A 47,476-nucleotide genomic window follows, 5' to 3' on the forward strand; every position below is an offset into this window, starting at 1 on the left:
TCCTCGCTAGTGTTACTTCAAAAGGAATCTCCAACCCCGACGAGATCGCCGAGGCCGGGGATGTCAACATATCTGGCGTTGACTTTTGGCACGCTGTTGAGTTCTCAAGGAACGGACGCTTCCTTCGGACCGCATTCCTGCGGACCCTCCGGGCGCTTCGTTCTTCCGTGTTTCGAGCTTACCAGACTGTTTACTCGGCGTTGACCGAAGCTTTACTCGTCCGACTTGCTCTGTTTACCGCCATTGCGCGGCGACTCGAGCAACCATAGCGGGTCGGCGGCCGAGCGCCTAATCGGGCTAGAGCGAGGGTCACCCGTTCGGCCCCGCGTGGAGTGGGCGGGCGGGGCGAGTGGGGGCTCACTCGGATGCCGTAGAGTGCGGCGGGGCGGCCAAGAGGACTAGACCACTTGAGGGTGGCGGGGGCGGCGGAGATGGTGCGGGGCGGACGGTTCGTGTGCGGCGCGATGAGGGCGGGTGGTGATCTTCACTCGGGCGGCCCTCGGGGGTTATCGCATGAAATGTCCGAAGTTGACGTAATTTGGGGACAGTCGATCAACGGGCCGCTGCCCCGCGGCCGCACGCGATGTACTCCGTACCTGGGAGGCTCCACCATGACCACTGTCACGTCGCCGCTCGCCGGTCGCGCTGTCGGCCTCGCCAATGTCCCCGATCCGGTGTTCGCCGGGGCCATGGTCGGGCCGGGTACGGCGATCGATCCGTTGCGGGAGCCGATCGAGGCGGTGGCTCCGGTGGACGGGCAGGTGGTGTCGATGCATCCGCACGCGTTCGTGGTGATGGACGAGAACGGGCACGGGGTGCTGACGCACCTGGGGATCGACACGGTGCAGCTCAACGGGGAGGGGTTCGAGCTGCTGGTGCACAAGGGGGACCGGGTGCGGCGGGGGCAGCCGGTGATCAAGTGGAACCCGGCGGCGGTGGAGGCGGCGGGGAAGTCGCCGATCTCTCCGATCGTGGCGCTGGAGGCGTCGGCGGAGCAGTTGAGCGGGGTGGCGGAGTCCGGTGAGGTAACGGCCGGTGGCGAGCTGTTCATCTGGAACTGACGGCGACGAAGGGGTTTCGGACCATGGAGCGGACGCTGCGGGGCGTGGGGGTCAGTCACGGGGTCGCCATCGGACAGGTGCGGCACATGGGGACGGCGGTGCTGGAGCCGCCGGTGACCCAGGTGTCGGCGGAGGAGGTGCCGCGGGAGCAGGCCCGGGCGCGGGCGGCGGTGGACGCGGTGGCGGCGGACCTGACCGCGCGCGGGAACCTGGCGGGGGGTGAGGCGCAGGCGGTGCTGGAGGCGCAGGCGCTGATGGCGCAGGACCCGGAGCTGCTGGCGGACGTGAACCGGCGGATCGAGTCGGGGAGCAGTGCGGAGCGCGGGGTGTACGACGCGTTCGCGGCGTACCGGGAGCTGTTGGCGGCGGCGGGTGAGTACCTGGCGGGGCGGGTGGCGGACCTGGACGACGTGCGGAACCGGATCGTGGCGCGGCTGCTGGGGGTGCCGATGCCGGGGGTGCCGGACAGTGACGAGCCGTACGTGCTGCTGGCGCGGGACCTGGCGCCGGCGGACACGGCGCTGCTGGATCCGTCGCTGGTGCTGGGGTTCGTGACGGAGGAGGGCGGGCCGACCTCGCACAGCGCGATCCTGGCACGGGCGATGGGGGTGCCGGCGGTGGTGGCGCTGGCGGGGGCGACGGGGCTGGCGGAGGGGGTGGTGGTGGCGGTCGACGGGTCGTCGGGCGAGGTGCTGGTGGAGCCGGGGGCGGAGCGGCAGGAGGAGTTGCGCCGGCAGGCGGCGGAGCGGCAGGCGGCGTTGGCGGCCTCGACCGGGCCGGGGCGGACCTCGGACGGGTTCATGGTGCCGTTGCTGGCGAACGTGGGCGGTCCGGCGGACGTGGCCGCGGCCCTGGAGAACGGGGCGGAGGGCGTCGGGCTGTTCCGGACGGAGTTCCTCTTCCTGGACGACTCGGCGCAGGCGCCGAGCGAGGACAAGCAGGTCGAGGCGTACCGGAAGGTGCTGGAGGCGTTCCCGGGGGCCCGGGTGGTGGTGCGGGTGCTGGACGCGGGGGCGGACAAGCCGTTGGACTTCCTGACGCCCGGGGACGAGCCGAACCCGGCGCTGGGGGTGCGGGGGCTGCGGACGCTGCTGGAGCACCCGGAGGTGCTGCGTTCGCAGTTGCGGGCGCTGGCGCGGGCGGCGGAGGGGTTGACGGTGCGCCTGGAGGTGATGGCGCCGATGGTGGCGGACGGGGTGGACGCGCGGGCGTTCGCGGCGGCCTGCCGGGAGGTGGGGCTGGACGCGAAGTACGGGGCGATGGTGGAGGTCCCGTCGGCGGCGCTGCGGGCGGCGGCGGTCCTGCGGGAGGTGGAGTTCCTGTCGCTGGGGACGAACGACCTGGCGCAGTACGCGTTCGCGGCGGACCGGCAGGTGGGGTCGTTGGCGCGGCTGCAGGATCCGTGGCAGCCCGCGCTGCTGGACCTGATCGCGGCGGCGGCGGACGCGGCGAAGGCGGCCGGGAAGAGCTGCGGGGTGTGCGGGGAGGCGGCGGCGGACCCGCTGCTGGCGTGCGTGTTGACGGGGCTCGGGGTGACGAGCCTGTCGATGGGCGCGGCGGCGATCCCGTACGTGCGGGCGGCGCTGGGGCGGGCGACGTTGGCGCAGTGCCAGCGGGCGGCGGAGGCGGCGCGGGCGGTGGACACCGCCGGGGAGGCGCGGGAGGCGGCGCGGCGGGTGCTGGCCGGGGAGTAGGGGCGCGGGTCTCCCGAGGGGTCGCTGCCACCGTGGGGGGTGGCGGCGGCCCCTCGGGGTCTGTCCGGCCGCGGGTCAGGGCTGCTTGCGGGTGGCGGCGAGCTGCTCGAAGAAGCGCAGGTGGTCGAGGTTGTCGACGGAGCCGGGGTTGACGGCCCGGTCGAGGGGGGTGCCGCCGAGCAGGCGCTTGACGGGGACTTCGAGGCGCTTGCCGGTGAGGGTGTGCGGGAGGCCCGCGACGGTGATCACCTCGTCGGGGACGTGGCGCGGGGACAGTTCGGTGCGCAGCGAAGTGCGGATGCGGGCGGTGAGGTCCTCGTCGAGTTCGGCGCCGGGGGTGAGGACGACGAACAGCGGCATCCAGTAGCCGCCGTCGGGTTCCTCCAGGCCGATGACCAGGGACTCGGCGATCTCGGGGAGCCGTTCGACGACCTCGTAGATGTCGGCGGAGCCCATCCGGACGCCCTGGCGGTTGAGGGTGGAGTCGGAGCGGCCGTGGATGACGACGGTGCCGCGGCCGGTGGCGGTGATCCAGTCGCCGTGGCGCCAGGTGCCGGGGTAGGTGTCGAAGTAGCTGTCGTGGTAGCGGCGGCCGTCGGGGTCGTTCCAGAAGCCGGTGGGCATGGACGGGAGGGGCTTGGTGACGACGAGCTCGCCGACGGTGTCGGTGTGCGGGTGGCCGTCGGTGTCCCAGGACTCGACGGCGGCGCCGAGGCAGGGGGCCTGGATCTCGCCGAGGTGGACGGGGAGGGTGGGGACGCCGCCGACGAAGCAGGAGCAGACGTCGGTGCCGCCGCTGACGGAGGCGAGCCAGAGGTCGGGCTTGACCTCGTCGTAGATCCACTGGAAGCCGTCGGGCGGGAGCGGGGAGCCGGTGGTGCCGAGGCAGCGGACGGCGGAGAGGTCGAGGTCGCGGCCGGGGTGGAGGTCGGCCTTGCGGCTGGCGATGACGTAGGCGGCGGAGGTGCCGAGGACGGTGGCGCGGGTGCGGGCGGCGACGGACCAGAGGGCGCCGGTGTCGGGGTGTCCGGGGCTGCCGTCGTAGGTGACGACCGTGGTGCCGGTGAGCAGGCCGGCCAGGAGGAAGTTCCACATCATCCAGCCGGTGCTGGTGTACCAGAGGAAGCGGTCCTCGGGGCCGAGGTCGAGGTGGAGGGCGGCCTGCTTGAGGTGTTCGACCAGGATGCCGCCCTGGCTCTGCACGATGGCCTTGGGGAGGCCGGTGGTCCCGGAGGAGTAGAGCACCCAGAGGGGGTGGTCGAAGGGGACGGGTTCGAAGACCGGCTGGGTGTCCGAGGAGACCAGGTCGTCGTAGGAGAGGGTGCCTTCGGGGGCGGGGGTGTCCAGGAGGGGGACGTGGACGACGGTGGTGAGGGTGGGGAGTTCGCGGCGGAGTTCGGCGACGACCCCGGTGCGGTCGTGGTCCTTGCCGCCGTAGTGGTAGCCGTCGACGGCGAACAGGACGGTGGGTTCGATCTGCTGGAGGCGGTCGAGGACGCTGCGGGCGCCGAAGTCGGGGGCGCAGCTGGTCCAGGTGGCGCCGACGGCGGCGGTGGCGAGGAGGGCGACGGCGGCCTGCGGGACGTTGGGCAGGTAGGCGCTGACGCGGTCGCCGGGGCGGACGCCGTGGGCGCGGAGGGCGGCGGCGAGGGAGCCGACCTGGCGGCGGAGCTCGGACCAGGTGGTGGCGGTCGGCTCGGCGGTGCGCTCGTCCAGGTGGAGGATGGCGGGGCGGTCGGCGTTGGCCGGGTCCTCGGCGGCGCGCAGGGCGTGTTCGGCGTAGTTGAGGGTGGCGCCGGGGAACCAGGTGGCGCCGGGCATGGTGGCGGGTTCGGCGAGGACGGCGGTGGGCGGGGTGTGGAAGCGGACGTCGAAGTACTCGGTGACGGCCGTCCAGAAGCGGGTGAGGTCGTCGGTGGACCAGCGGTGGAGGTCGGCGTAGCGGGTGGCGGCCTCGGCGTCGGTGGTGACCGGTGCGAGCGGGGCGGCGGGGGCGCCGTGGTGCTCGGCGGCCCAGCGCTGGAAGTCGACCAGGCGGCTGGCGGCGGCGCGGGCGGGGTCGGGGCGCCACAGCGGTTCGGGGTGCTGGTGCTGCTGGTCCTGGGGGGTCGGAGGGGTGCTCACGTGGTGGTCTCCAGGCCGTGGTGGGGACGGCTGGGCTTGTGGCGGGCCGTCCGTGGGTGCTGACGGTGCTGACCATGCCACGTGATCGTCCGGGGGTCCAGGGTCGCGCGGTCGGGGTGCTGGTGGGGGCGGGTGGGAGGTGGTAGACCGGCGGGATGACGGTGGCTTATGACGTGGTGATCGTGGGTGGCGGGCACAACGGGCTGGTGGCGGCCGGGTACCTGGGGCGGGCCGGGCTGCGGGTGCTGGTGCTGGAGCGGTTGGGGCACCTGGGCGGGGCGGCGGTGTCGGAGCGGGCGTTCGCGGGGGTGGACGCGCGGCTGTCGCGGTACTCGTACCTGGTGAGCCTGTTGCCGCGGCGGATCCTGGCGGATCTGGGGGTGCGGGTGGAGTTGCGGCGGCGGCGGATCTCCTCGTACACGCCGTGGGAGCGGGACGGGCGGGTCGGGGGGTTGCTGGTGGACGGCGGGGACGAGCGGCGGACGGCCGAGTCGTTCCGTGAACTGACGGGTGGGGAGCGGGAGTTCGCCGCGTGGCGGGAGTTCTACGGGATGACCGGGCGGGTCGCGGAGCGGGTGTTCCCGTCGTTGACGGAGCCGTTGCCGTCGCGGGCGGAGCTGCGGGCGCGGGTGGACGATCCGGTGGCGTGGGCGGAGTTGTTCGAGCGGCCGTTGGGCGAGGCGCTGGAGCGGCGGTTCGCGGACGACGTGGTGCGGGGGGTGGTGCTGACGGACGCGCTGATCGGGACGTTCTCGCACGCGCACGATCCTTCGCTGCGGCAGAACCGGTGCTTCCTGTACCACGTGGTGGGCGGCGGGACGGGCGACTGGGACGTGCCGGTGGGCGGGATGGGGGCGGTGACCGGGGCGCTGGCCCGGGCGGCGCTGGCGGGCGGGGCGGAGCTGCGGACGGGGTGCGAGGTGGTGGCGGTGGACCCGGGGGGCGCGGCGGGGCCGGCCGAGGTCGGGTACCTGGACGCGGACGGGGCGCAGCGGCGGGTGGGCGCGCGCTGGGTGCTGTGCAACGCGGCGCCGGTGGAGCTGGAGCGGCTGCTGGGCGGGGCGGGCGGCGGGGAGCGGCCGGAGGGGGCGCAGCTGAAGGTGAACATGCTGCTGCGCCGGTTGCCGCGGCTGCGGGACGGGGCGGTGGACGTGCGGGACGCGTTCGGGGGGACGTTCCACGTCGCGGAGTCGTACCGGGAGCTGGAGGGGGCGTACCGGGAGGCAGTGGCGGGGCGGCTGCCCTCCCCCGCGCCGTCGGAGATCTACTGCCACTCGCTGGCGGACCGGTCGATCCTGGGGCCGGGGGTGCCGGAGGGGGCGCAGACGCTGACGCTGTTCGGGTTGCAGGTGCCCGCGCGGCTGTTCGCCGGGGATCCGGAGGGGGTGCGGGAGGCGGCGCTGGCGGGGGTGCTGGGGGCGCTGGACGGGGTGCTGGCGGAGCCGTTGGCGGACTGCCTGGCGACGGACGCGGAGGGGCGGCCGTGCCTGGAGGTGCGCGGGCCGGCGGACCTGGAGGCGGACCTGCGGCTGCCGGGCGGGAACATCTTCCACCGGGACCTGGCGTTCCCGTTCGCGGGCGAGGGGCCGGACGCGGGGCGGTGGGGGGTGGGGACCGGGAGTCCGCGGGTGCTGGTGTGCGGGGCCGGGGCGGTGCGCGGGGGCGGGGTGAGCGGGATCCCGGGGCACAACGCGGCGATGGCGGTGCTGGGGCGGTAGCGGGGAGGAGCCGGGCCCGGCCGGTGGTGCGGGTGGCCAGGCCCGGCGGGTTCGGCCGGGTTCAGGAGCTGGGTTCGGTGGTGAGGTGGAGGTACTCGCCGTCGAACCAGGAGCGGGCGACCCGGGTGTGGAAGGGGAAGGCGAGCGGGGTGTCGGCGGTGGCGAGCTGCCAGCCCTCGGTCTCGTCGGTGGGGACGGAGGGCGGCAGGTCGGCCAGGTCGCGGGCCGGGAGGAGGCCGAACAGGCAGAGGAAGCCGCCGCGGGCGTCGGAGTCGGTGGCGACCAGGCGGACGTCGGCGGCGTCGGCCAGGATGCCGGTCTCCTCGCGCAGTTCGCGGACGGCGGCCTGCTCCCAGCTCTCGCCGTAGTCGACGTAGCCGCCGGGCAGGGCGAGCAGGCCGTAGCCGGGTTCGATGGTGCGGCGGATGACGGTCAGCCGGGTGTCGCCGTCGGGGAGGCGGACCGGGAGGAGGGCGACCGTGACGGGGAGCGGGTTGCGGTAGCTGATCTCGCCGCAGCCGGGGCAGGTGCGCGGCCAGGCGTCGGTGCCGGCCGGGTAGGGCGCTCCGCACCAGTGGCAGTGGGTGTGGGGGCCGAAGGGGGTGGGGCGGGCGGACGGCGGGGTCGTCATGGGGGCGATGGTAGTCCGGGCGGGTGACGGGTGGGGCGGGGTCGGCGCAGGGCGCGCGGTGGCGCGGGCGGCGCGGGGCGGGCGGCGGCTGGCCCCGGCCGGGCGGGTGAATCCGGCGGGCGGGGTTGGAATTCGACGGTGTGCGCACGGTAGCGATGGGGGTGGCCCGCGACGGACGCGGGAGTGGGACGTGTCGAAGGATGATTGTGCGAGCGATTCTGGTTTCCCTGGTGGCGGTGGGTTCGGTGCTCGGACTGGCGGCTCCGGCGCCCGCGGCGCCGCGCGCGGCGAGCGGTGACGTGGTGGTGTTCTCGACCGAGGCGCAGCCGCTGGACGTCTACCGCGACCCGGCCGGTTGTCAGCAACTCCCCACGCTGGCACACGTGTTGGCCAACCAGACCGACCGTCCGGTGAAGGTCTACGGCAACCCGTTCTGCCTGGGCCCCTCGGTGGTGGTGCAGCCGGGTTACGGGACGCACGTGCCGGGCGGGGCGGGGAGCTTCTCCGCGTAGGGCGGAATGCGGAAAAGCGGTCGGATGATCGCACGGGTGGTCGGGGAAATACCCGATCGCCCGCTTTTTGTCTGATCACAGAAATGCGTCCGAACGGTCGCCCTATGTCATGATGGCGATCGCCGACTCCTGGTCCGCCGTGATGAATTGGCGCACCGTCAGCGCGGTCGGCTCGTTGTCTCCGGCCCCCCGCGGCAGTCGCGTCCCGGGTTGCGGCCACCGTCGAGAGGACTGCGTTTCCCGTGGAGCACGTCGCCCTTCCCGCCGCCCCCGAGGCGGCCCCGGTCCCCTGGCGGGCGTACGCCAGGCTGGCCAAGCTCGACATCTGGGACTACTACCTGAGCGTCCCGCTGGTGGCCGCGATGGTGCTGGCCGCCGGTTCGGGCGCCGGGTGGTCGGGGGCCGGGGCGGGGACGGTGCTGGTGGTGCTGGTGCTGTTCCTGGGCGGGGAGGTCGCGATGAGCGCGGCCATGTGCACCTTCGACGACGTCACCGGGTACCGGGACGGCAGCGACGCGGTGAACTACGGGCCGGACGCGCCCGCCCGGCGGCTGGCCCGCAAGCCGCTGGTGGCGGGGACGCTGACCGAGCGCCAGGCGATCCGGTTCGGCTGGGCGAGCGTCGCGGCGTGCGTGCTGTGCTGGGCGGCGGCCGTGGCCGCGGCGCCCGCCCGGCCCGGGTGGGCGGTGGCCGGGACGGCGGCGCTGGCCGTGTTCGGCTTCCAGTACACCTGGTGGCTGCGGATCAGCTACAACGGCTTCCAGGAGCTCTTCCTCGCCGCGCTCGGCTGGTTCTTCGTGCTGCCGCTGTACGGGCTGCTGACCGGACGGTTCGACGGCTTCGCGGTGGTGCAGGCGCTGGTGTTCGGGCTCGGGCCGCTGCTGTTCGGCGTCTACTCCAACACCAACGACATCGCCGGGGACCGGGCGGTGGGGCGGAGGACCGCCGCGGTGCTGCTGTCGCCGCGCGGCAACGCCGCGTTCGTGGCCGGGTGCTCGGCGTTGGAGGCGGCGCTGCTGGTGGGCTCGGCGGTGGCCGGGTACGCGCCGTGGTGGTTCCCGCTGGTGATGGCGCCGGTGGTCGCGCTGCGGGCCCGGCAGTGGGTGCTCGGGTTCGTCCGGGGCGAGATCCTGCTCGCCCGCCGGCTCGGCATCCACCTGCACCGGGTGTGCTGCGCGCTGCTGGTCGGCGTGGACCTGGCGCTCGCGGTGACCGGCGGTGGGCTGTGAGCGGCGGGCCGGGGGCGGTGTTCGGGCGGCTGCCGCTCGACCTGGGGCCGCTGTTCGACACGCTGGCCGAGCGACGTCCTTCGGTGGAGGTGCAGTTGGGCCGCCCGCTGGACCTGGCGCCGGAGCGCGGCACCGCGTACGACACCGCGCAGCTGGCCGAGCTGGTGCGGGAGACCGCGGCCTGGCTGGCGGCGGCCGGGGCCGGGCCCGGCTCCTCGGTGGCGGTGGTCAAGCGCAACCACTGGGACTACGTGCTGCTGGCCTGCGCGGCGGCCCGGATCGGGGCGGTGCCCGCGCTGCTCTCGGAGCGGGTGCCGCCGGACGCCCTGGGCACGCTGCTGCGGCGGCTGCGGCCGGACGTGCTGGTCGCCCAGCGGGACGTGCTGGGCGGGGCGCGGGCCGCCGGGGTGGAACTGACCGCCCTGGCCGGGCGGACGGTGTGCCTGGACGGGGCGTCGGAGGGCGCGCTGACGGTGGACGGGCTGCGCGGCGGGCCGGTGCCGGGCGTGCGCACCCGCGGGGAGGACGAGCCGCTCGCGGTCATCCACACCTCCGGCACCACCGGCGTCCCCAAGCTCGTGGTGCACTCCACCCGGACGCTGATCCGGCGGCTGTCCGCGTTCGAGGCCCGGCCCTGGCCCGTCCTGTCGGCGCGCCGCGGGGACACCGTGGCGAGCGCGATCTCCTTCGCCCACGGGCGGGCGCTGACCTGGACCGTCAGCGCGTTCTGGCGGGCGCCGCGGACCGTCGTCCTGCTGCCCGACCCGGACCCGTCGACGGCCGCCGCGCTGCTGCGCAGCCACCCGCCGACCGTGCTGGAGGCGCTGCCGTCCAGCTACGTGCGCTGGCAGCCGCTGGCCGCCGGGGCGGAGAACCCGTTCCGGGACGTGCGGCTGTTCATCTCGACCTTCGACGCGGTGCACCCGCCGACGGTGCGGACCTTCCTGGAGGCCACCCGGCGGCGGCGCCCGCTGTGGATGCAGGGTTGGGGGCAGAGCGAGACCGGGCCGCTGAGCTTCCGCTTCCTCACCCGGGGCGCGCTGGCCGCCGCCGGTGAGCGGCACCCGACCACCCGCGACCTGGGGCGCCCGGTGCCCGGCTGGGTGCGGGTCAGGGTCTGCGACCCGCAGCGGCCCGGCCGGACCGTGCGGCCCGGCGGGACCGGCCTGCTGTACGCCCGCACCGGGGCGCTGTGCCTGGGCTACCTGGACGAGCCGGAGCGCTGGCGGCGCAAGCTCCACCGCGGCTGGTTCAACACCGGGGACCTCGGGACGCGGACCCGCGACGGCCGGGTCCTGGTGCTGGACCGGGAGGTCGACATGGTGCCCGGGATGAGCTGCGTCGAGGTCGAGGACGTGCTGCACGAGCGGCTGCCGGACGTCGAGGAGGCCGTGCTGCTCTCCGTCGCCGACGGCCGTCCCCAGCCGGTGCTGGTCACCGCCGACGGCACGCTCGACCCGGCCCGCTGGCAGGAGGCGGTGCGCGACCTGCCGCCGCTGGCCGAACCGCTGGTGGTCGGCTGGGACGCGGTGCCGCGGACGGCCACCGGGAAGGTGCGGCGGCACGAGCTGCGGGAGCGGGTGCTGGCCGGGAGCGCCGGGATCGGGACCGGGCTGTGGACGTGAACTCCCCTGGTACGGGATCGGATCGGCACGAGGAGGGAGCCGGGGTGGACGAGGTGGAGGTCGACGTCGCGGTGGTCGGGGCGGGGATCGCGGGGCTGTCCGCGGCGCACCACCTGACCGCGGCCGGGCGGACGGTGCGGGTCTTCGAGGGCGCGGACCGGGTCGGCGGGCGGATGGCGTCCAGCCGGGTGGACGGCTGGCTGCTGGACGAGGGCGCGGAGACCATCGCGGGCGCCGGGTACGAGGCCACCTGGGAGCTGATCCGGGCGGTCGGCCTGCCCGAGGACGAGGTGCCCGTGGTCGAACCCGGCTTCGCCCTGTGGCGGGGCGGGCGCGCCCACCCCCACCTCGGGCACCCCAGGGGGCTGCTGACCGGCGCCGGGCTGTCCTGGCGCGGCCGCTGGGCCTGGCTCCGGTTCGCCGCCGAACTCGCCACCCGCTGGCGGGAGTTCGACCCCGACCGGCCGGAGACCGCACCCAGCGGGGACGCCACGCTGAGCGCGTACTGCGCCGGGTCGGCCGGGCGGGAGGAACTGCTCGCCGCGATGCTGCAACCGCTGTCCAGCCACTGCTTCGGCTGGCGGCCGGACAGCTCGGCCCTCGCCCCGATGGTCGCCACCCTGCTGTCGGTGGGCGGGGCCGGGGCGCGCTGGATGACCTACCGGGACGGGATGGACACCCTGGCCCGGCGGCTGGCCGAGCGGCTGCCGGTGGAGCTGGGGCGGCGGGTGGTCTCCGTGCGGGACGGCTCGGTCCCCGGCGGGGGCGTGCTGCTGGAGTTCGCGGACGGGGCGCGGGTGCGGGCCCGGCAGGCGGTGCTGGCGGTGCCCGCGCCGCTGGCCCTGGAGCTGCGCGGGGACGACCTCCCGGACGGGGAGCGGCCGTACCTGGCGGCGAGCACGTACACGCCGATGCTCAAGGTCGCCTGCCTGCTGGACCGCCCGCTGCCGAGCCCGACCCGGGCGCCCAGCTACGCGCTGTCGGTGCCGCAGGGCGAGAGCCGGGTCTGCACCGGGCTGGTCCTCGACCACCTCAAGGCCGACGGACGGGCGCCGGAGGGGAAGGGGCTGGTCACCGCGTTCGCCTCGCCGTGGGCCTCCCCCGGGCTGCTGGGCGAACCGGACGGGCGGGTGGCGGAGGTGGTCTGCGCGGAGGCCGAGCGGTTCCTGCCCGGCCTGCGGGCGGCCACCGTCCGGACGCTGGTGCACCGCTTCCCGCTCGGGCTGCCGCAGGGCGCGCCGGCCGCCGTCCGGGAGCGGGCCGCGTTCCTGGGGCGGCCGACCGGGGCGGTCGAGTACGCCGGGGACTGGGTGATGCTGCGGCCGAGCAGCGAGGGGGCGGTGCGCTCGGGGAAGCTGGCGGCGCGACGGGTGCTGGCGCACGCGGCGGGTGCGGGTGCGGGCGCGGGTGCGGCTCCTGCTGCGGCGGGGCGGGCCTGATGGCGGGCGTGGACGTGGGCGCGGACGCGGGCGTGGGCGTGGACGCGGTGCGGGGGTCGGGGGCGTACCTGTTCGACAACGGGAGTGCGCACGCGGCCGGGCAGCACCGGTGCCTGGCGGCCTGGCTCGACCCGCTCAGCTTCGGCGTGCTGCGGGCGGGCGGGGTCCGGCCCGGGATGCGCTGCCTGGACGTGGGCACCGGGGCGGGGAGCGTCGCGCTCTGGCTGGCCGAGCGGGTCGCGCCCGGGGGCTCGGTGCTGGCGACGGACCTGGTGCCGCTGCCGGTGCCGGTGCGGCCCGGGCTGACGGCGCTCCGGCACGACGTGGTGCGCGACGACCTGCCCGCGGGCGCCTTCGACCTGGTGCACGCCCGGCTGGTGCTGTCCCACCTGCCGGAGCGGGAGGCCGTGCTGGCACGGCTGTTCACGGCGCTGCGGCCGGGCGGGGTGCTGCACCTGCTGGAGTTCGACGCCGAGTACGCGCCGGTGCTGACCGCCCCTGACGAGCGGGCCCGGGAGCTGTACGAGCGGTACCAGCAGGCGAAGTTGCGGGCCTTCCGGGCGCGCGGCTCGCACCAGGGCTGGGGGCGGGAGTGCGCCGGTGCGCTGGTGCGGGCCGGGTTCACCGGGGTGGAGGCGGAGGTGCGGGTCGGCACGCTCGCACCCGGGACGCCGCAGCTGGAGATGCAGTTGCACAACACCTGGCACCTGCGGGAGGCGCTGCTGCGGGAGGGGCTGGGCGAGGACGAACTCGCCGAGCTGCGGGGGCTGTTCGCCGATCCGCGGTTCCGGGCCTGCTCGAACGTGGTGTACGCGGTGCGCGGGCGGCGGCCGTGACGGGGGCGGCGCTCGGTGTTCGGCCGGGGGTGGCGCGGGAGGTGGCGGCGGGGCTGCTGCGGGCCTCCGGGGTCGCGGTCGGGGAGGGCGAACTGCTGCAGGTGGAAGGCGGGTTGGCGTGCCGGCTGTCCTGGGCCGGGCCGCTGGGGCTGCGGCTGGACAGCGAGGCGGACGTCCAGGCGGCCTGCGGGGTGATGCAGGTGCACGGACGGCGGTACGGGACGCCGACGCCGCTGCGGGTGGACTTCGCCTCGGTGGCGGCCGGGGTGCTGGCCGCCACCGGCGTGCTGGCGGCGCTGCGCGCCCGGCGGTTGGGGGCGGCGTACCGCGAGGTGGGGGTGTCGGTGGCGCAGGCCGCGCTGCTCGGGCTGTCGCAGTACCTGGCGGCGGCCTCGGTGGAGGGCTGCGGCGCGGAGCCGCCCGGGGTGGGCGGGCCGCCGTTCGAGTCGGCGGACGGGGTGCGGTTCGAGCTGGAGGCGCTGGAGGCGGAGGGCTGGCTGCGGTTCTGGTCCGCACTGGGCGTCGAGCGGCGGGTGGTGGGGCGCGGCTGGCTGCCGTTCCAGGCCCGGTACGGGACGGCGGTCTGTCCGCTCCCGGAGGAGCTGTTCGCGGCGGCCCGGGCGGTCGGGCACCGGCGGCTGGTGCGGGTCGCGGCGGAGTGCGGGGTGGAGCTGACGGTGGTGGCGGGGCGGCCCGCGGTGCTGGGCGGGATGCCGTGGCAGGTGCGGGCGGGCGCGCCGGGAGTGCCGGGAACGCCGGGAGCGTCGGGAACGCCGGGAGCCGCGCGTCGGGGTGAACTCTCCGACGGAGGGCTGCCGTTGAGCGGCGTGACGGTGGTGGAGATCACCCGCCGGGTCCAGGGGCCGGTGGCCGGGCGGGTGCTGGCGCTGCTCGGGGCCACCGTGGTGCGGGTCGAACCGCCCGGCGGCGACCCGCTGCGCGGCGTACCGCCGATGACGGTGGGCGCGGGGGGCGAGGAGACGGCGGTGTCGGCCCGGTTCGCGGCGCTCAACCGCGGCAAGGGGACGTGGGAGGCGGACCTGCGGAGCCCGGAAGGACGCTCCGCGGTACGGGAGTTGGTCAGCGGGGCGGACGTGCTGCTGCACAGTCTCGCGCCCGCGAAGGTCGCCGGGCTGGGGCTGGAGGCAGGGGCGGTCGCCGCGCTGCGCCCCGGGCTGGTGTACGCGCAGGCCAGCGGCGGCGGGCCCGGGCTGAGCACCGACTACCCCGTGCAGGCGCACTCCGGCCTGGCCGCGCTGCTGGCACCGGACGGGCTGCCGCCGCGCCCCACCCTGCTGACGGTCTGCGACGTGCTGGGCGGCCTGGTCTGCGCCGCGGGCACGGTCGCCGCGCTGGAGGCCCGGGAGCGGACCGGGCGGGCGCAGCGGGTCGAGTCCTCGCTGCTGTCGGCGGCCCGGCTGCTGTGCGGGGCGGCGGGCGACGGGAGCCCGCCGGGCGACGGGGTGGAGGTCTGCACGGACCTGGCCGCGCTGGTGCGCGACCCGCGGGTGGCGGCGGCCTTCGAGTTCGGGGCGGACGGGTGCGCGTTCGTCCGCGGGCCCTGGGAGTTCGGGGCGTGAGCGGGCGGGGCGTGAGCGGGCGGGGCGAGGGTTTCGGTTGGTGGATCGGCGGACGGGAGTGGTGGTCGTGACGTGGGTTTCGGTGGCCGGGGTGGAGTTCCCCGATCGGGTGGACCGGGAGTTGCGGGAGCGGTGGGTGGCCCGAGGGTGGTGCCCGGGACGGGGGTTGTACGAGCTGTTCGCGGAGCGGGTCGCGGCGCACGGGGAACGGGCCGCGGTGGTGGACGGCGAGGGGGAGCTCTCGTACGCGGAACTGGGGCGGCAGGTACGGGGGTTGGCGGCCGGGCTGGCGGCGCGGGGGGTGCGGCCGGGGTCGGTGGTGGGCGTGAAGGTGCCCGCGGACCGGCGGGCGCCGGCGGTGGATCTGGCGGTGGCCGCGCTGGGTGCGGTGGTGCTGCCGTGCACGGCCGGGCACGGGCGGCGGGACCTGCTGGCGGCGTGGGGGACGGCGCGGGTGGACGCGGTGGTGACGGCGCCGGAGTGGAAGGTGCTGGTGGACGGCCTGCGGCCCGAACTCCCGGACCTGCACGAGGTGGTGGTGCTCGACGAGGGCGCCTGGCCGGAGCGGGCGGAGTGGGCGCCCGCGGTGGTGGACGCGGAGGCGCCGGCCCGGATCCTGCTGTCCTCGGGTTCGGAGGCCGCGCCGAAGCTGATCGCGTACTCGCACAACGCCCTGGCGGGGGGCCGCGGGCGGTACGTGGAGCGGGTGTTGGAGACCGCGGACGGTGCGCCGCCGCGGGTGCTGCTGCTGGTGAGCCCGGCGACGGCGTACGGGTCGCTGGCGGTGGTGGCGCTGGTGCGGTGCGGGGCGACGGTGGTGCTGCCGCCGGTCGGGGAGCGCTTCGATCCGGCGGGGGCGCTGGCGGCGGTGGGGCGCTGGCGGCCGACGCACCTGGCGGCGGTGCCGACCATGCTGCGCCGGATGGCGGAGCGCGTGCCGTCGCCCGGTGAGGACCTGTCCTCGTTGCAGGCGGTGGTGTCGAGCGCGGCGGCGCTGTCCCCGGCGGTGCTGGGGGCGGCGTTGCGGCGGTTCGGGTGCCCGGTGGTGAACGTGTACGGGGCCAGTGACGGGCTGAACTGCCATGCGCGGTGGACTGATCCGGACGTCGACGTGCTGCGGGTGGGCCTGCCGGACCCGCAGGTCGCGGAGTTCCGGGTGTGCGGGCCGGACGGGCGTCCGGTGCCGGCGGGGGTGCCGGGCGAGCTGCAGGCGCTGGGGCCGATGACGCCGCTGTGCCACGTCGGGGAGCCGGAGTTGGACGCCCGGCTGCGGGTGGACGGGGGGTGGGTGCGCTCCGGCGACCGGGGGGTGCTGGAGGCGGACGGTTCGCTGCGGGTGCTGGCGCGGATCAAGCAGACGGTGAACCGGGGCGGGGTGTCGATCTCCGTCGCGGAGGTGGAACGGCTGCTGGAGGGGCACCCGGAGGTCGCGGAGGCGGTGTGCGTGCCGGTGCCGGACCAGGACCTGGGCGAGCGGATGTGCGTGTGCGCGGTGCCCCGTGGCGCCGGGTTGACGCTCGACGAACTGACGTTGTTCCTGGCGGAGTTGTGCGGCCTGGAGCGGTACAAGCTGCCGGAGCGGCTGCTGGTGCTGGAGCGGATGCCGCTGGGCGGGTCCGGGAAGCCGGACCGGCGGGTGGTCGCGGAGCTGGCGGCGGCGGCCGTGCGGGAGGGCGAGGCCCTGGTGGGGTGAGGGCCGCCCTGGTGGGCGCCGCGCGGGGAGGCGCCCACCGGGGCGAGGGGGGTCGGTCAGGCGGGGAAGCTGAGGACGGCTTCGGTGATCCGCTCGACCTGGGCGTCCGTCAGGTGCGGGTAGATCGGCAGGGAGAGGCACTGCCGGGCCGCTCGTTCGGCGTGCGGCCAGTGGCCGTCGGAGGCGGCCGCGTGGGCGAACGCGGGCTGGTGGGGCAGGGGTCGGGGGTAGTAGACGTGGCTGTCGACGCCGTGGGCGGCGAGGTGCCGCCGGAGGTCGTCGCGGCGTTCGGCGAGCAGGGTGTAGACGTAGTAGCAGCGGCCGTTGGTGCCGGGCGGGGGCGGGACGACGCCGCGGGCGGCGAGCGGGGCGAACTGCTCGGTGTAGTGGGCGGCGATCTCGGCGCGGCGGGCGAGGCGGCGGGCCAGGCCGGGGTGGCGGCGGAGCTGGAAGGCGGCGAGGACTTCGTCGAAGCGGCTGTTCAGGCCGATCAGGTGGTGGCGGAAGCGGTGCACGCCGTCCTGGCCGTGGTTGCGCAGCATCCGTACGGTGCGGGCGAGTTCGGGGTCGTCGGTGACGACGACGCCGCCCTCGCCGGGGCCGCCGAAGGACTTGACCTGGACGAAGGAGAACACGCCCGCGTCGCCCCAGGTGCCGGCCGGGCGGCCGTCGAGGACGGCGCCCTGGGCGACGGCGGAGTCCTCGATCAGGCGCAGGCCGTGGCGGGTGGCGAGGGCGCGCAGGCGCGGCATGTCGGCCATCACGGAGAACATGTGGGCGGGCATCAGCGCCTTGGTGCGCGGGGTGACCAGGGCCTCGGCTGCGTCCGGGTCGATGACCAGGGTGTGCGGGTCGATGTCGGCGAAGACGGGGGTGGCGCCGACGCCGAGGACGGTGTTGGCGAGCGGGGCGCAGCCGAAGGCGGGGACGATCACCTCGTCGCCGGCGGTGATGCCCGTGGCGCGCAGGACGAGGGTGAGGGCGGTGGTGCCGCTGCCGCAGGCGACGACGTCCTCGGCGCCGAGGTCGGTGCGCAGCAGCTCCTCGAAGCGGGCGGTGCGTTCGCCGAGGATGAAGCGCTGGGCGGGGTCGGTGGCGACGTCCCGGACCACGTCGAGCAGCAGGTCGCGGTCGTCCTCGAAGAGGTCGGGCGGGAAGAACGGGATGGTGGTGGCGGCGGCGGTCGTGGTCATCGGCGGGTCACCGCTGCTTTCCGTACTGGAAGTCGCGGACCAGGTCGCTGACCAGGTCCAGTTCGTGGTCGGGGAGGTCGGGGTAGAGCGGGAGCGCGAGGGCGCGGTCGCAGGCGGCTTCGGCGTGCGGGAACTCGCCCGGTCGGTGGCCGAGTTCGGCGAAGCAGGGCTGCAGGTGGAGCGGCGTCGGGTAGTAGGTCTCGGTCTGGACGCCGTGCCGGGCGAGGTGGGCGGCGAGCTCGTCGCGGTGGTCGGACTCGATCAGGTAGACGTACCAGACCGGGTTGGTGGCGGCGTCCCGCTGGACGACGGTGGGCAGGGTGAGGCCGGGGGTGCCGGTGAGGCGTTCGGTGTAGGCGGCGGCGAGGTGGGCGCGGCGGGCGATGTCCTGGTCCGCGCGGTCGAGCTTGGCGAGCAGGACGGCGGCCTGGACGTCGTCCATCTTGCTGTTGGTGCCCAGGAGTTCGGTGGGGCGGTTGATGGTGGGGAAGTCGTCCAGGGTGCGGCCGGTGCGGCCGTGGTGGCGCATCGCGGAGACGGCTTCGGCCAGGTCCGGGTCGTCGGTGAGGACGGCGCCCGCGTCGCCGATCGCACCGAGCGTCTTGGTGGGGAAGAAGGAGAGCACGCCGCCGGCGCCGTGCAGGCCGGCGTGGACGCCGTTCCAGCGCATGCCGAAGGCCTCGGCGCTGTCCTCGACGACGGTCAGGCCGTGCCGGTCGGCGAGGGCCAGCAGGGCTTGCAGGTCGGCGAGTTGGTGGAAGAGGTGGACGGGCATGACCATCCGGGTGCGGTCGGTGCGGACGGCTTCGACGCTCGCCGGGTCGAGGCCGTAGCCGACCGGGTCGATGTCGGCGAAGACCGGGCGGCCGCCCGCCAGCACCACCGAGGTCGCGGAGGCGACGAAGGTGTAGGCGGGGACGATCACCTCGTCGCCGGGGCGCAGGCCGGCCGCGCGCAGCAGCAGGACCAGGGCGTCGGTGCCGCTGTTGACGCCGATCACGTGCCGGGCGCCGGTCCAGGCGGCGAGGGCGGCCTCGAGTTCGGCGACCTTGGGGCCGTGCGAGTACTTGCCGCGGTCCATCAGTTCGTCGAGGTGGCGCCGGGTGGTGGGCCAGAGGGATTCGAAGGTCGCGGCCTGGGTGAAGAAGGGAACACCCGGAGAGGTAATGACACCCATGAAACTCTCATCGGATTGTATGGATTGGACGGGCGGAAAAGCCCTGCTCCCGAATCTAAGCCCGCCGCACCCCGTCCACCTCGGCAGCGTAACTGTTTCACCCCTTCGAATGGCCTGCCGGAAAAGGGATTTGACGCCCGATCGGACCGCCGTCGAAGTACTGATTGAATAGCCGGGGGAAGCAATACCGCGACGCGGAAGGAATGACGTCTCGCCATGACGAACGGACTCGGGACCTTACTCGTCGGAATGGGACGGGCCGGGCACGGACTCCACCTCCCGGTGCTGCGCCGCCTGCGCGCCGACCCCGGCACGGCGCACCTGTTCGCCGCCGGGCCGGTGCTCGCCGTCGACCCGCACCGGCGGCCGGGGGCCGCCCCCGACCTGCGCCCGACCACCCTCGCCGGGGCACCCCGGCTGCTCGACCCGGAGCGCACCGTCGTCCACCTGTGCACCCCGCCCACCGCGCGGGCCGCCGCCCTGGACGCGCTCGGCCGGCTCGGCTACCGGCGGGTGCTGCTGGAGAAGCCGGTGGCCGCCGACAGCCGCGGCCTGGACGAGTTGCTCGCGCTGCGCGACCGGTACGGGATCGACCTGGTGGTGGTCGCCCAGTGGCTGGGCAGCCGCCTCACCGATCGGCTGCGTGCGCTGCTCGCCCAGGACGCGTACGGGCCGCTGCGCACCATCCACGTCGTCCAGCGCAAGCCGCGGTTCTCCCGCTCGCTGGCCGGGGACGGGCACCCCACCGCGTTCGACGTCGAACTGCCGCACTCGCTGGGCCTGTGCCTCGCCCTCGCCGGGCCCGGCGAGGTGACCGGCGCGGGCGGCACCGACATGGTGGTCGGCGGGCGGGTGCTGCCCCGGCTCGGCACCGCCTGGCTCAACCTCCAGCACGACAGCGGGGCGTGGACCAGGATCCGCTCCGACCTCACCTCGCCGGTGCGCGAGCGCCGGGTCACCCTGGAGCTCGCGCACGGCACCCTGATCGGGCACTTCCCCGGCAGCGAGGCCGACGCGTACGCCCGGCTGACCGTCATCGACCGCGACGGCGAGAGCACCGAACTGCTGCACGACGACGCGCTCGGCGGCTTCCTGGAGCACACCTACCGGTACTACGCGGCGGACGGCACCGGGCGCGGACCGCACCCCGACCTGGCGGTCAACACCCAGGTGGTGCGCCTGCTCGACCGCGCCAAGGCGATGGCGGCGGACGACGCGGCGGGGGGCGGGGCGCGCGGCGGTGCGGTGCGCGGCGGGGCCGTGCGCGGTGGTGCGGTGCGCGCGGCGGTGGGCCGGTGAGCGCCGTCCGGTTCGGCGGCATCGGCGACGAGGCCGCGCCCGACCTGGCCGGGCAGATCGACGCGCTGCAGCAACTCGGCTGGGGCGAACTGGAGTTGCGGACGGTGGACGGCGTCTGGGTCGCCGACCTGCCTCTCCCCCGGGTCGAGGAGGTCGCCGCCGCCCTGCGGCAGCAGGGGATCCGGGTCTGCGGCATCGCCGCCCGGATCGGCAACTGGGCCTCCGACGTCACCGACGACCCCGCGGCGGACGACCGGGAGCTCGACGCGCTCGTCACCCGCGCCGCCCTGCTCGGCACCGGCCTGGTCCGGGTGATGTCCTACCCCAACCGCACCGGCCTGCCGGAGCCCGAGTGGCGCCTGCGGGTGCTACGGCGGATGCGCCGCCTCGCGGACCGCGCGCACCGCGGCGGCCTGGTCCTGCTGCACGAGAACTGCCAGGGCTGGGGCGGGAGTTCGATCGCCAACACGCTCGACCTGGTGGCCTCGGTGGACCACCCGGCCCTGCGGCTGCTGCACGACACAGGCAACGGCGTCCCGTACGGCTACGACGCCTTCGACCTGCTGCGCCGGACGGTCGGGCACGTCGACCACCTGCACGTCAAGGACGCGGTCGGCGGCGGCGCGGACACCCGGTACGTGCTGCCCGGCGCCGGGAACGCCCGACTCGCCGACGCCCTGCGGCTGTTGACCGCCCGCGGCTGGCACGGCGTGTGGTCGCTGGAACCGCACCTGGCCACCCGGCCGCACGAGGGCCTGGCCGCCGACGGCCGCACCGAGAGCGGCTTCGTCGCCGCCGGACGGGCGTTGACCGCCCTGGTCGAGCGCGAGGTGCTGCCGCACTCCCCCGGCTGGCGGCTCGTCCCGGGCGGCCTGGTCCGGGACGAACCGGCGCCCCGGCCGGCGGACCGACAGCGGGAGGGCGTGGCGTCCGGTGTCCGGTGAAACGCTGGTGGAGGCACTGGAACCCGGCTCGCGCCCGGCCGGACTGCGGCCGGACGAGCGGGAGTTGCTGCTCGACCTGCTGCGCCTTCCCACCGCCGGCCCGCTGGAGACCGGCCCGAACGCGCCGCCGCCGCTGCTGCCCGAGGCACTGGAGCGGTACGCGCGGGCGGCGGCCGGCCTCGGGCTGGTCGAGCTGCACCGCGGCGCGCCCGGGGCGGCCGAACTCGACCGCCCGGACGTGCCGTTGACGGTGCGGAGCGCGGTGGCGGGGACGCCCGGGTTCCTGGCCTGCCAGCCGAGCCTGGTGCTGCGGCTGGGGCCTGAGCTCCCGCGGGCGGCGACGGTGATGTTCAACGTGCACCTGGACACGGTGGCCGGGTCGGAGCCGGTGGGCTTCGACGGACGGCGGTTCACCGGGCGGGGCGCGATCGACGCCAAGGGCCCGGCGGTGGCACTGCTGGCCGGGGTGCGGGCGGCCGTGGCGGCGGAGCCCCGGGTCGGGCGGGAGGTCGCGGTGCTGGTGCAGGCGGTGTCCGGCGAGGAGGGCGGCGCGATGGGCGTGTTCGGCACCCGTCCGCTGGTCGAGGCCGGGTACGTGGGCGCGCTGAACGTGTTCTGCGAGCCGACCGGCCTGCGCTACCTGCCGCGGGCCACCGCCGCCGCCACCGCCCGGCTGCGGGTGCGCGGCGAGGACGCGATCGACGACTGCCCGGGCGCGGGCCACAACGCGACGGTGCTGCTCGGCTTCCTCGCCCAGCACCTGGCACGGGAGCTGGGCGCGGCGGACGGCCCGCGCGACCCGGTCTGCGTGGCCGGGATGGGCACCGGCCCGCTGCACAACCGGGTCTACGGGAGCGGCGAGCTGCTGCTCAACCTCCCCTACCGGGACGCGGGTTCGGGCCGTCGCGCGGAGGCCGCGGTGGAGGCGGCGGTCCGCTCCGGCCTGGACGCGTTCCGCGACGCCTTCACCGGACTGCCCGAGTTCGCCCGGACCGCCGCCGACTGCGCGCGGATCACCCGGCTGGACTGGCCCAAGCGCGGCCTGCCCGTCCTCGACAACCGGCACCCGGAGCTGGAGGACCTGCTCACCCGGCGGGCCGGGATCGCCCGGATGCCGGACACCGAACCGGCGTTCACCTGCGACGCGATCTGGACGGCCGACCTGCCGGACGACGCCTTCACCGTGGTGCTCGGCCCGGGCGACCTCGGCGCCAACCGGGCGCACGCGGCGGGCGAGTTCGCCGAGGCGGAGCAGCTCGACGGCTTCGCCTCGGCGGTGGCCCGGCTACTGGCGGCCTTCGCCCGCCACCGCCCCTGACCCCTCCGTTCCCTCCCGTTCGACGTCCCCTGCACTCGACGTCCCCTGTACTCGAAGTCCCCTGCTCTGCATGGAGGTTGTTCCCCTTGACCACCGTGGCGTCCCCGCTCGGTGCCACCGGCACCGCCCGCGTCCCGTACGCCGATCTGATCCGTTTCGCCACCGAGGTGTTCGTGGCCTGCCAGTTGCCGCCCGAGCGGGCCCGGGCCGCGGCGGAGGCGCTGTGCTACGGCGACGCCGCCGGGATGGACTCGCACGGGCTGGCCAACCTGACCCGGCTCTACCTGCCGCTGCTGGCCGAGGGCCGGGCCGATCCGCGGGCGGAGCCGGTGGTGCTGGCCGACCGGGGGGCGGCGGTGCTGGTGGACGCGGCCGGGGCGCTCGGGCTGTGGCAGGCCGGGGCGGCGATGGAGCTGGCGGCCGAGCGGGCCGAGCGGTACGGGATCGGGCTGGTGTCGGTGCGCCGGGCCACCCACTTCGGGTGCGCGGGCCACCACGCGGCGCGGGTCACCGGGCGCGGGATGATCGGGCTGCTGGCCTCGAACTGCGGCCGCCAGCGGATCGCCCGGCCGCCGGGCGGCGCGGTGGCGCTGCTGGGGACGAACCCGTGGAGCGTGGCCGCCCCGGCGGGCGGACTGCCGCCGTACGTCCTGGACATGAGCACCACGGCGGTGCCGACCGGCCGGGTGCGGGCGGCGGAGCGGGCCGGGCGGGCGATCCCGGAGGGGTGGCTGGCCGGGCCGGACGGGCGGCCGGTGACCGATCCGGGCGCGTTCGACCGGGGTGAGGCGCACCTGCTCTGGCTCGGCTCGGGTGCGGGCGGCGAGTTCAAGGGCTTCGGACTGGGGCTGATGGTGGAGGTGCTGGCGGCGCTGCTGCCGGGCGCGGGCCTGGGACCGGAACCGGCCGCGCTGGAGGGCGACGGGCGGCCGTCCGGGCGGGACGACGACATCGGCGTGTTCGCCCTGGCGATCGCCCCGGCCGCCCTGCGGGACGCCGACCAGGTCGCGCTGGACGCCCGCACCCTGTTCCGGACGGTGCTGGACTGCCCGCCCGCGGACGGGAGTTCGGGACCGGTGGCGTACCCGGGCTGGCACGAGGCCCGGCGCACCGCCGAGGCGCACCGCGACGGGGTGCCGGTGGCCGCGTCGCTGCTGGCCGAACTGGCTGCGGTGGCGGACGAGTTCGGGGTCCGGCCGGTGTCGGCGTCGGCGTCGGCGTCCGCGCCGGTTGCCGGGGCGGAGGCCGGGCGGTGAGCGGGCTGCGGTTCGGGGTGGTCGGGCTCGGGGTGATCTCGCGGTTCTACCTGGCCGCGCTGGAGCGGCTGCCCGGGGTGCGGCTGGCGGCGGTCTGCGACCGGGACCGCTCGGTGCTGGAGCCGTTCGACGACCGGGTCGCGCGTTTCACGGACCACCGGGAGCTGCTGGCCGCGGGCGGACTGGACGCCGTGGTGGTGACCGTCCCGAACGACTTGCACCTGGCGATCTGCCGGGACGCGCTGCGGGCGGGCCTGCCGGTGTGCGTGGAGAAGCCGCTGGCGCTGCGGGCCGCCGAGGGCGCCGAGTTGGCGGCCCTGGCGGCCGAACGGCGGGTGCCGCTGTTCACCGCCTTCCACCGGCGGTACAACACGGCGGTGCGGGAGCTGTGCGCCGCGCTCGCCGGACGGCCGCTGCCGGTGCGGTCGGTGACGGTGCGCTACTTCGAGCTGATCGAGGAGCACGTCGGCCGGGACCGCTGGTACCTGGACCCGGAGCGGTGCGGCGGCGGCTGCGTCGCCGACAACGGCCCGAACGCGTACGACCTGGTCCGGCTGCTGGCGGGCCCGATGGAGCTGACCGACGCGCAGGTGGTGCGCGACGGCACCGGCGTGGACCGGTACGCGGCGCTGGAGCTGGCGGGCCGCGGCGGGGTGCGCGGCCGGATCGAGCTGGACTGGTCGTACCCGGGCGAACTGAAGGACGTGGCCGTGGAGTTGGCGGACGGAACGGTGCTGCGGGCGGACCTGCTGGCCGGGCACGAGGGCTTCAAGCAGTCGCTGTGGCACGAGTACGAGGGCATCCTCGGCGAGTTCGCCGGGCTGCTGCGCGGCGACGGGGGCGGGGACGGGGGCGCAGGCGGCTCGGAGCGGGGCCCGGACGGGGTGGACGCGCTGCGGGTGGTCGAGGCCGCCTACCGCGCCGAGGCCGGGGCGGGGGCACGGGGATGACCCCCGTACGGGAGAACGGGCCGAAGCGGACGGTCACCGGCACGCTGGTGAAGGTGCTGCTGCACAGCCGGACCGAGCGCGGGATGAGCCTGGAGCCGTTCGCCAGCCGGTGCGTACGGGCGGGCGAGGTGCACGAGTTGGTGACCACCGACCAGCGGGACACCGCCGCGGGGGCGCGGATCGACCGGGTCGGGTTCCTGGGCTTCGCGGAGATCGCGGCGGCCGGGGTGCTGGACCGGGGCGACGAGGTGTTCGTCGGCGAGCACCGGGTCGGCACCGTGCTGGGCTTCGACGCCTGCCACTTCCCGAACCACTACAACGTGCTGATCGCGGCCGACCACCTGCTGACCGGGGAGAAGCTGGACCTGCGGCCGGAACTGCCGGTGCGGTTCGTCCCCGCCGGGGACTGAGCGGCCGCGGCCGGGGAACCGGAACGGGCCGGGGAACCGGAACGGCCGGGACCGGGCGGGCGCGGCAGGACGGCCGAAGGGCCCGGAACGGGGGGCGCCACCCCGTTCCGGGCCCTTCGGCGTCAGCGACCGCCAGCGGTGCCGGGCAGCGCTCAGCGGCCGAGCAGCGGGACGTCGATCTCGCCGAGGTGGTAGGCGCGCACGGCCTGGACCAGCTCCTCGACGGACAGCTGGCCGTCACCGTTGGCGTCGATCTGGCGGAACGCCTCGGCGGGCTGCACGCCCTCGACGCCGATCGCGTCCAGCCAGGACTTGAACTCGGCCGGGTTGACCTGGCCGTCGCCGTCCACGTCGACCAGCTCGACCATGGCCTGGATGGTCGGCTTGACCACGCGGCCGAAGCCCGCGCCGCCGTTCTCCAGGACGTGCTCCTCGGCGATGTGGTTGAACTGCTCGGGGGTGAGCGCACCGGTCTGCTCGTCGATGCCCGCCTTGTCGGCGAAGAAGCTCCACATGCCGAGGTAGGCCTCGGTCAGCTGGCGGGCGGCCGGAGAGGTGGGGGCCTCGCCGAAGGCCTGCAGAATGCGCTGGGCCTCGGCCTCCCAGTCGGAGCGGTCGATCTGGCCGTCGCCGTTCACGTCCCAGAGGTCGAAGCGCTTCTGGGCACGGTCGAGCTGCACGGAAGTGGTCATCGCGAATGTCTCCAGTGTTGGTCCGGTGCGGGCGGCGGCCACCCCGGGGACGGGGTCGGCGGGTGGCGCCCGCGGTGCCTTCGATGGGGCCGTCACGCAATCGGCGCGGCAACGGAACGTCACACTAGCGGCACGCTCAGCGACGGATCGCGCACGTGCAGCCAACCGGGTGACGTTCGCGGTTCGTTGACGCCCGGTCGGTTCGGCGGCCCTTGAACCGGCCTCCACCTGCCACGATTTGGGGACACCGTCAACTGTTTCGGAAGCGGCCTCCCGAGTGGGTGACCCGGCCCCGCCCCACCCCGTCCGGGCCGCCACCCGCTCCTACGCTCGGAGGATGACCGAGACGCTTTCGCCGCCCGCCGCCCTTCCCCCGCTGCCCGCGCTGCCGATGACCGAGCTGGGCCCGCAGCCCTTCGCCGCCGTGCACGCCCTGCACGCGGCGGTGGAGGAGGCCGCGACGGCGGCCGGGCTGGAGCCGCTGCTGCTGGAACTGGTGCGGCTGCGCTGCTCGCAGCTGAACGGCTGCACGTACTGCGTGGGGCTGCACACCGCGAGCGCCCGGAAGGCGGGCGAACGGGACGAGCGGCTGGCCCAGTTGGTGGTGTGGCGGGAGTCCGAGCTGTTCACGCCCCGGGAGCGGGCCGCGCTCGCCCTGGCCGAGGCGGTCACCCGGCTCACCGACCGGGCCGAGGGCGCCCGGGCCCGGCGGGCCGCCCTGGGGGTGCTGTCCGAGCCGGAGACGGCGTTCGTGGCGTGGGCGGCGACCGTGGTGAACACCTACAACCGGATCGCGGTCACCTCGCGCCCGGTGGCGGCCGAGACGCTCTGAGGCGCCCTGAGACGCCCTGGTTGCTCCCGGGCGGCCCCGGCCGGCCCGCCCGACCCACCCGGCGGGTCGGTTCGCCGGGAGCGGGAGGCGGGTGCAGGCTGGAGGGATGGTGACGGACTTCGGCGGTTCCCCTTCCGGTGCGGCGCTGGTGGCGGCGATGGCGGCCGGGCCGGTGCTGCTCGACGGCGGGTTGTCGAACCAACTGGCCGACCAGGGCTGCGACTTGTCGGACGCGCTGTGGTCGGCCCGGCTGCTGCTGGACGAGCCGCGGCAACTGGTGGCGGCGCACCGGGCGTACTTCGAGGCGGGCGCCCGGGTGGCGACCACGGCGAGCTACCAGGCGAGCCGGGCGGGTTTCGCCGCCCGCGGGGTGGACGCCGCGAAGACCGACCGGCTGCTGGCGCTGAGCGTGGAGGTGGCGCGGCAGGCGGCCGAGGAGGTGTCGGCGGAGCTGGGCGACGGCCGTCCGCGCTGGGTGGCGGCGTCGGTGGGCCCGTACGGGGCGGTGCTGGCGGACGGCTCCGAGTACCGCGGCCACTACGGGCTGTCGGCCTCGGAGTTGGCGGAGTTCCACCGTCCGCGGCTGGAGGCGCTGGCGGCCGCGGGGCCGGACGTGCTGGCGGTGGAGACCGTGCCGGACCTGCTGGAGGCGGCCGTCCTGGCGGACTGCGTGCGGGGGACGGGGGTGCCGGCGTGGTTCTCGTTCAGCGCCGCGGACGGGCTGACCCGGGGCGGCGAGCCGCTGTCGGAGGCGTTCGCGCTGGTCTCGGAGGTGCCGGAGGTGGTGGCGGTGGGCGTCAACTGCTGCGCGCCGCAGGAGGTGGACGCGGCGGTGGCGCTGGCGGTGGAGGTGACGGGCCTGCCCGCGGTGGCGTACCCGAACAGCGGCGAGGGCTGGGACGCGACGGCCCGGGACTGGACCGGACCGGCCGCGTTCGACCCCGCGCTGGCGGCGGGCTGGGTGGCGGCCGGGGCCCGGCTGGTGGGCGGCTGCTGCCGGGTCGGTCCGGCGGCGATCGCGGAACTCGCGGCGGCGGTCGGCCGGTAGCGGCCGGTGGGCCGCCGGAGGGCCGTCCGGCCGGTCTGGTACTGCTGGTGGGGACGGCGGGTCGGGGAAGGAGCGGGTTCATGGCGGGTGCGGGTGCGGTCGAGCAGGTGAACGCCCTCGGGGCGCGCTGGGGACGGGAGTTGGACTTCGCCGCCGGTCAGGTCTGGACGGCGCTCGGGGTGTGGCCGCTGCTGGCGGTGCTGGCGGCGGGTGCGGACGGCCCGGCGCGGGCGGAGCTGGCCGGGGCGTTGGGCGTCCCGGCCGAGCAATCCCCTGCGCTGGCCCGGGAGTTGCTGGCACGGCTGCGGAAGGTGCCGGGCTGCACGGCGGCGCTCGGGCTGTGGACGGCGGACGAGGTCGTGGTGGAGCCCGGCTGGCTGGAGCGGCTGGACGCCTCGCTGTGGGGGAGGTTGACCGGCGACGAGGCCGAGGACCGCGCAGCGCTGGACGGTTGGGTGCGGGAGCGGACCGGGGGCCTGGTCGAGCGGATGCCGGTGGAACTGTCCGGGGCGCTGCTGGTGCTGGCCTCGGCGCTGACGGTGCGCACCGCGTGGGCGAAGCCGTTCCGGCCGGCCCGCTCCCGAACCAACCGGGGTCCGTGGGCCCGGCGGCAGTTCACCCTGCTCACGGCCTCGGGCCCGGAGCTGTACGAGCGGATCGCGGTGGCGGAGACCTCGGCGGGCCCGGTGACGGAGGTCCGGGTGGTGGGCGACGGCGAGGTGGACGTGCACCTGGTGCTCGGCACGGAGGAGGCCGATCCGGGCGCGGTGGTGGCGGCCGGGTTCGAGCTGCTGTCGGGCGCGGCCTGGCGGATGCCGATGGAGGGCCTGTCGGACGGGGAGGCGTGGCCGGGGTTGGAGGTGGGGTCGGTGGAGTCCTCGGCGCCGCGGAACTCGGGCGTGCTGGAGACGGTGGCCTTCCGGGTGGAGGCGGAGCACGACCTGCTGGCGCACGCCGGACTGTTCGGCCTGGCCACGGCCGCCGGGCCCGGCAGCCACTTCCCGGGCATCAGCCGGAGCACCCCGCTGCGGGTCGGCGGGGCCGAGCAGGCCGCGGTGGCGGAGTTCTCCGCGGAGGGCTTCGAGGCGAGCGCGGTCACCGTGGTGGCGATGACCCGGGGCATGGCGGGCGGCCCCTTCCGCTTCCGCTCGCGCCGGGCGACGGTCCGTCTCGACCGTCCCTTCGCCTTCCTGGCCGTGCACCGACCGACCGGCCTGATCCTGGTCGCCGGCTGGGTGGCGGAGCCCGCCGGGGCCTGAACCGGCGGGCGGAGGCGGGCGGGGAACGCGATCACGACCGGTGCCCCGCCCGGCCGTCACGGTCGGACCCGCTGCTCGCCCGGCCGTCACGGTCGGACCCGCTGCTCGCCCGGCGTCGCGGTCGGACCCGCCGCCCGCCGGGGCTCGGCGGATCGTCCGCTTCCGCCGGAGGGCCGCGGCCCCGGGTTCGTGGCTTCGGCCAGTACGTCGGGCGGGCCGGTCGCCGGGAGGATTCCGGCAGGGGCCGCGGCCGGGGGCCGACGCCACGGAGCGAGGGGAGCTGCCTGATGGGCGGCCAGCTGTACGACGGGATCGGCGAGTCGTTCGAGGGGTTCAAGACCTTGCCGCTGGCGCGGTACGGGGAGGTGCCGGGGTTCCTCGGCCTGGTGGGGGACGTGCGGGGCCGGTCGGTGCTGGACCTGGCGTCCGGGACGGGGTTCTACAGCCGGGAGTTGAAGCGTCGCGGCGCCTCCCGGGTGCTCGGGGTGGACATCTCCTCGGCGATGGTGGACGCGGCGCTGGCGGCGGAGGAGCGCGAGCCGCTGGGGGTGGCGTACGAGGTGGGGGACGTCGCGGAGCTGCGCGCGTTCGAGGAGCCGTTCGACCTGGCGGTGGCGGTGCAGGCGTTCAACTACGCGCCGGACGTGGCGACGGTGGAGCGGATGTGCCGCCGGATCCACCGGAGCCTGGTGCCGGGCGGCGGGCTCTTCGTGTTCGGGCAGCACCCTGACTTCCGGTTCGACGGGCCGCCGCTGGACAAGTACGGCTTCCGCTGCGAGCGGGCGGGCGGGGATTCGGAGGTCGGTCCGCGGGTGCGGGTGACGGCGCTGCTGGAGCCGCCGGTCTCGTTCCCGGCGAACCCGCCCTCGCGCGCGGTGTACGAGTCCTGCCTGCGGGCGGCCGGGTTCCGCGACCTGGAGTGGGTGCCGCTGGAGGTGTCGGCGGAGGGGCTGGCGGCGTTCGGCGCGGAGTTCTGGGCGGACCTGGCGGCGAACCCGCCGCTGGTGATGCTGCGCTGCCGGGCGTAGTCGGCGCGGCCCGGGGGACGGAAGGGCGGGACGGGGCGGCCGGGTAGTACGGTCTTCGAGGGCGCGTCGCCCCGTTCTCGGTGTCGCGGTCGGCATGGTCGACCGGTGTTCGGTGGAGGTGGGCGGGTGCCCGGTGCGATCCAGTCGCTGTCGCGGGCGGCCGCGATCCTGCGTCTGCTGGCGGGCGGGGAGCGTCGGCTGGGGCTGTCGGAGGTGGCGACGGGGCTGGGGCTGGCGAAGGGCACCGCGCACGGCATCCTGCGGACGCTGCAGCAGGAGGGCTTCGTCGAGCAGGACCCGGAGAGCGGCAAGTACCAGTTGGGCGCGGAGCTGCTGCGGCTGGGACAGAGCTACCTGGACGTGCACGAGCTGCGGGCCCGGGCGCTGGTGTGGGCGGACGACCTGGCCCGGGCGGCCGGGGAGACGGTGTACCTGGGGGTGCTGCACCAGCGCGGGGTGCTGGTGGTGCACCACGTGTTCCGGCCGGACGACTCGCGGCAGGTGCTGGAGGTCGGTTCGATGCAGCCGCTGCACGCGACCGCGCTGGGCAAGGTGCTGCTGGCGTACGACCCGGTGGCGCGCGGCGAGTTGGGCGACGGCCCGTGGGAGGCGTTCACGGCCCGGACGGTGACCGAGCCGGCCGCGCTGGACGCGCAGTGCGCGCTGGTGCGCGAGCGGGGCTGGGCGGACGCGGTGGAGGAGACCTGGGAGGGCGTGGCCTCGGTGGCGGCGCTGATCCAGGACCGGCGGCGCAACCCGGTGGGCGCGGTGTGCGTGTCGGGCGCGGTGGAGACGGTGTGCGGCCCGGACGGCGCGGTGCGGCCCGCGCTGGTGGCCTCGGTGCGGACGGCGGCCCGGGCGATCTCCCGGGACCTGGGCGCGCACCGGTTCTGAGACCTGCGGCGGGGAGCGGGCCGCCGAGGGCGAGCGGGCTGCGTCACACCGCCTTGACGGGGGGCGTCCGACTGCGGTTGGCTTCCGAAGGTCGTTCGACAATGTCGAACGTCGTCCGGTCGGCCCGGGTGAACCGCCCCGCCGGGTTTGCCGGACCTGCGCGTACGGGGACTGACGAATGGTCACCCCCGCCCCGTTGCCGCCCATGAGCCGAGGAACCGCATGACCGCCAGTCACATCGCCGCGATCGACCAGGGCACCACGTCCAGCCGGTGCATCCTGTTCGACGCGGACGGCCGGATCGTCGCCGTCGAGCAGCAGGAGCACTCGCAGGTCTTCCCGCAGCCCGGCTGGGTGGAGCACGACGCGGCGGAGATCTGGACCAGGGTGCGCTCGGTGGTGCGCGGCGCGCTGGAGCGGGCCGGGCTGACCGCGGCGGACGTCCGGGCGGTGGGCATCACCAACCAGCGCGAGACCACGGTGCTGTGGGACCGGCACACCGGCGTCCCGGTGCACCACGCGATCGTCTGGCAGGACACCCGCACCGAGGCGCTCTGCCGCGAACTGGGCCGCAACGTCGGCCAGGACCGCTTCCGCCGGGAGACCGGCCTGCCGCTGGCCAGCTACTTCGCCGGGCCGAAGATCCGCTGGCTGCTGGACCACGTCGAGGGCCTGCGCGAGCGTGCCGAGGCCGGGGACGTGCTGTTCGGGACGATGGACAGCTGGCTGATCTGGAACCTGACCGGCGGCGTGGACGGCGGCCGGCACGTCACCGACGTCACCAACGCCTCCCGCACCCTGCTGATGAACCTGCACACCCTGCAGTGGGACGAGCGGATCGCCGAGTCGCTGGGCGTCCCGCTGGCGATGCTGCCGGAGATCCGCTCCTCCGCCGAGGTGTACGGCGAGGCGGTCGGCGACCTGGCGGGCGTGCCGGTCGCGGCGGCGCTGGGCGACCAGCAGGCGGCGCTGTTCGGCCAGACCTGCTTCGCCGCGGGCGAGGCCAAGTCGACGTACGGCACCGGCACCTTCCTGCTGCTGAACACCGGCGAGAAGATCGTCCACTCGTACCACGGCCTGCTCACCACGGTCGGCTTCCGGATCGGCGACCGGCCGCCGGTGTACGCCCTGGAGGGGTCGATCGCGGTGACCGGCTCGCTGGTGCAGTGGCTGCGCGACCAGCTCGGGATCATCTCGACCGCGGCCGAGATCGAGACCCTGGCGGGCACCGTCGAGGACAACGGCGGCGCGTACGTGGTGCCCGCGTTCTCCGGCCTGTTCGCCCCGTACTGGCGCTCCGACGCGCGCGGCGTGATCACCGGGCTGACCAGGTACGTCACCAAGGGGCACCTGGCCCGGGCGGTGCTGGAGGCGACGGCCTGGCAGACCCGCGAGGTGGTGGACGCGATGGAGAAGGACTCCGGGGTGACGCTGACCGCGCTGAAGGTCGACGGCGGCATGACCTCCAACAACCTGCTGATGCAGAACATCGCCGACGTGCTGGACGTCCCGGTGGAGCGCCCCTACGTCGCCGAGACCACCGCGCTGGGCGCGGCCTACGCGGCGGGCCTGGCGGTCGGCTTCTGGGACGGCCTGGAGACGCTGCGGGCCAACTGGCACCGGGCCGCCGAGTGGACGCCGAGGATGGCCGCCGACACGCGCGAGCGCGAGCACCGCAACTGGTTGAAGGCCGTGGAGCGCACCATGGGCTGGATCGACCAGGACGAGCAGCCGGAGACCTGACCCCGGCCACCGCCCGGCAGGACCCACCGATCGGAAGGAGCAGCGGACCGGCCCCGGCCTCGTCCGACACACGCCATGGCAACCACCCCGCCCCCCGCGGCCACCGTCCCGACCCTGGGCGCCGAGCGCAGCACGGGCCGCCTCGCCCCCCGCGCCGCCACCCGCGAGCTGCTCGGCCGGGCCCGCTACGACCTGCTGGTGATCGGCGGCGGCATCCTCGGCACCGCCACCGCGTGGACCGCCGCCCAGGCCGGGCTGAAGGTGGCCATGGTGGACGCCGGGGACTTCGCCAACGCCACCTCCTCGGCCTCGTCCAAGCTGGTCCACGGCGGGCTGCGCTACCTGCAGACCGGCGCGGTCCGGCTGGTCGCCGAGAACCACAAGGAGCGCCGGGCGCTGGCCACCGACGTGGCCCCGCACCTGGTCAACCCGCTGACCTTCTTCGTGCCGGTGTACGAGGGCGGGCCGCACTCGGCGCCGAAGCTCGGCGCGGGCGTGTTCCTGTACTCGGCGCTGTCGGCGTTCCGCGACGGCCTGGGCCGGGTGGTCTCCCCGTCGGCGGCGGCCCGCGCGGTGCCGGGGCTGCGCACCGAGGGGCTGCGGCGGGTGGCGGTGTACGGCGACCACCAGATGAACGACGCCCGGATGGCCGTGATGACGGTGCGGGCGGCGGTGGACGCGGGCGCGGTGGTGCTCAACCACGCCGAGGTGACGGGGCTGCGCTTCACCCGCGGCCGGGTCACCGGCGCGGAGGTGCGCGACACCCTGGACGGCACCGAGTTCGGGGTGGACGCCCGGCTGGTGCTGAACGCCACCGGCCCGTGGGTGGACCACCTGCGGCGGATGGAGCACGCGGGCGCGGCGCCGTCGATCCGGCTGTCCAAGGGCGCGCACGTGGTGCTGCGGCGGCAGGCGCCGTGGCGGGCGGCGCTGACCATCCCGATCGACCACTACCGGGTGTCGTTCGCCATCCCGTGGGAGGACCACGTCCTGCTCGGCACCACCGACGAGGAGTACGCCGGCGACCCGCTGGAGGTGCGGGCCACCGACGCGGACGTGGAGCAGATCCTGGCCGAGGCCGGGCACGCGGTGCGCGACGAGCACCTGCGCCGCGAGGACATCACGTACGCCTTCGCGGGCCTGCGGGTGCTGCCGGGCGGGCCCGGGGAGACGGCGGCGGCCAAGCGGGAGACGGTGGTGACCGAGGGCCGGGCCGGGATGCTGTCGGTGGCGGGCGGCAAGTGGACCACCTACCGGCACATCGGCCGGGTGGTCCTGGAGAAGCTCAAGCACGCCCCGGGCGTGGGCCTGGCCGAGGACGTCTCGCCCATCCCGCCGACCGTGCCGCTGCCGGGCATCGGCGCCCCGCAGGCGGTGGCGCGCCGCCTGCTGACCGACCGCGAGCCGGGCAGCCGGATGGACCCGCTGGTGGCCCGCAACCTGGCCACCCACTACGGCACGCTGTCCTTCGACATCGCCCGCCTGATCGACGAGCGCCCGGAGCTGGGCGAGCGGATCCACCCGGACGGGCCGGACGTGTGGGCGCAGGTGGTGTACGCGGCCGAGCAGGAGTGGGCGTACACGGTGGACGACGTGCTGCGGCGGCGCACCACGCTGACGGTGCGCGGGCTGGACGGGCCGGAGGTGCGCGAGCGCACCGCGGAGCTGCTGGACCGGTAGCCGGGAGACAGGGCGACGCCCTCCGGGAGAAGCGGGAGTTCCGGAGGGCGTCGCGGCTTTTTCGGGGCTGCTCGTCAGATGATCAGACTGAGCGGCAGGATCAGGGCGATGGCGACCACCGAGATGATCGTCTCCATCACCGACCAGGACTTCAGCGTCTGGCCGACACTCATCCCGAAGTACTCCTTCACCAGCCAGAACCCGGCGTCGTTGACGTGCGACAGGAACAGCGACCCGGCGCCGATCGCCAGCACCAGCAGCGCGGAGTGGCTGGTGGACATCCCGGCGGCCAGCGGGCCGACGATGCCCGCGGCGGTGATGGTGGCGACCGTGGCCGAGCCGGTGGCCAGCCGGATCAGCACCGCGATCAGCCAGCCGAGCAGCAGCGCGGAGACGTGCCACTTGCCGGACCACTCGCTGACGGCCTGGCCGACGCCGACGTCGATCAGGGTCTGCTTGAAGCCGCCGCCCGCGCCGACGATGAACACGATGCCCGCGATCGGGCCGAGCGCCGAGCCGACCGTCTCGGAGATCCTCCCCTTGTCGAACCCGGCCGCCCGGCCCAGGGTGAGCATGCCGAGCAGGGTCGCGGCGAGCAGTGCGATCAGCGGGGAGCCGATGAAGTCGAGGACCCGCTGGACGGTGGCCTTCGGGTCGTCGACCACCACGTCGGCCAGCGCCTTGCCGAGCATCAGCACGACCGGCAGCAGGATGGTGGCCAGCACGGCGCCGAACCTCGGGGTCCGCTCCCGCTTGACGGTGTCGACCGGGGCGGTCTCGGCGGGGAGCTCCAGCGGGCCGACCCAGCGCTGGGCGAGGCGGCCGAACAGCGGACCGGCCACGATCAGGGTCGGGACGGCGATCAGCAGGCCGAGCGCCAGGGTGACGCCGAGGTCGGCGTGCAGGGCGTCGACGGCGACCAGCGGGCCGGGGTGCGGCGGGACGAGGCCGTGCAGCACCGAGAGGCCGGCCAGCGCGGGGATGCCGATCCCGATCAGCGGGGCGTTGCCGCGCCGGGCCACCAGCAGCACGATCGGCACCAGCAGCACCACGCCGACCTCGAAGAACAGCGGCAGGCCGAGCACGGCGGCGATCAGCGCCATCGCCCAGGGCAGCAGCTTGGGGCCGGTGCGGGCCAGCACGGTGTCCGCGATGGTGTTGGCGCCGCCGGAGTCGGCGAGCAGCTTGCCGAGCATCGCGCCCAGGCCGATCAGCAGGCCGACCGAGGCGACGGTGGCGCCGAAGCCGGTGGAGAAGCTGGCCAGCAGCTTGTCGAACGGCGCCCCGGCGACGGCGGCGAGCAGCCCGGAGCCGAGCGTGAGGGCCAGGAACGGGTGCAGCTTGAACCGGGTGATCAGCAGCACGATCGCGCCGATGCTGAGCAGCACGGCGAGCAGCAACTGACCGTTGCTCGCGGTGTGCGGCAGCGCCGGTGCGCCGGCGGCCAGCAGGGTGGGGGTCACGGGGGTCTCCATTGACGGGCCGGCACCGCCCGGCTGTCGGACGGACGGTGGCGGGGGTGTGACGTGGGGGTCGGGTGCCTCAGCGGGCCAGGGCGGCGACGGCGCGGCCGACGAGCGTGTCGGGGTCGGCGTCGACGTCCAGCACGGTGCCGTTCTCGTCCGCCTGGAGCGGTTCGAGGGTGGCGTACTGGGAGTCCAGCAGCGAGGGCGGCATGAAGTGGCCGGTGCGGTGCGCCAGCCGGTCGCCGACCAGGTCGTGGCTGCCGGACAGGTGCAGGAAGAACGCGTCCGGGCAGGCGGCGCGCAGCACGTCGCGGTAGCGGCGCTTGAGCGCGGAGCAGGTGACCACTCCCCCGCTGCCCGCCGCGGCCCGTTCGCCCAGCCAGCCGCCGAGGGCCTGCAGCCAGGGCAGGCGGTCGCGGTCGTCGAGCGGGGTCCCGGCGCTCATCTTGGCGATGTTCGCGGCGGGGTGGAAGTCGTCGGCCTCGGCGTACGGGAGGTCGAGGCGGTCGGCGAGCAGTCGGGCGACGGTGGTCTTCCCGACTCCGGAGACGCCCATCACCACGACGACGGGCGGCTGCTGGTTCTCGGCGCTGAGAGCCATGGATGGTGCTCCTGTCCTTGCCTGCTTGCGTGGGCAACCTTGACGCAAAGGTATGACTTATTCAAGCGACCGAAACACAATCGTCATACTTTTGGGTGTCCGGGCTGGTGGAGGGCGGTGGGACGGGGGCCGCTTTCCCCCGGAGGGCGCCGATAAGCTGGCCCGATGGAGATCCAGGGCCTGCCCGGCCGCCTGCTCGCCGTCCTCGGCCCGGCGATCGCCTCCGGCGAGCTGCCGGAGGGGACGGTGCTGCGCGCCGAGGAGCTGGAGCAGCAGCACGGGGTGTCCCGCACGGTGGTGCGCGAGGCGGTGCGCATCCTGGAGTCGATGCGGATGGTCGAGCCGCGCCGCCGGGTCGGCACCACCGTCCGCCCGAAGGCCGACTGGGACGTGTTCGACCCGTTGGTGATCCGCTGGCGGCTGGCCGGGGCGGACCGCTCCGCCCAGCTGCGCTCGCTGGGCTCGCTGCGGGTCGCGGTGGAGCCCGCCGCGGCGGCGCTGGCGGCGCGCTGCGCCGACGACGACGACCGCCGCGAACTGAGCGCGCTGGCAGTCGAGTTGACGGTCACCGCCCGGGCGGCCGACCTGGAGTCCTTCCTCGCGCACGACATCGCCTTCCACGCGGTGGTGCTGCGGGCCTCCGGGAACGAGATGTTCGCCCACCTGAAGGACACCGTGGGCGCCGTCCTCACCGGCCGCACCGAGCACCACCTGATGCCGCACCGGCCGCGCGAGTACGCGGTGCAGCTGCACCGGGAGGTCGCCGAGGCGATCTGCACGGGCGACCCGGAGCGGGCGGAGCGGGCGATGCGCACCATCGTGGTCGGCGCCCTGGAGGAGCTCGACGCCACCCTGCCGGACTGAACTCCCGTACCCGGCCCGTTCGGGGGGCGGGGCGCCCTTGCGGCCCCGGTTACGATCCTGACGGGGAGGCGGCGGGGCCCCGGGGAGGCGCCGCCGCGACACGCCCACGGTCGACTGGACCGGCCGGCTCGGCGGCATGGCTCCCCCCGGACGGGGCAAGGCTGGTCCTGGTGCGTCCGACCGGACGCGCGCGACCGACAGGGGGTGGGCAATGGCCGTTCGTCGGCGCGGTCGACTGCCGGACGAGGTCCGGGCGGCGGCCGTCCGGGCGGGCATGTCGTTCGCCTTCGCGCTGGTGGCCTTCGTGGTGGCGCTGTTCGCCTCCTGGGCCCACACCGGCCTGCTGACCCCGGCGTTGGCGCTGATGGGGCTGGGCGTCTTCGGGCTCGCCTGGTGCCTGATCGACGTGGTGGTCTCCCGGCAGGTCGCCGCCTCCCGCCGCCGCGCCCCCAACTCGGCCGACCCGCTGGACGGTTCGCGCGAACGCGGCGGCCCGCGGCACCGCTGACGGCCGCCGCGGCCGGGCCGGCGCACCGTCAGTCCTGCTGGTAGCGGCCCGGGGTGGTCCCGAAGGCGTGCCGGAACGCCTCGATGAACGCGCTCGGCGAGCGGAAGCCGCAGGCCGCCGCGGTGGCGGTGACCGAGCGGCCCTCGGCCAGCAGCACCAGGGCGTGCTGCAGGCGCAGTTGGGTGCGCCACTGCGGGAAGCCGAGGCCGAGCTCGGCCCGGAACAGCCGGCTGAGGGTGCGTTCGGCGGCGCCGACGGCCCGGCCGAGCGCGGCCAGCGAGCGGTCGTCGGCGGGGTCGGCGGCGAGCAGCGCGGCCAGGTCGCGCAGCCGCGGGTCGGTGGGCCGCGGGAGGCCGAGCGGGAGTTCGGGGGCGTGCGCGAGCTGGTCCAGGGCGGCCTGTTCGAGCGTCCGGGCGGGGCGTCCGGTGGGGGCGTCGGGGCCGGTCAGGTGGGCGATGATCTCGCGCAGCAGCGGGGTGACGGCGAGCACGGCGGGCGCGGCGAGCCGCAGCGGGTTCGTCCCGGCCGGGTAGATCAGGCAGCGCAACTCGCTCGGCCCGTACGCCTGTTGGGCGTGCGGCACCCCGGCGGGCAGCCACACCGCGCGGTGCGGCGGGACGACCCAGCGCCCGTGCGGGGTGCTCACCTCCAGCACGCCCAGGCCGGGCGTGATCAGCTGGTTGACGTCGTGCCAGTGCCAGTCGATCCGCTGCCGGTGGGACAGCGGGTGGCGGCTCGGGCCGGTCTCCTTCAGGTGCGCGGCGCGCGAGGGGCCGTCCTCGGACGGTTGGCGGGTTGGCGACACGGGTTGGCAGAATACCGGAAGCCCGCACGCCCCGGCGGCCGCCAGTCTGGTCCGCATGACGAGCATGACGACCCCCGGGAACGGGACGGGCGAACCGGCCGGCGTGTGGCGCCGGATGCGGATGTGGGGCGCGGCGCACGCCGTGGACGACCTCTACCAGGGCCTGGTGCCCGCGGTGGTGCCGTACTTCGTGCTGGAGCGCGGCTACGGGTACGTGGCGGCGGGCGGGCTGACCCTGGCGGCGACGCTGGGCAGCGCCGTCCCGCAGCCGCTGGTCGGCCTGCTGGTGGACCGGCGCCCGCTGCCCTGGCTGTCGGCCGCCGGGCTGGCGCTGGCCGGGCTGGGCGCGGGGCTGAGCGGGCTGGCCGACGGGTACGCGCTGGTGTGGCTGCTGGTGCTGCTCTCCGGCCTGGGGGTGGCGGCCTTCCACCCGGCGGCGGGGCGGGCGGCCCGGGAGGCGGCGGGCGACTCCACCAGTGCGATGAGCGTCTTCGCGGCGGGCGGCAGCGTCGGGTTCTTCCTGGCGCCGGTGCTGGCCACCCCGCTGCTGTCGGCGTGGGGCGTGCGGGCGACGGCGGTGTTCGTGCTGCCCGCGCTGCTGATGGCGGCGGTGCTGTTCCGGGCCCGGCACCGGACGTACCCGCACGCCGGGGGCGGGGCGAAGCGCGCGGGGCGGGACCGCTGGCGGCCGTTCCTGGTGCTGACCGGGGTGGAGGTCGTCCGCTCGGTGGTGTTCTTCGGCGTCAGCACCTTCATCGAGCTGTACTGGCTGCGGCAGTTGCACGCCTCGCACCTGCTGGCCGGGGCGGCGCTGACCTGCTTCCTGCTCGGCGGCGTGGCGGGCACCCTGGGCGGCGGACGGCTGGCCGACCGGATCGGCATGGTGCGCACCGCGCAGTGGGGCACCGCGCTGACCGTCCCGGCGCTGGTGCTGCTGCGGGTGACGCCCGGCGCGTGGGCGCCGCTGCTGTTCGCCGTGCTGGCGGGCGCGACGCTGAACCTGCCGTTCGCGGTGCTGGTCAAGCTCGGCCAGGACTACCTGCCCAACCGCCCCGGCACCGCGGCCGGCGTCACCCTCGGCCTGGCCGTCAGCGTCGGCGGCCTGGTCGCCCCGCTGTTCGGCCTGCTCGCCCAGCACCACGGCCCGCAGGGCGTGCTGGCCGTGCTGCCCGCGGTCCCGCTGCTGGGCGTGGCGCTCGGCGCGTTCATGGTCGAACCGGGCCGCTGGAAGGACCCGGACGACGCGGCCCCCGACCTCGAACCGGCCGGGAGCGCCGCCGCCTCCTAGGCTGGGCGGCATGAGCCCTTCGATCGCCACCAACACCCGGGTGGGCCTGGCCGAACTGCTGGAGTTCGTCCGCCCCCGCCACCGCGCGCTGCTGATCACCCGCCGCACCGACGGCACCCCGCAGGCCTCCCCGCTGACCTGTGGGGTGGACGACTCCGGCCGGATCGTCGTCTCCACCTACCCGGAACGGGCCAAGACCCGCAACGCCAAGCGGGAGGCCGCGGTGAGCGTGGTGGTGCTCTCGGACGAGTGGAACGGCCCCTGGGTGCAGGTGGACGGCGAGGCCGAGGTGCTGGACATGCCGGAGGCCCTGGAGCCGCTGGTCGAGTACTACCGCACCATCGCGGGCGAGCACCCGGACTGGGACGAGTACCGCGAGGCGATGCGCCGCCAGGACAAGTCGCTGATCCGGATCACCCCGCTGCGCTGGGGCCCGATCGCCACCGGCGGCTTCCCGGCGCGGCTGGCGCCCGCGGAGTAACCGCCGAGCAGCGGCCGCCGCCGCGGCGGGCCGGAAAACCGGTCGGGCGGGTCGGGCGGGTGTGCCAGGATCGGCTGCCGTGAACACCGTGCAGAGCTGGGACGACCTGTCCGTCACCGAACAGGTGCTGGTGCGCCGCGCCGTCGACGGCACGAGCCCGCGCGGCAGCGCGATGCACGTCACCGCCGTGCTGCGCCGGGCGGGTTCGCCCGGGGTGCCCCGGCGGCGCAACGCCTCGCCCGCGGAGGAGCTGGCCCGGGTGCCGGAGCTGGCCGCGGCGGCGCACCGGCTGGTCGCGGGCGGCTGGCTGACGCTCCGCCGGGCGCTGAGCACCGCCTTCGTCCAGGAGGACGGCCCGGCGGTCACCGGCCCCGAGCTGGCGCGGGTGCTCGCCGATCCGGCGACCTGGCTGCTGCCCCGGGACGGCCGGAACGACCTGCCCGTCCTGTCGCTGCGGGCCACCGCGGAGGGTCGGCGCCTCTGGGAGGCCGCGGCGTACGCGCCGGGCGCCCCGGGCACCGTCCACGAGTGGGAGCTGACCGCGGACGAGGAGGCGGTCGTGGTCTGCGCCATGGAGGCGAGCGGTTGGCTGACCGGCCTGTGGGGCGTCCTCGTCGAGCCGCCGGCCGACCTGGCGGGCGAGGAGCTGCGGGCGTTCGTCGCGGCGGACGCCGCCCCGCTGCTCCGGCTGGTCCGGGCCGGGGCGGTCGAGGTGCTGCACGTCGCGGAGCGGGGCGCCGAGCCCGCCGTCGTCCCGCCGGAGGACCTGCTGGACGCCCTGTGCGACCGGGAGCTGCGCCGGGACGACGGCGACGAGGTGGAGGTCGGGTTCACCTGCGTCCTGACCCAGTCACCGGCCAACGCCCTGCGGTGAGCGCCACGGCGCGCAGGCCCGGGCCGGGGCCTGCGCGCCGAGGCGCGGCGGGGTCAGCCGCGCGGGCCGACCGCGTAGCCGTACTGGACGGGCCAGGTGCGGGGGACGCCGAGCTCGCGGGCGGCGTGCAGCGGCCAGTAGGGGTCGCGCAGCAGCTCGCGGCCGAGCATGACCGCGTCGGCGCGGCCCTCGGCGACGATCTCCTCGGCCTGGGCGGCGTCGGTGATCAGGCCGACCGCGTTGACCGGGAGGCCGGACTCGCGGCGGATGGTCTCGGCGAACGGCACCTGGTAGCCGGGCTCGATGGTCATCTGCGCGTGCGGGACGTTGCCGCCGGTGGAGACGTCGACCAGGTCGACGCCGAGGGCCTGCAGCTCCTTGGCGAGCAGCACCGACTCCTCGACCGTCCAGCTGGGCTCCTCCGGGAGCCAGTCGGTGGCGGAGACCCGGAAGAAGACCGGGAGTTCGGCGGGCCAGACGGCCCGCACCGCGGCCGCGACCTCGCGGGCGAAGCGGCTGCGCCCGGCGAAGTCGCCGCCGTAGCCGTCGGTGCGGTGGTTGGAGACCGGGGAGAGGAACTGGTGGGTGAGGTAGCCGTGCGCGCCGTGCACCTCGACCACCTGGAACCCGGCGGCCAGCGCGCGGCGGGCGGCGGCGGCGAAGTCCTCGACGAGCTCGGCGATCTGCGCCTCGGTCAGCTCGGCCGGGACGGGGTAGCCCTCGTTGAACGGCAGCGGGGAGGGACCGACCACCGGCCAGCCGCCCCGCTCGACCGGGAGCGGGCCGCCGCCGGCGCCGGGCTTGTCGGTGGAGGCCTTGCGGCCCGCGTGGGCGAGCTGGATGGCCGGGACGGAGCCGTGCTGGGTGATCAGCGCGGCGACCCGGGCGAGCTGCTCCTGCTGGCGGTCGTTCCACAGGCCGAGGTCCCAGGGGGAGATCCGGCCGTCGGGGCGGACGCCGGTGGCCTCGACCATCACCAGTCCGGCGCCGCCCGCGGCGCGGGAGCCGAGGTGGGCGAGGTGGAAGTCGGTGGCGGCACCGGTGTCGGGCCCCTCGGGCGCGGCCGAGTACATGCACATGGGGCTGAGCCAGATCCGGTTGGGGATGGTCAGCGAGCGGAGGGTGATGGGCTCGAACAGGGCGCTCACGGCAGCCCGTCCTTCCTGTGGTCCGGACACGACTTCTTCGCCTCGTACGATACCCACCGTACTACGAGAACTGTCAAACTACGAGGTCTGTCGTACTATGGCGGCGTGAGCATCGACCACGACCAGGACTGCCCCGGCCTGCTGCCCGAGCCCCCGACCGCGGAGCTGCAGCTGGTGTGCGTGCTGCACGCCCTGGCGGACCCGATGCGGCTGCGGATCGTCGCCGAGCTCGCGGGCGCGGGCGGCGACGAGCTGAACTGCCTGGCGTTCGAGCTGCCGGTCACCAAGTCGACGATGACCCACCACTTCCGGGTGCTGCGCGAGGCCGGGCTGATCCGCCAGCACCGGCGCGGCACCTCGAAGATGAACGCCCTGCGCACGGAGGACCTGGCCGCCCGCTTCCCCGGCCTGCTGGAGGCCGTGCTGGCCGCCCTCCCGCACTGCCCGCGGGGCGCCGACGCGCCCCCGCCCGCGGGCGTCGCGGCCGGCTGCTGACCCGACCGCCCCGGAGGGCACCGGGCGCCGCCCCGGAGGGCACCGGACGTCGCCCCGAGGGGTGTCGCCGGATGCCCCGCCCGTCACCGAGTGCCACCTGACGGCCCGTCACCTCGCGGCGCGAAGCCGCCACTGCGCGCGGCGGGCGCCCGCCACCCCCGCCCCGGAACCACCGCGCCACTCTGCACGTCAACCGTCCCGTGGGACCCTCGCGCTCCGCGGCGGCGATCTTTCCTGACACGGTCATGCCTGGTCACACGGCCTTCACCCGAGTTGTTCCGGCGTTCATCCACCGTGGTCATTTGGTCTATACCAATCAGGTAATCTGACCGGCGACAGGTGTCAATGTCTGGCCGTGGGGGGCCCAATGACTGCCAATCACCTTCCGTCACCACCATCCGATCAGGAGCTCTACTGGTACTTCGGGCCTCAGCGCCGCTGGGTCCCGCTGATGTCCGCGCTCGCCTTCACGGTCAGCGCCGCCACGATGCTCAGCTTCTCGCTGCGCACCCCGGCCCTGTGGCCGTTCCTCGCCGTCCTCGGCGTCAACGCCGTCGCGCTCGCGCTGACCTGCCTGAACGGCCTGCGCCGCCGCCGCTTCACCCGGGCCGGGCACGAACTGCTGGTCTCCGCCTGGCAGCCCGCCGAGCCGCCGTCCGTCGACCTGTACCTGCCGACCTGCGGCGAACCGCTCGACATCCTGGCGAACGCCTACCGCGCGGTCGCCCGCACCACCTACCCGGGCCGCCTCGACGTGTGGGTGCTCGACGACGCCGACCGACCCGAAGTCGCGTCCCTGGCCAAGGAGTTCGGCTACCACTACGTGGTCCGGCCGAACCGCGGCGAGTTCAAGAAGGCCGGCAACCTCAACCACGCGCTGACCCTCAGCACCGGCGAGTACGTCGCCATCCTGGACGCCGACTTCGCGCCGCGCGCCGACCTGCTGCAGCACCTGCTGCCGTACTTCGGCGACCCGGGGGTCGGCATCGTGCAGAGCCCGCAGTGCTTCGACACCGACGCCTCGATGGGCTGGGTGCAGCGCGCCGCGGGCTCCGCCCAGGAGTGGTTCTTCCGCTGGGTGCAGCCCAGCCGGGACGCCTCCGACGCCGCCATCTGCTGCGGCTCCAACGCCGTCTATCGGCGCACCGCGATCGACGCCGCGGGCGGCTTCGCCCGGCTCGACCACAGCGAGGACATGTACACCGGCCTCGCCCTGCACCAGCAGGGCTACACCACCCGGTACGTGCCGGTGCTGGTCGCCAAGGGCACCTCGCCGGACTCCACCACCAGCTTCGTCAACCAGCAGTACCGCTGGACGATGGGCAACCTGCACCTGATCGGCGACCGGGCCACCCGCAGGGCGATGACCTGGCGGATGCGCCGCTGCTTCGACGAGGGCATCGTCGGCTACCTGGCCGCCGCCGTGAACGTGCTCACCGCCCCGCTGCCGCCGCTGGTCATGCTGTTCGCCTTCCCCGGCGAGGTCCGCGCCTGGTACGTGCTGCCGATGCTCTCCCTGCTGTGGCTGTGGCACGTGCTGCTGCCCCGGGTCAGCCGCACCCGCTGGCGCTCCGAGGTGCTGCGCGCCAACGTGCTGATGAGCTTCGCCGCCGCCACCGCCTACTGGCACACCGTCCGCGGCCGCAGCGCCGCCTGGGTGCCCACCGGCGTCGCCAAGCCCGGCCGCTCCGGCGGCATGGCCCGCAGGGTGCTGCTGGTCTCGCTGCTCTGGACGGCCGGGACGCTGCTCGCCACCGCCGTCGGGGTGGCCGCCGCCACCTACCTGCACGGCTGGCACACCACCTGGGGACTGGCCCTGTACCTGGCCGTGCAACTGCACCTCGGAGTGCCGCTGATCCGCGACCTGTACGCCGAACTCCGGCCCCGCGCAACAGAATCCACCGAATCCGGGGCCCGCCCGGCGATGCGTCCGCGGCGCTGGCCCGAGGCCCTCGCCGTCACGAGCACGCTCGCCCTGATCGCCCTGCTCGCCTCCGGCTGGGCGGCCCCGATGCTGCCCTGGCTGGGCTGAAAGGTCCACGCTCCCGTGTCCACCAGTACCGCCCCGCTCACCGTCGTGCTGCGACAACCACCGGTCGAGCGGCCGAAGTTCCGACCCGACATCGAGGGCCTGCGGGCCGTCGCCGTGCTCGCCGTGCTCGCCTTCCACGCCGCCGTACCCGGCTTCGCGGGCGGCTTCGTCGGCGTCGACGTCTTCTTCGTGATCTCCGGCTACCTGATCACCGGCCTGCTGCGCACCGAGACCGCGCACAGCGGACGCGTCCGGCTCGCCGAGTTCTACTCCCGCCGGGCCCGCCGACTGCTGCCCTCCGCCGCCGTGGTGCTGGCCGCCGTCGCCGTCCTCGGCGCCCTGCTCACCGCCCCGCTGCGCCGCGCCGACCTGGAGCGCGACGTCCTCGCCTCCGCACTGTCCGTCGCCAACTGGCGCTTCATCGCCGAACAGACCGACTACCTCGCCGCCGGACGCGACCCGAGCGCCCTGCTGCACTTCTGGTCGCTCGCCGTCGAGGAGCAGTTCTACCTGCTCTGGGCCCCGCTGCTGGCCCTGGCCGCCCGCTGGGCCTGGCGCCGCCGCACCCTGCTCGGCCTGACCCTGCTGCTCGGCGCCGCCTCCTTCTGGCTCTCCCTGCACTGGAGCGCCGGAGCCTACCTCTCCACTCCCACCCGGGCCTGGCAGTTCGCCGCCGGAGCCGCCGTCGCCCTGCTGCCGGTCCGCCGTCTCCCGCGTGCGGTACGGGAGTTGCTGGGGATCGGCGGCCTGGCCGGGGTGCTCGCCGCCCTGCTGCTGTTCGACGGGCGCACCCCCTACCCCGGGTACGCCGCCCTGCTGCCGACCGCCGCCACCGCCGCGGTCCTGCTGGCCGGCTCCGGCGGCACCCACCTGGTCGGCCGGGCGCTGTCGCTCGGCGCGCCGCGCGCGATCGGCCGGCTCTCCTACAACCTGTACCTGTGGCACTGGCCGGTGCTGGTCCTCGCCGAGGCCCGCTGGGGCACCCTGCCCTGGGGCGTCAAGGCCGCCCTCACCGCCGCCGCCGCGCTGCCCGCGTACGCCGCACTGCGCTGGCTGGAGCAGCCGCTGCGCCGCAGCCGGGTGCTGGGCGAGATCCCGCGCCGCGGCCTGTCGCTGGGCCTGACCGCGGTGGTCTTCCCGGTGCTGCTGGCCCTGGTGGTCGGCTCCGGCACCCTGCGCACCCTGGGACCGGCCACTCCCCCGGACCCGTCCGGCCTGCCCCCGGGCGCCCGCACCGGCAGCAGCCTGCTGGCCGCCGCGCCGCCCCCGCACGCGCCGACCGTCCCCAACCCCGTCCAGGCCCGACAGGACTTCCCGCCGGACGGCGCCTGCGAGGTGGACCCGGCCGACACCACCAGCCCGCCGTGCCGCTTCGGCACCGGCGAGGACCGGATCGTGCTGCTCGGCGACTCGCACGCCGGGCAGTGGTTCTCCTCGCTGCTCGGCATCGCCGCCCAACACCACCTGTCCGTCGAGGAGTTGGTCAAGCAGGGCTGCCCGCTGCCGGAGATCGAGGTGGTCAACCCGCAGTTGGGCCGCACCTACCACGAGTGCGACACCTGGCGGGCCAACGCCCTGGCCCGACTGGGGACGGGCCCCAAGCCCAAGCTGGTCGTCCTGTCCACCCTCAACCGCTACACCGCCGACCGGGCCGCACTGCTGCGCGGCTGGGAGCGGACCCTGGCCCCGCTACGGGAGCTGGGCGTCCCGATCGTCTACCTGCAGGACACCCCGGTCCCCGGCCGGGACGTCCCGGCCTGCGTCTCCGGCCACCCCGACACCACCTCCGCCTGCGACTTCCCGCGCGCCGAGGGCCTGTACGCCGACCCGCTGGCCGAGGAGATCGCCGCCGGGAGGTTCCCCGGCGTGCAGAGCGTCGAGGTCAACTCGGTGCTCTGCCCGGGCGGCGGCCGCAGCTGCCCGGCCGTGCTGGAGCACGTGCTGCTGTACCGCGACGACTCCCACCTGACCAACGCCGCGGCCGTGGTCCTCACCCCGCGCCTCGACCAACTCCTCACCGACCTGGGCGTGTTCGGCACCGGCTGGACCACCCTGCTGCGGGACGAGTTCGACGGCCCGGCCGGGAGCAGGCCCGACCCCGCCCACTGGCAGTACGACCTGGGCACCTGCTACCCCGGCTGCCCGGCCGCCCAGTGGGGCACCGGCGAGGTCGAGACCATGACCGACTCCGCCGAGAACGTCCACCTGGACGGCAAGGGCGCCCTGGAGATCACCCCGACCCGGGACGCGGCGGGCCGCTGGTCCTCCGGCCGGATCGAGTCCAGGCGCGCCGACCTCGCCGCCCCCGTGGACGGAGTCCTGCGCCTGGAGGCCGAGTTGGCCCTCCCCGACGTCCACGGCAAGGCCGCCGCCGGGTACTGGCCCGCGTTCTGGGCGCTCGGCGGCAAGCTCCGCGACGGGTACACCGGCTGGCCCGGCGTCGGCGAGTTCGACGTCCTGGAGTCCGTCGGCGCCCGCGGCGTGTTCGGCACCCTGCACTGCGGCACCACCCCCGGCGGGCCCTGCCGGGAGCCGGGCGGCCTCGGCTCCGGCGAACAGCCCTGCGCCGACTGCTGGGGCACCTTCCACACCTACACCGTCGAGATCGACCGCTCCACCAGCCCCGAACGGGTCCGCTGGCTGCGCGACGGCACGGAGTACTTCCGGGTCACCGCCGACCAGGTCGACCCCGCCGCCTGGGACCAGGCCGTCCACCACGGCGTCTTCCTGATCCTGAACGTCGCCGTCGGCGGCAACCTCCCCGCCGCGTACGGCAGTTCCCCCACGGCGGCGACCGAACCGGGCCACCCGATGAGGATCGCCTCGGTCACCGTCTCGACCAGGGGCTGACCGGCCTCCGCACCACGAGCGCCCCCGCTCCGGACGTACCGGGGCAGGGGCGCTCCGCCGTGCCGTCAGGACTACAGGTCGTACCAGTTCGACCAGGTGTGGGAGTCCCAGCTGGCGTTGATGCCGTGGACCTTGCCGTCCGCGGTGGACCCGAACACGTGAGCACCGTTGGCGTCCGGCACCGCCGCGATCTGCTTCA

Annotated in this window: 40 protein-coding genes; 31 read left to right on the forward strand and 9 right to left on the reverse strand. The window is 75.5% G+C overall.

Translation table 11 applies throughout. The features are described from left to right. The first annotated feature begins 611 nt into the window (after positions 1-611). Positions 612-1,061: a PTS sugar transporter subunit IIA gene (locus QSK52_RS27850; RefSeq protein ID WP_285738932.1), complete on the forward strand. Its 450-nt coding sequence runs from the start codon at positions 612-614 to the stop codon at positions 1,059-1,061. Positions 1,062-1,084: 23 nt separating this feature from the next. Next, the gene (gene ptsP, locus QSK52_RS27855) at positions 1,085-2,755 is read left to right on the forward strand and encodes a phosphoenolpyruvate--protein phosphotransferase (protein ID WP_285738933.1); all 1,671 of its coding nucleotides are present in this window, start codon (positions 1,085-1,087) and stop codon (positions 2,753-2,755) included. A gap of 75 nt (positions 2,756-2,830) precedes the next feature. Here the strand turns inward: ptsP and QSK52_RS27860 are convergent, their stop codons facing one another. Beyond that, entirely contained in the window at positions 2,831-4,879 is a 2,049-nt protein-coding gene (locus QSK52_RS27860; RefSeq protein ID WP_285738934.1) for an acetoacetate--CoA ligase, read from the reverse strand. A gap of 155 nt (positions 4,880-5,034) precedes the next feature. Between QSK52_RS27860 and QSK52_RS27865 the strand changes: the two genes are divergently transcribed. Further along, positions 5,035-6,597, forward strand: coding sequence for a phytoene desaturase family protein (locus tag QSK52_RS27865; protein WP_285738935.1), 1,563 nt, complete (start codon positions 5,035-5,037; stop codon positions 6,595-6,597). 61 nt (positions 6,598-6,658) lie between these two features. On the opposite strand, the gene QSK52_RS27870 is transcribed toward QSK52_RS27865, so the two are convergent. Further along, complete coding sequence (locus tag QSK52_RS27870; protein ID WP_285738936.1) at positions 6,659-7,228, reverse strand: NUDIX domain-containing protein; 570 nt, start codon at positions 7,226-7,228, stop codon at positions 6,659-6,661. Between the two features lie 200 nt (positions 7,229-7,428). On the opposite strand from QSK52_RS27870, the gene QSK52_RS27875 reads away from it, so the two are divergent. From QSK52_RS27875 to QSK52_RS27905, 7 genes are all read left to right on the forward strand, one after another. Continuing rightward, positions 7,429-7,740, forward strand: a complete 312-nt coding sequence (locus QSK52_RS27875) for a hypothetical protein (RefSeq protein WP_285738937.1) — start codon at positions 7,429-7,431, stop codon at positions 7,738-7,740. A 242-nt stretch (positions 7,741-7,982) separates the two neighbouring features. Continuing rightward, on the forward strand, positions 7,983-8,969 hold the full coding sequence (locus QSK52_RS27880; protein ID WP_285738938.1) for a UbiA family prenyltransferase: 987 nt from the start codon (positions 7,983-7,985) through the stop codon (positions 8,967-8,969). Continuing rightward, positions 8,966-10,594 (forward strand): AMP-binding protein, encoded by a 1,629-nt coding sequence (locus QSK52_RS27885; RefSeq protein WP_285738939.1) that lies wholly within the window; start codon positions 8,966-8,968, stop codon positions 10,592-10,594. Before QSK52_RS27880 ends, QSK52_RS27885 begins: the two co-directional genes overlap by 4 nt. Positions 10,595-10,638: 44 nt before the next feature. Continuing rightward, complete coding sequence (locus QSK52_RS27890) at positions 10,639-12,033, forward strand: protoporphyrinogen/coproporphyrinogen oxidase (RefSeq protein ID WP_285738940.1); 1,395 nt, start codon at positions 10,639-10,641, stop codon at positions 12,031-12,033. Beyond that, positions 12,033-12,869, forward strand: a complete 837-nt coding sequence (locus tag QSK52_RS27895; RefSeq protein ID WP_285738941.1) for a class I SAM-dependent methyltransferase — start codon at positions 12,033-12,035, stop codon at positions 12,867-12,869. Before QSK52_RS27890 ends, QSK52_RS27895 begins: the two co-directional genes overlap by 1 nt. A 29-nt stretch (positions 12,870-12,898) precedes the next feature. Then, entirely contained in the window at positions 12,899-14,449 is a 1,551-nt protein-coding gene (locus tag QSK52_RS27900; RefSeq protein WP_285738942.1) for a CoA transferase, read from the forward strand. A 166-nt stretch (positions 14,450-14,615) separates the two neighbouring features. Then, on the forward strand, positions 14,616-16,142 hold the full coding sequence (locus tag QSK52_RS27905) for a class I adenylate-forming enzyme family protein (protein ID WP_285738943.1): 1,527 nt from the start codon (positions 14,616-14,618) through the stop codon (positions 16,140-16,142). 56 nt (positions 16,143-16,198) lie between these two features. Here QSK52_RS27905 and QSK52_RS27910 read toward each other — a convergent pair whose 3' ends face one another. Continuing rightward, positions 16,199-17,335 (reverse strand): DegT/DnrJ/EryC1/StrS family aminotransferase, encoded by a 1,137-nt coding sequence (locus tag QSK52_RS27910; RefSeq protein ID WP_285738944.1) that lies wholly within the window; start codon positions 17,333-17,335, stop codon positions 16,199-16,201. A gap of 7 nt (positions 17,336-17,342) precedes the next feature. Next, positions 17,343-18,512 (reverse strand): DegT/DnrJ/EryC1/StrS family aminotransferase, encoded by a 1,170-nt coding sequence (locus QSK52_RS27915; RefSeq protein WP_285738945.1) that lies wholly within the window; start codon positions 18,510-18,512, stop codon positions 17,343-17,345. A 216-nt stretch (positions 18,513-18,728) separates the two neighbouring features. Here QSK52_RS27915 and QSK52_RS27920 point away from each other — a divergent pair, with 216 nt between their 5' ends. From QSK52_RS27920 to QSK52_RS27945, 6 genes are all read left to right on the forward strand, one after another. Beyond that, positions 18,729-19,811 carry a hypothetical protein gene (locus QSK52_RS27920; RefSeq protein WP_285738946.1) on the forward strand — a complete coding sequence of 361 codons (1,083 nt, stop codon included), beginning with the start codon at positions 18,729-18,731 and terminating at the stop codon, positions 19,809-19,811. After that, a complete protein-coding gene (locus QSK52_RS27925) occupies positions 19,808-20,755 on the forward strand; it encodes a sugar phosphate isomerase/epimerase family protein (protein ID WP_285738947.1) in 948 nt (315 codons plus the stop codon). Before QSK52_RS27920 ends, QSK52_RS27925 begins: the two co-directional genes overlap by 4 nt. 7 nt (positions 20,756-20,762) lie before the next feature. Further along, a complete protein-coding gene (locus QSK52_RS27930; protein WP_285738948.1) occupies positions 20,763-22,073 on the forward strand; it encodes a M20/M25/M40 family metallo-hydrolase in 1,311 nt (436 codons plus the stop codon). Positions 22,074-22,168: 95 nt separating this feature from the next. Next, positions 22,169-23,329: an Ldh family oxidoreductase gene (locus QSK52_RS27935; RefSeq protein ID WP_285739041.1), complete on the forward strand. Its 1,161-nt coding sequence runs from the start codon at positions 22,169-22,171 to the stop codon at positions 23,327-23,329. Next, entirely contained in the window at positions 23,326-24,279 is a 954-nt protein-coding gene (locus tag QSK52_RS27940; RefSeq protein WP_285738949.1) for a Gfo/Idh/MocA family protein, read from the forward strand. The genes QSK52_RS27935 and QSK52_RS27940 overlap by 4 nt, the downstream gene beginning before the upstream one ends. Continuing rightward, positions 24,276-24,689 carry a DUF6917 domain-containing protein gene (locus QSK52_RS27945; protein WP_285738950.1) on the forward strand — a complete coding sequence of 138 codons (414 nt, stop codon included), beginning with the start codon at positions 24,276-24,278 and terminating at the stop codon, positions 24,687-24,689. The genes QSK52_RS27940 and QSK52_RS27945 overlap by 4 nt, the downstream gene beginning before the upstream one ends. Positions 24,690-24,841: 152 nt before the next feature. Here QSK52_RS27945 and QSK52_RS27950 read toward each other — a convergent pair whose 3' ends face one another. Further along, the gene (locus tag QSK52_RS27950) at positions 24,842-25,381 is read right to left on the reverse strand and encodes an EF-hand domain-containing protein (RefSeq protein ID WP_285738951.1); all 540 of its coding nucleotides are present in this window, start codon (positions 25,379-25,381) and stop codon (positions 24,842-24,844) included. Between the two features lie 337 nt (positions 25,382-25,718). Here QSK52_RS27950 and QSK52_RS27955 point away from each other — a divergent pair, with 337 nt between their 5' ends. The 7 genes from QSK52_RS27955 to QSK52_RS27985 all read left to right on the forward strand — a co-directional run bounded on the left by QSK52_RS27955 (position 25,719) and on the right by QSK52_RS27985 (position 33,865). Then, positions 25,719-26,213 (forward strand): carboxymuconolactone decarboxylase family protein, encoded by a 495-nt coding sequence (locus QSK52_RS27955; RefSeq protein ID WP_285738952.1) that lies wholly within the window; start codon positions 25,719-25,721, stop codon positions 26,211-26,213. A gap of 106 nt (positions 26,214-26,319) precedes the next feature. Then, positions 26,320-27,261 carry a homocysteine S-methyltransferase gene (mmuM, locus tag QSK52_RS27960; protein ID WP_285738953.1) on the forward strand — a complete coding sequence of 314 codons (942 nt, stop codon included), beginning with the start codon at positions 26,320-26,322 and terminating at the stop codon, positions 27,259-27,261. Between the two features lie 80 nt (positions 27,262-27,341). Continuing rightward, positions 27,342-28,520 (forward strand): serpin family protein, encoded by a 1,179-nt coding sequence (locus QSK52_RS27965; protein ID WP_285738954.1) that lies wholly within the window; start codon positions 27,342-27,344, stop codon positions 28,518-28,520. Positions 28,521-28,807: 287 nt separating this feature from the next. Then, entirely contained in the window at positions 28,808-29,548 is a 741-nt protein-coding gene (locus QSK52_RS27970) for a class I SAM-dependent methyltransferase (RefSeq protein ID WP_285738955.1), read from the forward strand. 126 nt (positions 29,549-29,674) lie between these two features. Next, entirely contained in the window at positions 29,675-30,442 is a 768-nt protein-coding gene (locus QSK52_RS27975) for an IclR family transcriptional regulator (protein WP_285738956.1), read from the forward strand. A 222-nt stretch (positions 30,443-30,664) separates the two neighbouring features. Next, positions 30,665-32,185 carry a glycerol kinase GlpK gene (glpK, locus tag QSK52_RS27980; RefSeq protein ID WP_285738957.1) on the forward strand — a complete coding sequence of 507 codons (1,521 nt, stop codon included), beginning with the start codon at positions 30,665-30,667 and terminating at the stop codon, positions 32,183-32,185. 75 nt (positions 32,186-32,260) lie between these two features. Continuing rightward, a complete protein-coding gene (locus QSK52_RS27985; protein ID WP_285738958.1) occupies positions 32,261-33,865 on the forward strand; it encodes a glycerol-3-phosphate dehydrogenase/oxidase in 1,605 nt (534 codons plus the stop codon). A 74-nt stretch (positions 33,866-33,939) separates the two neighbouring features. Here the strand turns inward: QSK52_RS27985 and QSK52_RS27990 are convergent, their stop codons facing one another. Together QSK52_RS27990 and QSK52_RS27995 are read right to left on the reverse strand one after the other, a co-directional pair. Beyond that, positions 33,940-35,340 carry a gluconate:H+ symporter gene (locus QSK52_RS27990; protein WP_285738959.1) on the reverse strand — a complete coding sequence of 467 codons (1,401 nt, stop codon included), beginning with the start codon at positions 35,338-35,340 and terminating at the stop codon, positions 33,940-33,942. A gap of 67 nt (positions 35,341-35,407) precedes the next feature. Further along, entirely contained in the window at positions 35,408-35,932 is a 525-nt protein-coding gene (locus tag QSK52_RS27995) for a gluconokinase (protein WP_285738960.1), read from the reverse strand. Between the two features lie 165 nt (positions 35,933-36,097). Here QSK52_RS27995 and QSK52_RS28000 point away from each other — a divergent pair, with 165 nt between their 5' ends. Continuing rightward, the gene (locus tag QSK52_RS28000; RefSeq protein ID WP_285738961.1) at positions 36,098-36,796 is read left to right on the forward strand and encodes a FadR/GntR family transcriptional regulator; all 699 of its coding nucleotides are present in this window, start codon (positions 36,098-36,100) and stop codon (positions 36,794-36,796) included. Between the two features lie 211 nt (positions 36,797-37,007). Further along, positions 37,008-37,304, forward strand: a complete 297-nt coding sequence (locus QSK52_RS28005; RefSeq protein WP_285738962.1) for a hypothetical protein — start codon at positions 37,008-37,010, stop codon at positions 37,302-37,304. Positions 37,305-37,332: 28 nt separating this feature from the next. Here QSK52_RS28005 and QSK52_RS28010 read toward each other — a convergent pair whose 3' ends face one another. Next, positions 37,333-38,109 (reverse strand): helix-turn-helix transcriptional regulator, encoded by a 777-nt coding sequence (locus QSK52_RS28010; protein ID WP_285738963.1) that lies wholly within the window; start codon positions 38,107-38,109, stop codon positions 37,333-37,335. Between the two features lie 55 nt (positions 38,110-38,164). Between QSK52_RS28010 and QSK52_RS28015 the strand changes: the two genes are divergently transcribed. The 3 genes from QSK52_RS28015 to QSK52_RS28025 all read left to right on the forward strand — a co-directional run bounded on the left by QSK52_RS28015 (position 38,165) and on the right by QSK52_RS28025 (position 40,752). After that, positions 38,165-39,397 (forward strand): MFS transporter, encoded by a 1,233-nt coding sequence (locus tag QSK52_RS28015; RefSeq protein ID WP_352230315.1) that lies wholly within the window; start codon positions 38,165-38,167, stop codon positions 39,395-39,397. Between the two features lie 10 nt (positions 39,398-39,407). Next, positions 39,408-39,878: a PPOX class F420-dependent oxidoreductase gene (locus QSK52_RS28020; protein WP_285738964.1), complete on the forward strand. Its 471-nt coding sequence runs from the start codon at positions 39,408-39,410 to the stop codon at positions 39,876-39,878. A gap of 79 nt (positions 39,879-39,957) precedes the next feature. Continuing rightward, entirely contained in the window at positions 39,958-40,752 is a 795-nt protein-coding gene (locus QSK52_RS28025; protein ID WP_285738965.1) for a hypothetical protein, read from the forward strand. A 53-nt stretch (positions 40,753-40,805) separates the two neighbouring features. Here the strand turns inward: QSK52_RS28025 and QSK52_RS28030 are convergent, their stop codons facing one another. Further along, a complete protein-coding gene (locus tag QSK52_RS28030) occupies positions 40,806-41,900 on the reverse strand; it encodes an NADH:flavin oxidoreductase/NADH oxidase (protein WP_285738966.1) in 1,095 nt (364 codons plus the stop codon). Positions 41,901-42,011: 111 nt separating this feature from the next. On the opposite strand from QSK52_RS28030, the gene QSK52_RS28035 reads away from it, so the two are divergent. The 3 genes from QSK52_RS28035 (at position 42,012) to QSK52_RS28045 (ending at position 47,277) form a co-directional block, all read left to right on the forward strand. Next, the gene (locus QSK52_RS28035; protein WP_285739043.1) at positions 42,012-42,395 is read left to right on the forward strand and encodes an ArsR/SmtB family transcription factor; all 384 of its coding nucleotides are present in this window, start codon (positions 42,012-42,014) and stop codon (positions 42,393-42,395) included. Between the two features lie 367 nt (positions 42,396-42,762). Then, positions 42,763-44,427, forward strand: a complete 1,665-nt coding sequence (locus tag QSK52_RS28040; protein WP_285738967.1) for a glycosyltransferase family 2 protein — start codon at positions 42,763-42,765, stop codon at positions 44,425-44,427. A 15-nt stretch (positions 44,428-44,442) separates the two neighbouring features. Then, complete coding sequence (locus tag QSK52_RS28045) at positions 44,443-47,277, forward strand: acyltransferase family protein (RefSeq protein ID WP_285738968.1); 2,835 nt, start codon at positions 44,443-44,445, stop codon at positions 47,275-47,277. Positions 47,278-47,476: the final 199 nt, after the last annotated feature.

Origin of the sequence: Kitasatospora phosalacinea, from assembly GCF_030268885.1 — a bacterium.
In the GTDB taxonomy this organism is placed as follows: Bacteria; Actinomycetota; Actinomycetes; order Streptomycetales; family Streptomycetaceae; genus Kitasatospora; species Kitasatospora phosalacinea_C.

What these genes read in the sequence shown, in the direction of transcription:
- mmuM (WP_285738953.1), top strand. Translation starts at nt 26,320, where the DNA reads ATGGTGACGGACTTCGGCGGTTCCCCTTCCGGTGCGGCGCTGGTGGCG.
- QSK52_RS27945 (WP_285738950.1), top strand. Translation starts at nt 24,276, where the DNA reads ATGACCCCCGTACGGGAGAACGGGCCGAAGCGGACGGTCACCGGCACG.
- QSK52_RS27850 (WP_285738932.1), top strand. Translation starts at nt 612, where the DNA reads ATGACCACTGTCACGTCGCCGCTCGCCGGTCGCGCTGTCGGCCTCGCC.
- QSK52_RS28020 (WP_285738964.1), top strand. Translation starts at nt 39,408, where the DNA reads ATGAGCCCTTCGATCGCCACCAACACCCGGGTGGGCCTGGCCGAACTG.
- QSK52_RS27985 (WP_285738958.1), top strand. Translation starts at nt 32,261, where the DNA reads ATGGCAACCACCCCGCCCCCCGCGGCCACCGTCCCGACCCTGGGCGCC.
- QSK52_RS27950 (WP_285738951.1), bottom strand. Translation starts at nt 25,381, where the DNA reads ATGACCACTTCCGTGCAGCTCGACCGTGCCCAGAAGCGCTTCGACCTC.
- QSK52_RS27920 (WP_285738946.1), top strand. Translation starts at nt 18,729, where the DNA reads ATGACGAACGGACTCGGGACCTTACTCGTCGGAATGGGACGGGCCGGG.
- QSK52_RS27895 (WP_285738941.1), top strand. Translation starts at nt 12,033, where the DNA reads ATGGCGGGCGTGGACGTGGGCGCGGACGCGGGCGTGGGCGTGGACGCG.
- QSK52_RS28005 (WP_285738962.1), top strand. Translation starts at nt 37,008, where the DNA reads ATGGCCGTTCGTCGGCGCGGTCGACTGCCGGACGAGGTCCGGGCGGCG.
- QSK52_RS27965 (WP_285738954.1), top strand. Translation starts at nt 27,342, where the DNA reads ATGGCGGGTGCGGGTGCGGTCGAGCAGGTGAACGCCCTCGGGGCGCGC.
- QSK52_RS27870 (WP_285738936.1), bottom strand. Translation starts at nt 7,228, where the DNA reads ATGACGACCCCGCCGTCCGCCCGCCCCACCCCCTTCGGCCCCCACACC.
- QSK52_RS27875 (WP_285738937.1), top strand. Translation starts at nt 7,429, where the DNA reads ATGATTGTGCGAGCGATTCTGGTTTCCCTGGTGGCGGTGGGTTCGGTG.
- ptsP (WP_285738933.1), top strand. Translation starts at nt 1,085, where the DNA reads ATGGAGCGGACGCTGCGGGGCGTGGGGGTCAGTCACGGGGTCGCCATC.
- QSK52_RS28015 (WP_352230315.1), top strand. Translation starts at nt 38,165, where the DNA reads ATGACGAGCATGACGACCCCCGGGAACGGGACGGGCGAACCGGCCGGC.
- QSK52_RS27865 (WP_285738935.1), top strand. Translation starts at nt 5,035, where the DNA reads ATGACGGTGGCTTATGACGTGGTGATCGTGGGTGGCGGGCACAACGGG.
- QSK52_RS27990 (WP_285738959.1), bottom strand. Translation starts at nt 35,340, where the DNA reads ATGGAGACCCCCGTGACCCCCACCCTGCTGGCCGCCGGCGCACCGGCG.
- QSK52_RS28040 (WP_285738967.1), top strand. Translation starts at nt 42,763, where the DNA reads ATGACTGCCAATCACCTTCCGTCACCACCATCCGATCAGGAGCTCTAC.
- QSK52_RS27955 (WP_285738952.1), top strand. Translation starts at nt 25,719, where the DNA reads ATGACCGAGACGCTTTCGCCGCCCGCCGCCCTTCCCCCGCTGCCCGCG.
- QSK52_RS27915 (WP_285738945.1), bottom strand. Translation starts at nt 18,512, where the DNA reads ATGGGTGTCATTACCTCTCCGGGTGTTCCCTTCTTCACCCAGGCCGCG.
- QSK52_RS28000 (WP_285738961.1), top strand. Translation starts at nt 36,098, where the DNA reads ATGGAGATCCAGGGCCTGCCCGGCCGCCTGCTCGCCGTCCTCGGCCCG.
- QSK52_RS27910 (WP_285738944.1), bottom strand. Translation starts at nt 17,335, where the DNA reads ATGACCACGACCGCCGCCGCCACCACCATCCCGTTCTTCCCGCCCGAC.
- QSK52_RS27970 (WP_285738955.1), top strand. Translation starts at nt 28,808, where the DNA reads ATGGGCGGCCAGCTGTACGACGGGATCGGCGAGTCGTTCGAGGGGTTC.
- glpK (WP_285738957.1), top strand. Translation starts at nt 30,665, where the DNA reads ATGACCGCCAGTCACATCGCCGCGATCGACCAGGGCACCACGTCCAGC.
- QSK52_RS27995 (WP_285738960.1), bottom strand. Translation starts at nt 35,932, where the DNA reads ATGGCTCTCAGCGCCGAGAACCAGCAGCCGCCCGTCGTCGTGGTGATG.